39 protein-coding genes, 1 tRNA gene, 2 pseudogenes and 1 riboswitch are annotated in these 43,837 nt (G+C 72.3%); of the genes and pseudogenes, 26 read left to right on the top strand and 16 right to left on the bottom strand.

From position 1 onward, the window contains the following. Positions 1-455: pseudogene (locus tag AOK00_RS06620) on the bottom strand (PucR family transcriptional regulator); the annotation flags it as partial. A 119-nt stretch (positions 456-574) separates the two neighbouring features. Between AOK00_RS06620 and AOK00_RS06625 the strand changes: the two are divergent. Both AOK00_RS06625 and AOK00_RS06630 read left to right on the top strand, forming a co-directional pair. After that, positions 575-1,471, top strand: a complete 897-nt coding sequence (locus tag AOK00_RS06625) for an alpha/beta hydrolase (protein ID WP_055599374.1) — start codon at positions 575-577, stop codon at positions 1,469-1,471. A gap of 175 nt (positions 1,472-1,646) precedes the next feature. Continuing rightward, positions 1,647-2,066 (top strand): PPOX class F420-dependent oxidoreductase, encoded by a 420-nt coding sequence (locus AOK00_RS06630; RefSeq protein ID WP_055599375.1) that lies wholly within the window; start codon positions 1,647-1,649, stop codon positions 2,064-2,066. Here the strand turns inward: AOK00_RS06630 and AOK00_RS06635 are convergent. Beyond that, entirely contained in the window at positions 2,063-2,506 is a 444-nt protein-coding gene (locus tag AOK00_RS06635; RefSeq protein ID WP_055599376.1) for a VOC family protein, read from the bottom strand. The genes AOK00_RS06630 and AOK00_RS06635 overlap by 4 nt on opposite strands. 114 nt (positions 2,507-2,620) lie before the next feature. Here AOK00_RS06635 and AOK00_RS06640 point away from each other — a divergent pair, with 114 nt between their 5' ends. The 3 genes from AOK00_RS06640 (at position 2,621) to AOK00_RS06650 (ending at position 4,652) form a co-directional block, all read left to right on the top strand. Further along, the gene (locus AOK00_RS06640) at positions 2,621-3,286 is read left to right on the top strand and encodes a TetR/AcrR family transcriptional regulator (protein ID WP_079041867.1); all 666 of its coding nucleotides are present in this window, start codon (positions 2,621-2,623) and stop codon (positions 3,284-3,286) included. 102 nt (positions 3,287-3,388) lie between these two features. After that, positions 3,389-4,123, top strand: coding sequence for a DUF2625 domain-containing protein (locus AOK00_RS06645; RefSeq protein WP_055599377.1), 735 nt, complete (start codon positions 3,389-3,391; stop codon positions 4,121-4,123). A 22-nt stretch (positions 4,124-4,145) separates the two neighbouring features. Continuing rightward, a complete protein-coding gene (locus tag AOK00_RS06650; RefSeq protein WP_107097325.1) occupies positions 4,146-4,652 on the top strand; it encodes a GNAT family N-acetyltransferase in 507 nt (168 codons plus the stop codon). Between the two features lie 87 nt (positions 4,653-4,739). On the opposite strand, the gene AOK00_RS06655 is transcribed toward AOK00_RS06650, so the two are convergent. Continuing rightward, positions 4,740-7,151 (bottom strand): YfhO family protein, encoded by a 2,412-nt coding sequence (locus AOK00_RS06655; protein ID WP_055599408.1) that lies wholly within the window; start codon positions 7,149-7,151, stop codon positions 4,740-4,742. A 377-nt stretch (positions 7,152-7,528) separates the two neighbouring features. Here AOK00_RS06655 and AOK00_RS06660 point away from each other — a divergent pair, with 377 nt between their 5' ends. Together AOK00_RS06660 and AOK00_RS06665 are read left to right on the top strand one after the other, a co-directional pair. Beyond that, the gene (locus tag AOK00_RS06660) at positions 7,529-8,173 is read left to right on the top strand and encodes a SurA N-terminal domain-containing protein (protein WP_055599379.1); all 645 of its coding nucleotides are present in this window, start codon (positions 7,529-7,531) and stop codon (positions 8,171-8,173) included. Between the two features lie 19 nt (positions 8,174-8,192). Next, positions 8,193-9,155, top strand: coding sequence for a nucleoside triphosphate pyrophosphohydrolase (locus AOK00_RS06665; RefSeq protein WP_055599380.1), 963 nt, complete (start codon positions 8,193-8,195; stop codon positions 9,153-9,155). Positions 9,156-9,196: 41 nt separating this feature from the next. Here the strand turns inward: AOK00_RS06665 and AOK00_RS06670 are convergent, their stop codons facing one another. Next, a complete protein-coding gene (locus AOK00_RS06670; RefSeq protein ID WP_055599381.1) occupies positions 9,197-10,396 on the bottom strand; it encodes a globin domain-containing protein in 1,200 nt (399 codons plus the stop codon). 96 nt (positions 10,397-10,492) lie between these two features. Here AOK00_RS06670 and AOK00_RS06675 point away from each other — a divergent pair, with 96 nt between their 5' ends. From AOK00_RS06675 to AOK00_RS06715, 9 genes are all read left to right on the top strand, one after another. Beyond that, positions 10,493-11,812, top strand: a complete 1,320-nt coding sequence (locus AOK00_RS06675) for a cytochrome P450 family protein (protein WP_055599382.1) — start codon at positions 10,493-10,495, stop codon at positions 11,810-11,812. Positions 11,813-11,961: 149 nt separating this feature from the next. Then, positions 11,962-13,077: a transglycosylase family protein gene (locus tag AOK00_RS41125; RefSeq protein WP_055599383.1), complete on the top strand. Its 1,116-nt coding sequence runs from the start codon at positions 11,962-11,964 to the stop codon at positions 13,075-13,077. A 258-nt stretch (positions 13,078-13,335) separates the two neighbouring features. Then, a riboswitch (cyclic di-AMP (ydaO/yuaA leader) is annotated at positions 13,336-13,509 on the top strand. A gap of 3 nt (positions 13,510-13,512) precedes the next feature. After that, positions 13,513-14,238 carry a transglycosylase family protein gene (locus AOK00_RS06685; protein WP_055599384.1) on the top strand — a complete coding sequence of 242 codons (726 nt, stop codon included), beginning with the start codon at positions 13,513-13,515 and terminating at the stop codon, positions 14,236-14,238. A 358-nt stretch (positions 14,239-14,596) separates the two neighbouring features. Beyond that, positions 14,597-15,883 carry a phosphopyruvate hydratase gene (gene eno / locus AOK00_RS06690; RefSeq protein WP_055599385.1) on the top strand — a complete coding sequence of 429 codons (1,287 nt, stop codon included), beginning with the start codon at positions 14,597-14,599 and terminating at the stop codon, positions 15,881-15,883. 118 nt (positions 15,884-16,001) lie between these two features. Next, the gene (locus AOK00_RS06695) at positions 16,002-16,472 is read left to right on the top strand and encodes an FtsB family cell division protein (RefSeq protein ID WP_030315267.1); all 471 of its coding nucleotides are present in this window, start codon (positions 16,002-16,004) and stop codon (positions 16,470-16,472) included. 32 nt (positions 16,473-16,504) lie between these two features. After that, positions 16,505-17,056 (top strand): DUF501 domain-containing protein, encoded by a 552-nt coding sequence (locus AOK00_RS06700; RefSeq protein WP_055599386.1) that lies wholly within the window; start codon positions 16,505-16,507, stop codon positions 17,054-17,056. After that, on the top strand, positions 17,053-17,967 hold the full coding sequence (locus AOK00_RS06705; RefSeq protein WP_055599387.1) for a Ppx/GppA phosphatase family protein: 915 nt from the start codon (positions 17,053-17,055) through the stop codon (positions 17,965-17,967). The genes AOK00_RS06700 and AOK00_RS06705 overlap by 4 nt, the downstream gene beginning before the upstream one ends. Positions 17,968-18,533: 566 nt before the next feature. After that, positions 18,534-19,913: an NAD(P)/FAD-dependent oxidoreductase gene (locus AOK00_RS06710; protein ID WP_055599388.1), complete on the top strand. Its 1,380-nt coding sequence runs from the start codon at positions 18,534-18,536 to the stop codon at positions 19,911-19,913. A 219-nt stretch (positions 19,914-20,132) separates the two neighbouring features. Further along, positions 20,133-21,440 carry an SAM-dependent methyltransferase gene (locus tag AOK00_RS06715; protein WP_055599389.1) on the top strand — a complete coding sequence of 436 codons (1,308 nt, stop codon included), beginning with the start codon at positions 20,133-20,135 and terminating at the stop codon, positions 21,438-21,440. Positions 21,441-21,506: 66 nt separating this feature from the next. Here the strand turns inward: AOK00_RS06715 and AOK00_RS06720 are convergent, their stop codons facing one another. After that, complete coding sequence (locus AOK00_RS06720) at positions 21,507-24,038, bottom strand: ABC transporter permease (protein WP_055599390.1); 2,532 nt, start codon at positions 24,036-24,038, stop codon at positions 21,507-21,509. Between the two features lie 88 nt (positions 24,039-24,126). Beyond that, entirely contained in the window at positions 24,127-24,897 is a 771-nt protein-coding gene (locus tag AOK00_RS06725; RefSeq protein ID WP_030315258.1) for an ABC transporter ATP-binding protein, read from the bottom strand. A gap of 374 nt (positions 24,898-25,271) precedes the next feature. Here AOK00_RS06725 and AOK00_RS06730 point away from each other — a divergent pair. Together AOK00_RS06730 and AOK00_RS06735 are read left to right on the top strand one after the other, a co-directional pair. Further along, positions 25,272-25,356, top strand: a tRNA-Leu gene (locus tag AOK00_RS06730). Positions 25,357-25,556: 200 nt separating this feature from the next. Beyond that, entirely contained in the window at positions 25,557-26,459 is a 903-nt protein-coding gene (locus AOK00_RS06735; RefSeq protein WP_055599391.1) for a Bax inhibitor-1/YccA family protein, read from the top strand. A 124-nt stretch (positions 26,460-26,583) separates the two neighbouring features. Here the strand turns inward: AOK00_RS06735 and AOK00_RS06740 are convergent, their stop codons facing one another. After that, positions 26,584-26,814, bottom strand: coding sequence for a DUF4287 domain-containing protein (locus tag AOK00_RS06740; RefSeq protein WP_030315254.1), 231 nt, complete (start codon positions 26,812-26,814; stop codon positions 26,584-26,586). Between the two features lie 118 nt (positions 26,815-26,932). On the opposite strand from AOK00_RS06740, the gene AOK00_RS06745 reads away from it, so the two are divergent. Next, positions 26,933-27,262, top strand: a complete 330-nt coding sequence (locus AOK00_RS06745; RefSeq protein WP_055599392.1) for a hypothetical protein — start codon at positions 26,933-26,935, stop codon at positions 27,260-27,262. A gap of 88 nt (positions 27,263-27,350) precedes the next feature. Here the strand turns inward: AOK00_RS06745 and AOK00_RS06750 are convergent, their stop codons facing one another. The 3 genes from AOK00_RS06750 to AOK00_RS06760 form a co-directional block, all read right to left on the bottom strand. Then, positions 27,351-28,193 (bottom strand): hypothetical protein, encoded by an 843-nt coding sequence (locus tag AOK00_RS06750; protein WP_437441395.1) that lies wholly within the window; start codon positions 28,191-28,193, stop codon positions 27,351-27,353. Between the two features lie 322 nt (positions 28,194-28,515). Further along, positions 28,516-29,736 (bottom strand): acetyl-CoA C-acetyltransferase, encoded by a 1,221-nt coding sequence (locus AOK00_RS06755; RefSeq protein ID WP_055599394.1) that lies wholly within the window; start codon positions 29,734-29,736, stop codon positions 28,516-28,518. A 112-nt stretch (positions 29,737-29,848) separates the two neighbouring features. Next, the gene (locus AOK00_RS06760; RefSeq protein WP_055599395.1) at positions 29,849-30,859 is read right to left on the bottom strand and encodes an SGNH/GDSL hydrolase family protein; all 1,011 of its coding nucleotides are present in this window, start codon (positions 30,857-30,859) and stop codon (positions 29,849-29,851) included. A gap of 118 nt (positions 30,860-30,977) precedes the next feature. Here AOK00_RS06760 and AOK00_RS06765 point away from each other — a divergent pair, with 118 nt between their 5' ends. Together AOK00_RS06765 and AOK00_RS06770 are read left to right on the top strand one after the other, a co-directional pair. Continuing rightward, the gene (locus AOK00_RS06765; RefSeq protein ID WP_055599396.1) at positions 30,978-32,369 is read left to right on the top strand and encodes a cystathionine beta-synthase; all 1,392 of its coding nucleotides are present in this window, start codon (positions 30,978-30,980) and stop codon (positions 32,367-32,369) included. Positions 32,370-32,910: 541 nt separating this feature from the next. Then, entirely contained in the window at positions 32,911-33,756 is an 846-nt protein-coding gene (locus AOK00_RS06770; protein WP_055599397.1) for a MurR/RpiR family transcriptional regulator, read from the top strand. A 24-nt stretch (positions 33,757-33,780) separates the two neighbouring features. On the opposite strand, the gene AOK00_RS06775 is transcribed toward AOK00_RS06770, so the two are convergent. From AOK00_RS06775 to AOK00_RS06800, 6 genes are all read right to left on the bottom strand, one after another. Continuing rightward, entirely contained in the window at positions 33,781-34,152 is a 372-nt protein-coding gene (locus AOK00_RS06775; protein ID WP_055599398.1) for a hypothetical protein, read from the bottom strand. Between the two features lie 109 nt (positions 34,153-34,261). Beyond that, a complete protein-coding gene (locus tag AOK00_RS06780; protein WP_030315243.1) occupies positions 34,262-34,654 on the bottom strand; it encodes a roadblock/LC7 domain-containing protein in 393 nt (130 codons plus the stop codon). Positions 34,655-34,695: 41 nt separating this feature from the next. Continuing rightward, entirely contained in the window at positions 34,696-35,490 is a 795-nt protein-coding gene (locus AOK00_RS06785) for a hypothetical protein (protein WP_055599399.1), read from the bottom strand. Then, entirely contained in the window at positions 35,487-35,879 is a 393-nt protein-coding gene (locus tag AOK00_RS06790) for a hypothetical protein (RefSeq protein WP_055599400.1), read from the bottom strand. The genes AOK00_RS06785 and AOK00_RS06790 overlap by 4 nt, the downstream gene beginning before the upstream one ends. 152 nt (positions 35,880-36,031) lie before the next feature. Next, a complete protein-coding gene (locus tag AOK00_RS06795; RefSeq protein WP_055599401.1) occupies positions 36,032-36,517 on the bottom strand; it encodes an SRPBCC family protein in 486 nt (161 codons plus the stop codon). Between the two features lie 32 nt (positions 36,518-36,549). Continuing rightward, positions 36,550-37,896, bottom strand: a complete 1,347-nt coding sequence (locus tag AOK00_RS06800; RefSeq protein ID WP_055599402.1) for a diaminopimelate decarboxylase — start codon at positions 37,894-37,896, stop codon at positions 36,550-36,552. A gap of 103 nt (positions 37,897-37,999) precedes the next feature. Here AOK00_RS06800 and hutU point away from each other — a divergent pair, with 103 nt between their 5' ends. The 5 genes and pseudogenes from hutU to AOK00_RS39630 form a co-directional block, all read left to right on the top strand. Continuing rightward, positions 38,000-39,664 (top strand): urocanate hydratase, encoded by a 1,665-nt coding sequence (gene hutU / locus AOK00_RS06805; RefSeq protein ID WP_055599403.1) that lies wholly within the window; start codon positions 38,000-38,002, stop codon positions 39,662-39,664. 17 nt (positions 39,665-39,681) lie between these two features. Continuing rightward, positions 39,682-40,878: an allantoate amidohydrolase gene (locus tag AOK00_RS06810; RefSeq protein ID WP_173861515.1), complete on the top strand. Its 1,197-nt coding sequence runs from the start codon at positions 39,682-39,684 to the stop codon at positions 40,876-40,878. After that, positions 40,869-42,209, top strand: coding sequence for a formimidoylglutamate deiminase (locus AOK00_RS06815; RefSeq protein ID WP_055599405.1), 1,341 nt, complete (start codon positions 40,869-40,871; stop codon positions 42,207-42,209). The genes AOK00_RS06810 and AOK00_RS06815 overlap by 10 nt, the downstream gene beginning before the upstream one ends. Positions 42,210-42,235: 26 nt before the next feature. Beyond that, positions 42,236-43,483, top strand: coding sequence for an imidazolonepropionase (gene hutI, locus AOK00_RS06820; protein WP_055599406.1), 1,248 nt, complete (start codon positions 42,236-42,238; stop codon positions 43,481-43,483). Positions 43,484-43,553: 70 nt separating this feature from the next. Beyond that, positions 43,554-43,837 (top strand): annotated as a pseudogene (locus tag AOK00_RS39630) (hypothetical protein); the annotation flags it as partial.

Below are 43,837 nucleotides of genomic sequence, written 5' to 3' on the forward strand. Positions count from 1 at the left end.
GCCCGCGCGCGGGCCGCCTCGTCGGTCCCGGCGCTGATGACCAGTTCGACGAGCGCGGGGTCCGCCATGGTCGTACGGGCCGGACCGTACCGTTCGACGGCCCCGGCCACGGCGAGGGCCAGGCGGTCGAGCAGCACCTCGTCGAGCGGTCCGGCCGGGCCGGGCCGCTCCAGCCACACCGTGCCGATCTCCTCCTCGTCGAGGACGACCGGGGCCGTGCCGGACGCGGGCCCCACCGGGCCGGGGGCCTCGCGGCCGTCGGGCGCGACGCGGATCGTCCGCCCGGTGCCGTGGAGTCCGACGCCGGTGACGCACTCGGCGAGACCGGCGGAGGCCCGGGCGAGCGCGGGAAGGTCCACACGTCTGCGCATCAGGGTGTCGTAGAACGCGACGATGCGGAGCGCGCCTTCGACGTGCGGATCGAGTCCGGACAGCCGTACGGCCAAAGCCTCCATGGCAGCAGGATAGGAGGACGGGCGGCCGGGACGGGGGCGCCGATCGGCGCGCGATCGGCGGCCGATGCCCGACGGACGGCGGGCGACGCGGCGCGGGAGGCTCGCCGAGGATGGCCGTCATGGACCCCGAACTCGAAGCCTTCGTACCGCTCTTCCCCCGCACCGACCTCACCGACCCGGTCGCCGCGCGGAAGAACTCGGCCCGACTGGCCGCCGCCGTACCGGCCCCCGACACCACGGACATGGAGGTCGAGGACCGCACGGTTCCCGCCGACCCGCCCGTGCCGGTACGGGTCTACCGCCCGCGCGGCGCCCGGGGCGCCGTCGTCTGGCTGCACGGCGGCGGATTCCTCATGGGCGACCTGGACACCGAACACCCGTGGGCCGGCCGGATCGCGGCCTCCTCCGGCGCCGTGGTGATCTCGGTGGGCTACCGGCTCGCTCCCGAGCACCCCTACCCGGCCGCCCTGGACGACGCGTACGCCGTGCTGGAGTGGGCCGCCGGGCACGCGGCCGAACTCGGCGTCGAGCCGGACCGCATCGCGGTCGGCGGCCACAGCGCCGGCGCCAACCTCGCTGCCGCGGTGACCCTGCGGGCCCGCGACCGGCAGGGGCCGCCGATCCGCTTCCAGCTGCTCAACCAGCCGGGGCTCGACGACCGGCAGGACTCGTGGTCGGCGGTGAACTTCACCGACACGCCCTGGTTCTACCGGGACAAGAGCCTGGCCTCGTGGCAGCACTATCTGGGCGGCGGCCCCGCGACCCCGTACGCCGCCCCGGCCCGCGCCGAGGACCTGACCGGCCTGCCGCCGGCCTACCTCGCCACCGCCGAGTTCGACCCGAACCGCGACGAGGGCCTCGCGTACGCGCTGCGCCTGCTCCAGGCGAGGGTGTCCGTCGAGATCCACCAGTGGCCCGGGACCTTCCACGGTTCGCAGGCGATCCTCTCCGCCGAGGTCTCGCAACGGCAGAACGCCGAACTCGGCGCCGCCCTGGGCCGGGCCCTGGCCGGATGAGCCCCGGGCGCGCCCGCCCGGCACCCGCATCGGCCGCACCACCCGCACCCACCCGCCGCGCCCGGCCGGAACTGCTCCCTCGCGGCGCCGGAGGCCGTCCTGGGCCCGTCCGGGCCCGGGTGGACGGGCTGGTATTCCGGTGCGCCTCCCCGGGCGCCCGCATAGTCTCGCCGGCATGTCCCTTGAGATGAACGAGGCCGTACGCGGCCTGCTCGACGCCCCGCACATGGCCGTGCTCGCCACCCTCAACCCCGACGGCGCTCCGCAGAGTTCGGTGGTGTGGGTCAGCCGCGACGGCGGAGAGTTGCTGATCTCCACCACACAAGGCCGGCGCAAGGCGCTGAACATGCTCCGGGACCCGCGCGTCGGCCTGACCGTCTTCGACCCCGCCGACCCCGACCTGTACGTCGAGATACGCGGCACGGCCGCCCTCACCGAGGACACCGGCCGGGCGGTGGCCGTCCGCATCGCCGAGGAGTACCTCGGTCCCGGCGGCGGCAAGGAGTACGCGGAGGCTCCGGCGGAGGAGGTCCGCGTGGTCGTCCGCATCACGCCGACCAGAATCCTCGGCAGCGCCACCAGGGTCGCCGGCTAGACCCGGTCCGGGGCGGTGGAGGTGTACTGAGCGGCGTACTCCCCGGTCGGCGGGGTCGTGGTGATGACGTCGATCAGTACGCCGTCGGGCGCGCCGAGGATGAAGTGGCGCTGGCCGAAGTCCTCGGTGCGGAGGGGGAGGAGCTCGGGGAGGCCGGCCTCGCCGATCAGGCGACGGTGCTCCGCGTCGACGTCCTCGACCTCGAAGTTGAGGAGCAGGCCGCCCCGGGTCGGGACGCGGTGGCCCTCGGGGAGGGTCGGGTGGCTGTGGTCGAGGAGGGCGAGCTCGTACCGGGGCGCGTCGGGGCGGTGCAGGCTCACGTACCAGTCGGCCTCGAAGGTCGTCGCGAAGCCGAGGTGGCGGGTGTAGAAGTCGCGGGAGGCGGCGACGTCGCGGGTGCAGAGCACCGGGTAGAAGCTGCTGAGTCGTCCGGTCTTCACGGTATGGCTCTCCTCGTCGTGCGTCGCTCGCTCCGATTTCACATACCTGGGGTATGTGAGGACTGAGGGTTAACATACCCCGGGTATGCGAAATGGGAAGGGCGGTGTGCGGCGATGCCGGACGAGCGGGCGGCGGGCGGCCGGGCGGCGGCCGACGGCACGGGGGTGACCGGCGGCGCCCAGGGCCTCCGGGCCGAGCAGCGGGCGGCGACGCGGCGGGCGCTCCTCGCGGAGGGACGGAGGCGGTTCGCCGAGGACGGGTACCACGGGGTCGTGCTCGCGGAGGTGGCCCGGGCGGTGGGGGTCACCAAGGGCGCGGCCTACCACCACTTCGAGAGCAAGGCGGGGCTGTTCCGGGCGGTGGTCGCCGAGGTCCAGGGGGAGTTGGGGGACCGGGTCGCGGCGGCGGCCGACGAACAGACCGACCCCTGGGAGCAGCTGCGCGCCGGCTGCCGCGCCTTCCTGGCGGCCGGCTCCGACCCGGCCGTACGACGGATCGTGCTGGTCGACGCGCCGACGGTCCTGGGATGGGAGGAATGGCGCGCCCTGGACGAGGAGTCCTCGGCGCGGCACCTGACGGAGGCGCTGGAGGGGCTGGTGGAGGCGGGCGTCGTCGCCGACCAGCCGGTGGAGCCGCTGGCGCGGCTGCTGTCGGGCGCGATGAACGAGGCGGCGCTGTGGCTGGCGAGAGGCGAGCGGACCACGTCGGCGGAGGCGCTGGAGCGGACGGTGGCGGCACTGGACGGGTTGCTGGCGGGGATCCGACGCGCGGGGGCGTGAGCGCACCCGCTCGCGGTCGCCCACCGCGACGACCGTCTCCGGCTCGCCCGCACCCGCGCCCCGCGCCGCCGACGTCGCCGGTGGACGTGCGACCATGCCCCGGTGCGTGAACTGAGTGAGTTGATCGAGGTCGAGGACCCGGCCTGGCCGGTCCTCGGCGAGAAGCTGCGGGCCGCGCCCGTACCCGTCGAGGTGCTGGACGCCGACGCGACGCGGGGCGCGTCCGCGCTGCTGCGGACGCAGGTGACCGTGCGGTCGTTCCTGGGGGCGTTCGTCTTCCACAGCGGCGGGGCGTTCGTCGACGACGGCTGGCTGCGGGTGTACGGCAGCCCGGCAGCCGGCAACGACCGGCGGCTGCCGTCGCTCGCGCAGGTCAACGACTTTCCCGCGGACGAGACGGCCGATCCGGGGTGGCGGCCCGACGCGGGGCTCGTCGTGGCCCACGACGTACTCGGCGGGGTGTTCGTCCTCCAGGGCGGGCCCGCGGACCAGGTCGGGCTGCCGGGGCAGCCCGGCGAGATGGTGTACTTCGCGCCGGACTCGCTGAGGTGGGAGGCGCTGGGCGCCGGATACGGGGCCTGGCTGTCGTGGGTGCTGTCCGGCGGCACGGAGGAGTTCTACGAGGGGCTGCGCTGGCCGGGCTGGCAGGACGAGGTCCGTCGGCTGGACGGTGACCGGGGGCTCACCCTCTTCCCGCCGCTGTGGTCGGCGGAGGCGCACCAGGACCTGGCCGCGACCAGCCGCCGTGTGGTGACGATGGCGGAACTCCTTGATTTCGAGCGGGAGACGAGTGTGGGGCTCGACGAGAACGACCCCGGTTTCCTGGGGAACGTATGAGCGCGGGGAGGGGAGCGGGGTGATTGCGCGTACGGTACGGACCTCCCGTCTCGACCTCCTCCCGCTCGCCGTCGCGCACGCCGAGGAGATGGCGGGGGTCCTCGCCGACCCCGCCCTGCACACCTTCATCGGCGGCGCCCCGCTGACCCCGACCGAACTTCGGTCCCGCTACGAGCGGTTGGCGGCCGGCTCGCCCGACCCGGCGGCGGTCTGGGGCAACTGGGTGGTTCGCCTCCGCGCCGAGGACCGGCTGACCGGGACCGTACAGGCGACGGTCACGGAGGGCGGACGGGTCGCGGAGGTCGCCTGGGTGATCGGCACGGAGTGGCAGGGCCGGGGCATCGCGCGGGAGGCGGCGCAGGCCCTGGTGGCCGTGCTGGTCGAGCGGGGCGCCCGCACGATCGTGGCCCATGTCCACCCGGACCACACGGCGTCGGCGCGCGTCGCCGGCGCGGCCGGCCTCACCCCCACGGACCGGGTGGAGGACGGCGAGGTCAGGTGGGAGCGGCGGGTGCCGGACAGTCCGTGATCGGGAGCGCCTCTCCTCAAGTCTTCTGCGGAGAAGCCGCGTTGCCGTCCGGCTCCGCGGGCGCGGTGGGCCGGCGCGTCGTCGAACTCACGGGCGGGGCCGGGCCGCTCCCTCCGCCCTCCGGCGGGTCCTGGCGCCGAGCCACAGGGACGCGGCGAGCAGCAGCGCGCCCGCCGTTCCCGCCGCCAGCCCCGCCCGCAGACCCGGTGGGCGGAATTCGCAGGTCACGGTCGTCGTCCCCGGACGGACGTCGAGGGCGAGCAGGCCGCCGTACGAACCGGCCTTCCCGCCCTCGCACCGCCAGCCCGCGATCCTCGGGGCGGCCACCACCGCCGTCCCCGTCACCCCCGGCGGGAGCGTGGCCGTCAGGCCGTCGGAGCGGACGTCGATCCTCGTCGCCGCGCGGGCGCGGAGCCCTGCCACGGCCGCGCGCAGGCGGTCGTGGTCCAGGCAGGCGATCTCGGCGGTCCCGCCGGTCGGGACGTGGGGCTTCGCCCCCTCCCGCTCCTGCACGCCCAGGGACGTCATTGCCGCCAGCCGCTTCGGCCGGCCGCCGAGCAGCCGCGTCTCGTACGTGCCCAGGCGGGCGGTGCCCGTCGCGTCCGGGGCCCAGAGGAAGACCTCGGTGCCGGCCCGGCACGCACCGCCCGTCCCCGGAGCCTCGTACACCCGCGTGCCCAGCAGGAGTTCCTGGTTGCGGAAGGGGGACCCGCCGTACGCCGGGGCCGGGCCCGGCGGCCGTACCGTCACCAGCGGCAGCGGCGGCGCCGACGGCTCCGCGCGGACCACCGCCCCGTCCCGCCAGCGCGCCCCCACCCCGAACAGCGCGTCCGTCACCGGGTTGTCCAGGCTCAGCAGGTTCCGGCCCCGGGAGGTCCAGCCGCCGCCCAGCGCGGTCAGCGTCTCCGTCAGGACCGCCGGGGTGTGGCTGCTGTAGTACGCGGCGCCCTGGCCTCCCAGGAGCAGCGGATCGTTGCCCGCGACCCGGGGCAGACCGGAGTCCGTGCGGTACGCGGGCCAGCCGTCCGCCTCCGCCAGGGCGTCCGCCCGGCGCTGCTGCCCGGCGCCCCACGGCGGGTAGTCGTCGAGCCGGACGAGCCGCTCCCGGTCGGCGTACGCGGTCGTCGCCGCCGCCTGGCCGACCACGGTGCCGACGACCAGGAGCGCGGCGAGCAGCCCGTACCGGCCCCGGCGCGGGAGCAGCAGCGCGCCCGCCACCGCCACCAGGCCCACGGCCGTGAGGACGAGTGCCCAGGACGTGAGGAAGGGGCTCGGGAGCGCGCCCAGGGTCAGGGCCACGACCACCGTCGTCCCGCCGAGCAGCGCCCGGCGGTCCGGGAGGCCGTGGGCGAAGCCGGTCCAGGCGGCGAGGACGAGGACGCCGGAGAGGACGAAGGTCTGGCGGTACGGGCTGCCGTTCGGGGTGGCGAAGGCGTGCCACACGAGGTGCGTCGGACCCCACTGCATGGAAGCCAGGACCGCCACGCACAGGCCCGCCCACGGCCACCGCCGGCGGCCGGGGATCTCGCGGCGGAACAGCAGCGCGGCGACGAGCAGCGGCACCGCCGTGGAGACGAAGGCCGCCGGGGTCGAGAAGCTGTACGTCACGGGGAGCAGCCGGGCGAGGACGTCCGTGGCGGGCGCCGGGTCGAACTCCCGCACCAGGCCCGGGTGGGCGTGACGCGAGCCGAGGAAGACGGGGACCAGGACGGGCGCCGCGAGGGCGATCCCGATCCCGGTCGTCAGCGCGGCCCGCAGCAGCGTACGGACGGCACCGCGCCCCGCACCGCCGCCGGAGGGATCCCCCCGCGTCGAGTCCGTCGCCGGATCCGCCGTCGCGAGCCGGACGACCAGGACCAGCGCCGCCCCGATCGTCGCCATGTACGCCGTGTAGAAGTTCGCCACCCAGCAGACCGCGACCACCAGGGGCCCGAGGAGCGGGCGCCTGCCCTCCCGTACCCACTCGCCCACGAGGCAGAGCAGCGGGAAGGCGATCAGGCCGTCCAGCCACATCGGGTTGTACGTGCCCTCCGCGAGCGACCAGCCGCAGAGCGCGTACGAGGCGCCGAGGACCGACGCCCACCACCAGGTGCCGGGGCCGAGGCGGCGCAGCAGGTACGTCATGGCCGCCGCCGCGGCCGCCGTCTTCAGGACGGTGACTCCGTACACCGCGTACTCGATGTCCCCGCGCGGGAGGAGCGCGACCAGCGGCGCGAAGGGGCTCGACACGTAGGTGCCGTAGTCGGGGAGGAAGCTCGTGCCCCAGCCCGCCTGCCAGTCGAGCAGCAGACCGCCGTCCGCCCGGCCCCGCAGCAGGTCCCACAGGTGCGCGTGGAACGGCACGAACTGGTTCGCGAGGTCGTTGACGGCCCGGTGGCGCGGCCCGAAGGGGAAGATCCGGGCGACGGCGTCACCGCCGCAGACGGCGAGCACGGTGAGCAGCGCGGCGAGGAGCGGGGAGCGCGCGCCCTCGGCCGTGGGGCGGGTCGCGGTGCCCATCGCGGTGGGTGCGAGGGCGGGCGGCGTGGAGCCCTGTGTTCGAGTGGCGTTCGGCATGACCCGTCGAATATGCCAGCGTCCGACCGGGAAAATCCGTTCCCCGCGACCCAGTTCACCCGATGGTCGCCTGAACGCCATCCACGGGGGGCCGGCCGCGACGGGACGCTCCCGCGGGGCGTACGAAGGGTGGAGGAAGGGGCGTGCGAAGGGGCGTACGAGGGGGCGGACACGGGACGGTTACCGGCCGACACCCGGCGTGCCGGTGAGTCGTTGTGGGAAACAGTCGCACCGAAGTAGTGGCTCCGGCCCGGGCGACTCCCTAACATCGATCACCGCAAGGTCGTTCAACTGACGCACGACCAGCCCGGGAGGCTCCTTTGCACCGCCGCACTGCGCTCACCGTCTCCGCCGCACTGCTCGCCGCGGCCCCGCTGCTCACCGCCTGCGGCAGTGACGCCCACCCAGGAGCGGCGGCCGTCGTCGGCGGCGAACGGATCGACGTCTCCAGCCTGCAGGCGCAGGTGCGGGACGTGCGCACCGCCCAGGAGCGCTCCCCGCAGGCCGCCCAGCTCGTCCAGGCCACCGGTGACCTGCCCCGCCGCAAGCTCAACGTCATGATCTTCGACCGGGTCGTCGACAAGGTCGCCGCGGACAACGGCGTCGGTGTCACCCGCGCCGAGCTCCAGGAGACCAGGACCGCGTTCGTCCGCGAGAGCGGCGGCGAGGACCGGCTCGCCGACGTCCTCCTCCAGGAGCAGGGCGTGGCGCCCGGCCAGATCGACGACGTCGTCCGCCGCAACGTCCTCATGAACAAGATCGCCGCCAAGCTGGGCGTCACGGACACCCCCGAGGGCCAGCGGAAGCTGACGGAGGTCTTCTCGGCCGCGTCCAAGGCCCTCGCGATCGACGTGAACCCGCGCTACGGCGCCTGGGACGACGCCCAGGTCCGGCTCGGCGACACCACCGCGCCCTGGCTGCGGCAGCTCAGCCAGGACCCGGGCGCCGTCCCGGCCGGTGCGTGAGGCGGAGTAAGTTCAAGGGGTGACATCTGAGAGCCCCGGCCGCATCGTTCTGCTCACCGCCAGCCACCGTGTGGCACCCGGACTGCTGTCCTGGCCCGCCTGGCAGGCGCTGGGCTCCGCGGACCGGGTGCTCTGCCCCGACGAGCACCACCCCCAGCTGCCGTACCTGAGGGAGGCCGGGGTCGCCGTCGAGCACCTCCGGCCCAGCGCCGAGGAACTCGTCGAGGCGTGCGCCGGAGGCCGTACGGTCCTGCTGCTGCCCTCGGGCGAGGGCGACCGGGCGCTGACCGACGGCCTCGCCCGGCTCGCCGGTTCGGGCCGCCTCACGATGCCCGACCTGGAACTGCTGCCCGGTTCGTACGACCTGCCGGGCGCCCGGCTCCTCGACCTCGTGCAGATCATGGACCGCATCCGGCGCGAGTGCCCGTGGACCTCCCTGCAGACCCACGAGGGGCTCGCCAAGTACGGGATCGAGGAGGCGTACGAACTCGTCGAGGCGATCGAGGACGGCGACCGGGACGAGCTGCGCGAGGAGCTCGGGGACGTCCTCCTTCAGGTCGTCTTCCACGCCCGGATCGCCGAGGAGGACCCGGAGGAGCCCTTCTCCGTCGACGACGTCGCCGGTGCCCTCGTCGAGAAGCTGATCCGCCGCCACCCGCACGTCTTCGGGGACGAGACGGCGGAGACGCCGGAGGACGTACGGGCCCACTGGCTGCGCACCAAGGCGATCGAGAAGCGGCGGGAGTCCGTGACGGACGGCGTGCCGCTGGGCCAGCCGGGGCTCGCGCTCGCCGCGAAGCTCGGTGGCCGGGCGCGCGCGGCGGGCCTCGACGTGGCCCTCCCGGCGGAGCGGGGCATCGGCTACGACCTGCTCGCCCTCGCGGTCCGCGCGGAGGCGGAGGGCGTGGACCCGGAGGCGGCGCTGCGCGCGGCGGCCCGGACGTACCGGGAGGCGATCCGCGCGGCGGAGGGGGTGGCCTAGCCGCTCGTGGCCGGCTCGCGGTGCCGCGCCGGTGGCCGGCGCTACGGCTCGCGCGGCGCCCGGGCGCCCGGGTTGTGCCAGAGCGGGGGCGGCGGGCCCAGGAGGCGTTCCGCCGCGGTGTTCGGGCGGGCGGTGAAGCGGCCGACGGGCTGCAGGGTGTCGTGGTGGATCCGGTACGGGTCGGTGCCCAGCTCCACCAGCGCCTCGGCGACCTCCGTCAGGAAGCCGGGCGGGCCGGCGAGGTAGACGTCGTGCGAGGGCCAGTGGACGCAGGCCCGCAGTGCCTGGAGGAGCCGCTCGGTCGCCTGGTCCTTGCGGTGGCCGGGGGCCGAGGTGATGTAGGTGACGCTGAGTCCGCCGATATGTTTCCGTAGTCGCTCCGCGTCCCGCCGGCCGTACAGGTACTCCTTCGCGCGCGCCACCACGAACAGCCGGCCCTTCAGTTCCGGCTCGGTCCGCGCCGCCTCGGAGAGGAGCGCCTTCACCGGCGCCCAGCCCGTACCCGCGCATATGTAGGTACGGAGTCCGCCCGGCTTTGTGCACGCGGTGAGGCCACCTCCGGGCGCGCTCAGCCGCAGCGTCTCGCCCGGACCCGTCTCGTCGACGAGGGCCGTGCTCATCGCGCCGCCGGGGATCCGGCTCACATGGAGTTCGACCGTGCCGTCGGGGCGGGGCGCGTCCGCGAGGGAGTAGGTGCGCCAGACGCGCGGGACGCGCAGCGAGCTGACGCTGACGTACTGCCCCGGGAGGAAGGGGAGGTGCTGCCGGGGCCGCAGGGTGAGGACGGCCAGATCCTCGCCGTACCGCTCGTGCCGGACGACGTCCGCGTCCCACCAGGCCGGCTCCCCGGCCCCGGCGGCCTCGTCGGCGCCCGCCAGCATCAGATCGGCGACGTGCCCGTACGCCTCGGTCCAGGCCTTCTCGGCCTCCAGGCTCCAGGCGGCCCCCGCGGCGTGCGCGAAGGCGGCGAGCAGGCTCGACCCGACGGCGGCGTACAGCGCGGGGGAGGCGAGGAACCTGCGGTGGTCGCGGCCCAGCTGCCCCAGGTAATCGGCGAGCCCCGGGGACTCCAGATGGGTCACCACATGGGTCAGCGCGGCGAAGAGCCGGTCCCGCTGGGGCCGCATGTCCTCGGGGAACAGCTCGCGCATCGCGGGGTTGTTCCAGAAAAGATGCGAGTAGAAGAAGGTGACGGCGTGTTCGGCCCGTCTCTCGACGACCGCGAACGTGCTTCTGAGCATCTGAGGATCCACTGACAAGAATCTAGGGCACCACCCCCTTCTTGATCACAGGATCCGACAGACCTCACCTTCCGGACCGCCCTGTACGGTCGGGGAGTGAGCACCACCCCCGGAACCGATCCCGCGTCCTGCCCCGTGTCGCCCCCCGCGCCCGAGCTCTTCACCTGGGAGTTCGCCAGCGATCCGTACCCCGCGTACGCCTGGCTGCGGGAGCACGCGCCCGTGCACCGGACGACGCTGCCCAGCGGGGTCGAGGCCTGGCTGGTGACGCGGTACGGGGACGCCCGGCAGGCCCTCGCCGACCAGCGGCTCTCCAAGAACCCCGCCCACCACGACGAGTCCCCGCACGCCAGGGGGAAGACGGGCATCCCGGGCGAGCGCAAGGCCGAGCTGATGACGCATCTGCTCAACATCGACCCGCCGGACCACACCCGGCTGCGGCGGCTCGTCTCGAAGGCCTTCACCCCGCGCCGCGTCGCCGAGTTCACCCCGCGCGTGCAGGAGCTGACCGACCGGCTCATCGACGCCTTCGTGGAGAAGGGGAGCGCGGACCTCATCCACGAGTTCGCCTTCCCGCTCCCCATCTACGCGATCTGCGACCTGCTCGGCGTGCCCGAGGAGGACCAGGACGACTTCCGCGACTGGGCCGGGATGATGATCCGGCACGGCGGCGGCCCGCGCGGCGGGGTCGCGCGGTCGGTGAAGAAGATGCGCGGCTATCTCGCCGAGCTGATCCACCGCAAGCGGGAGGGCCTGCGGCAAGAAGGGGCCGACGACCTCATCTCGGGGCTCATCAAGGCCTCCGACCACGGCGAGCACCTCACCGAGAACGAGGCCGCCGCCATGGCCTTCATCCTTCTCTTCGCCGGCTTCGAGACGACGGTCAACCTCATCGGCAACGGCATGTACCAGCTCCTGCGGCACCCCGCGCAGCGCGAGCTGCTCCAGACGTCGGTCGCGGCGGGGGAGACCGGGCTCCTGGAGACCGGGATCGAGGAGCTGCTGCGGTACGACGGGCCGGTGGAGATGGCCACCTGGCGGTACGCGACCGAGCCGCTGACCATCGGCGGGCAGGACATCCCGGCGGGCGACCCCGTCCTCGTGGTGCTCGCCGCCGCGGACCGGGACCCGGAGCGGTTCGACGGGCCGGACACCCTGGACCTGGCCCGGCGCGACAACCAGCACCTCGGGTACGGGCACGGCATCCACTACTGCCTGGGCGCGCCGCTCGCGCGGCTCGAAGGACAGACCGCGCTCGCCACTCTGCTGACTCGGCTGCCGGACCTGCGACTTGCCGCCGATCCGGAGGAACTGCGGTGGCGCGGAGGGCTCATCATGCGCGGATTGCGCACGCTTCCGGTGGAGTTCTCCCCTTCCGCACGACCTCCACGAAGTGACGATTCGTCAGAACTGTGATCTTCACGTGATCGCGGGTGCATCGACTTGTGATGAGCGTTCGAATACGGCTACCTTCCCCGTCAGCTCGGTTCGTCAACGTGGTTGAGTAATTCGGCCACGTCGGCAACTCGGGTCGTCCACACAGTCGTCACGCGAAAGGCGCTCCTATGCGTTCCGGGAACGGACGTCACCGTCGCCCCCGTCAGGCCCCCGCAATCGTCGTCGCCGCGGGCGTGACCGGCTCCGCCATGGCGCTGCCGCTGCTCGCCACCGGGTCCGCCTCCGCCGCCGACGCCGCCACGTGGGACCGCGTCGCCGAGTGCGAGTCCGGCGGCCAGTGGAGCGCCAACTTCGGCAACGGCATGTACGGCGGGCTCCAGTTCACCCAGGACAGCTGGGAGCGGAACGGCGGCCTGACCTACGCGCCCAGCCCCGACCTGGCCAGTCGCGCCCAGCAGATCGCGGTGGCCGAGAAGGCCCTTGCCAAGGGCTCCACCGAGTGGGCCACCTGCGCGCCGATCGCCGGCCTGACGAACGACGGCACGTCGCCCGGCGTGGACCCCGGCCCCGCGAGCGTCCCCACGGCCCCCACGGGACCGGTTCCCGAGTCGAACTGGACCTCCGGCCTTCCCGGGACCTCCGAGGGGTCCTCGGAGGAGGCGAAGGAGTCCAAGGACGCGAAGAAGGCCACGGAAACGGCTTCGCCCACCGCTCCCGCCACGCCCGTCTCGCCGACCGCTCCCGTCACGCCGACCACCCCGGCGAGCCCCTCGGTGTCGACGGATCCGGGCCACCCGACCGTGCCCACCACACCGGGCACGCCCGATGAGTCCCTTACGCCCGATGAGTCCCTTGCGCCCGGTACGCCCGGCGCACCGGGGGCCACCACGCCCGGCGGGCCGACGGACGACGTGTCGCCCGCCACTCCCGGAACCGGGAAGCACCGGGGCGACGCCGCCCCGGAGGAAAGCGGCAACCCGGACAGTTCCCTCGAATCGGGTAGACACGCTTCATCCACCAACAAGCTGACCGAAAACCCCCTGGACAAGGCTCCGGCTGACGCGTCGAAGGAATCGGACGCAACGGACAGTCAGGGCAAGTCGGGCTCCTACCTCGTACAGCCGGGCGACAATCTGTCCGACATTGCACAGGAGAACGAACTCCCCGGAGGCTGGACCGCCCTCTATGACGCCAACCGGCAGACCGTGGGCCTCGATCCGGACCTCATCCTCCCTGGTCAGGCCCTCGACCTGACGAACGGTTCGATCACGCCGGCGAAGTGATTCGGGGGCGTATGTCCGGTTCTGGGCAAGTGAGACATGGGTCTCTTCGTCCCAACTGGCGTGTCACGCCCGCAAACTTTGCTTCTGTCGCCTCTCACCTGCACAAACAACCCCCGCCGGAAGGCAAGTAGGGGCGATATTTCCGCAATACGCCTCTTTGAACTTCCGGTGGGTCTGTGTCTACGGTCGTCACCGCTCGCCACCGCGGGCCCCGTCGACCGAAACGCCGAATCCTGCCGTCGGCCGATGGGAATCGTCGTCGCGCAAGCGCCGAAGGCAGGAGTGGGGGACCCAAGGTAAGTGCCGGTCCCGGCCGTTGAGACAGACGGCCGGCGAACGGCTTGGGGTGAAGCCGCGCGCTAGGACGCGCGGCCGGGCAACTTTCCGGCCCGAACCCGACAGCTCACCTCACAGGCGTCGGTGAGGAGAATCTCCATGCTGTTTTCCGGCAAGGGCAAACACCGTCGTCCCTCCAAGGCCACCCAGGTCGCCGCGCTCGTCGGCGTCACCGGTGTCGCCGTGGCCGCCCCGCTGATGACCGCGGGCACCGCCTCGGCCGCCACGGCCGCCGAGTGGGACCGCGTCGCCGCGTGCGAGTCCGGCGGCAACTGGTCCATCAACACGGGCAACGGCTACTACGGCGGCCTGCAGTTCTCGGCCTCCACCTGGGCCGCGTACGGCGGCACCGCCTACGCCTCGACCGCCGACCAGGCGTCGAAGTCCCAGCAGATCGCCATCGCCGAGAAGGTCCTCGCGGGCCAGGGCAAGGGCGCCTGGCCGTCCTGTGGCGTGGGCCTCTCCGGCGCCTCGTACGATGGTGGCGCCGCCGAGAGCGCGCCCCAGCAGAGCACCCAGCCGCAGCAGCAGGAGCGGAAGGCCGAGCAGCCGACCACCCGCAGCGAGCAGCGCCAGGCCCCGAAGAAGGCCACGCAGCAGCAGGCCGCTCCGCAGGCCGCCGCGAAGAAGACCGTCACCACCCCGACCGGCAAGAAGGTCAAGAAGGGTGACGGCGAGTACAAGGTCGTCACCGGCGACACCCTCAGCAAGATCGCCCAGGCGCACGGCGTCAAGGGTGGCTGGGCCAAGCTCTTCGAGCTGAACAAGGACGTCGTCGAGAACGCCGACCTCATCTACCCGGGCCAGCAGCTTCACCTGAAGTGAGCCCGGCGGCCCGCGTGAGTCCGGCGGCTCGCGCGGCCCCTCCGACCCTCCCGCGGTGACCACCCCGGCCCGGCGCGCCCATCCCCCGTGCGCGTCGGGCCGGGGTTCCCCCGTTTCCGGAGGGCGTACGGAGGTGCTCAAGGGGAGGGCTCACGGCAGGGACCGGACGGTCGGTGCTGTTACCGGCCGGTAGATCTGGGGCCCTTCGTCCCGGGATGCATGCCCTTGGGTCCTTTTTCGTCCCAGGGGGCGGGCGCCCGGCTGGCCGGAGCCCCCGAGCCGGTTAGGCTCTTGTCGCAAGGCCAAGCGACCCTGCACCGACCTTGCGTCACATCCAGCGTCACATCCCAAAAAGGAGATGCTCGTGCCGTCCATCGACGTCGTCGTAGCCCGGGAAATCCTGGACTCCCGAGGCAACCCCACGGTCGAGGTCGAGGTCGGCCTCGACGACGGCAGCACCGGTCGTGCTGCTGTTCCGTCCGGCGCCTCCACCGGTGCGTTCGAGGCCATCGAGCTTCGCGACGGTGACCCGAACCGCTACCTGGGCAAGGGTGTCGAGAAGGCCGTCCTCGCCGTCATCGAGCAGATCGGCCCGGAGCTCGTCGGCTACGACGCCACCGAGCAGCGCCTGATCGACCAGGCCATGTTCGACCTGGACGCCACCGAGAACAAGGGCTCCCTCGGCGCCAACGCCATCCTCGGCGTCTCCCTCGCCGTCGCGCACGCCGCGTCCGAGGCCTCGGACCTCCCGCTCTTCCGCTACCTCGGCGGACCGAACGCGCACCTGCTGCCCGTTCCGATGATGAACATCCTCAACGGTGGGTCGCACGCCGACTCCAACGTGGACATCCAGGAGTTCATGATCGCCCCGATCGGCGCGGAGTCCTTCTCCGAGGCCCTCCGCTGGGGCGCCGAGATCTACCACACCCTCAAGGCCGTGCTGAAGCGCAAGGGCCTCTCCACCGGCCTCGGCGACGAGGGCGGCTTCGCGCCGAACCTCGAGTCGAACCGCGCCGCCCTGGACCTCATCGTCGAGGCCATCAAGGAGGCCGGCTACACCCCGGGCTCCGACGTCGCGCTCGCGCTCGACGTGGCCGCGTCCGAGTTCTACAAGGACGGCAAGTACGAGTTCGAGGGCAAGTCCCGCTCGGCCGCCGAGATGACCGAGTACTACGAGGAGCTCGTCTCCGCGTACCCGATGGTCTCCATCGAGGACCCGCTGTACGAGGACGACTGGGCCGGCTGGAAGGTCCTCACCGACAAGCTGGGCTCCAAGGTCCAGATCGTCGGCGACGACCTCTTCGTCACCAACCCGGAGCGCCTGGCCCGCGGCATCGAGGAGGGCACCGCGAACGCCCTCCTGGTCAAGGTCAACCAGATCGGCTCGCTGACCGAGACCCTCGACGCCGTCGAGCTCGCCCAGCGCAACGGCTTCAAGTGCATGATGTCCCACCGCTCCGGCGAGACCGAGGACGTCACCATCGCCGACCTCGCGGTCGCCGTGAACTGCGGTCAGATCAAGACCGGCGCCCCGGCCCGCTCGGACCGTGTCGCCAAGTACAACCAGCTGCTGCGCATCGAGGAGATCCTCGACGACGCCGCGGTCTACGCCGGCCGCAGCGCCTTCCCGCGCTTCAAGGGCTGATCACCCCACAGGGCTGATCAACGGCTGAGCCCCTCCGCAGGGCAGCTTCCGTACGTCCCCGTACTCGGTCCCGTACCGTGTGCGGGGACGTCCGCGTGAACAGGGGAGGCGACACGACATGGCCGCGAAGGACCGGGACCGGTTCTCCACCGCGACCCGGATCAGACTGCTCGGCGAGCAGACCGCCGCCCGTGTCTACCGCTCCCAGACCCGCCGCCAGGCCCGCCGCTCCCGGCTCACCGGCCGCGCGGCCTTCCTCGCCCTGGTCGTCTGCTCCCTCGTCGTGGCGCTCGCCTACCCGATGCGGAGCTACGTCTCCCAGCAGGGCGAGATCGCCGAGCAGGAGCGCAGGGCCGCCGAGGCCGCCCGCCGGGTCGAGGAACTCAGGGACGAGAAGGCCCGTCTCCAGGACCCGGCCTACGTCCGCCGCCTCGCCCGCGAGCACCTCCACTACCTGCTGCCCGGCGAGACCGGCTTCACCGTGAACGACCCCGCCGCGGAGCAACGGCCCCGCGGCGACCAGGGCGCGGCGGACCGCCCCTGGTACGACAACCTCTGGGACGGCGTCGACCACGCCGACCGCCCCTGACCCCTCCTCCGCACCAGACGAGCAAGGCAGACATGGAAACGCCCCCTCCGCAGACCGAACGCACCGAGCCCACCGAGCGGGACATCGCCGCCTTCGAGCTCCAGCTCGGCCGGCCGCCCCGCGGCCTGCGCGCCATCGCGCACCGCTGCCCGTGCGGCAACCCGGACGTCGTCGAGACCGCGCCCCGGCTCCCCGACGGCACGCCGTTCCCGACCACGTACTACCTGACCTGCCCCCGGGCGGCCTCGGCCATCGGGACCCTGGAGGCCAACGGGGTCATGAAGGAGATGCAGGCCCGGCTCGCCACCGACCCGGAGCTCGCCGCCGCCTACCGGGCCGCGCACGAGGACTACATCGCGCGCCGTGACGCCATCGAGGTGCTGGAGGGCTTCCCGAGCGCCGGCGGCATGCCGGACCGCGTGAAGTGCCTGCACGTCCTCGTCGGCCACTCGCTGGCCGCCGGACCGGGTGTGAACCCCTTCGGCGACGAGGCGCTCGCGATGCTGCCCGAGTGGTGGGCGAAGGGCGCCTGCGTCACCCCGTGCGCGGACCAGGGCGAGAAGACGAAGGAGGGGGCGGAGTGACCCGGGTCGCCGGAATCGACTGCGGCACGAACTCCATCCGCCTCCTCGTCGCCGACGTCCACCCCGATACGGGTGACCTGATCGAGCTGGACCGGCGGATGACGATCGTCCGGCTCGGACAGGGCGTCGACAAGACCGGCCGGCTCGCCCCCGAGGCCCTGGAGCGGACCTTCGCCGCCTGCCGCGCGTACGCCGAGGTCATCAAGGGGCTGGGCGCCGAGAAGCTGCGCTTCGTCGCCACCTCCGCCTCCCGCGACGCCGAGAACCGCGCGGACTTCGTGAACGGGGTCGTGGAGATCCTCGGCGTCGAGCCCGAGGTGATCACCGGCGACCAGGAGGCCGCGTTCTCCTTCACCGGCGCCACCGGCGAGCTGCACGGGGACGACCGCCGTCTGGTCGTGGACATCGGCGGCGGCTCGACCGAGTTCGTCGTCGGCAACCGGCACGTCGAGGCCGCCCGTTCCGTCGACATCGGCTGCGTCCGGCTCACCGAGCGGCACGTCCGGCACGACCCGCCGACCGCCGAGGAGGCCGACGCGATCCGCGCCGACGTCCGGGCCGCGCTCGACCTGGCGGCCGAGACCGTCCCGATCGACAGCGCCGAGACCCTCGTCGGGCTCGCCGGATCGGTCACCACGGTCGCCGCCATCGCTCTCGGGCTCCCGGAGTACGACTCCGAGAAGATCCACCACGCCCGGATCTCCGCCGCCCAGGTCACCGAGGTCACCGACCGGCTGCTCGCCTCCACGCACGCGGAGCGGGCGGCGATCCCCGTCATCCACCCCGGCCGGGTCGACGTGATCATCGCCGGCGCGATCGTCCTGAGGGAGATCGTCGAGCGGGTCGGAGCCCACGAGGTCGTCGTCAGTGAGCACGACATCCTCGACGGGATCGCCCTGTCCGTGGCTTGACGTCAGTCCTCTCGAAACGAGAGGACCCCGCTGGGCCGCCGAAGTCGATCGGCGGCCTTCGGGTGGTTCGCCAGGCGGTCCCTCAACTCCGGGATCGTGCACGTGCTGGAGGTGGCGCTCGCCGGCGTGGAGGTGGGGAGGGGGAGCCGCTCGTCGGCGCATGAGAGGCGCCGATGATCTCCATAGCGGGCGACTATGAGTGCCTGTGAGGGCCCTCCGGCGAGGTGTCGTCCGGAAAGTTCGTGAAGTTCTTCACAAGGAAAAGGGCCCCGATGGCGCCCGAGGGGGGTCTTTGGGCCCTCCGGGTGGCGCCTCAGGGCCCTTTCGCAGGCGCGGGGGTCGATTCGCTCGATGTTTCCATCGCGTGAACGGGTCCCGTGGTTCAGCGTTAACGGGGGCTCTCCAGGCCAGTTCACAAGGGGTGAACAACGTTCGCCCCCGCACCCCGGTTCCTTTGCAGCACCATGACATGGATCACGTGGGCGGCGGAGTGTAGCAGAGGTGTCCGGAGACCTTGTGAAGGGGCGCACGAGCACCCCCCTCAGGAGGGGTGGATACTCGATCTCATGAGCACCACGGAGCGTCCCAGGATCCTCGTAGTAGGCGGCGGGTACGTAGGCCTGTACGCAGCTCGGCGCATCCTCAAGAAGATGCGCTACGCGGAGGCGACCGTCACGGTCGTCGACCCGCGGTCGTACATGACCTACCAGCCCTTCCTCCCCGAAGCCGCCGCCGGCAGCATCTCGCCGCGCCACGTCGTCGTCCCGCTGCGACGCGTCGTGCGTGGAGCCGAGGTGCTCACCGGCCGGGTCACCACCATCGACCAGGACCGCAAGGTCGCCACGATCGCGCCGCTCGTCGGCGAGGCGTACGAGCTGCCTTTCGACTACCTCGTCATCGCGATGGGCGCCGTCTCCCGTACCTTCCCGATCCCCGGCCTCGCCGAGCAGGGCATCGGAATGAAGGGCATCGAGGAGGCCATCGGCCTGCGCAACCACGTCCTCGAGCAGCTCGACAAGGCCGACTCGACCACCGACGAGGAGGTCCGCCGCAAGGCGCTGACCTTCGTCTTCGTGGGCGGCGGCTTCGCCGGCGCGGAGACCATCGGCGAGGTCGAGGACCTGGCCCGGGACGCCGCGAAGTACTACCAGAACGTCTCGCGCGAGGACATGCGCTTCGTCCTGGTCGACGCGGCCGACAAGATCCTCCCCGAGGTGGGCCCCAAGCTCGGCCAGTACGGCAAGGAGCACCTGGAGAGCCGCGGGATCGAGATCTACCTCGAGACCTCCATGGACTCCTGCGTCGACGGCCACGTCGTGCTGAAGAACGGCCTTGAGGTCGACTCCAACACGATCGTGTGGACCGCCGGCGTGAAGCCGAACCCGGCGCTCTCCCGCTTCGGTCTGCCGCTCGGCCCCCGCGGCCACGTGGACTGCAACGAGAAGCTCCAGATCAACGGTCTCGACTACGCGTGGGCCGCGGGCGACAACGCCCAGGTCCCGGACATGGTCGGCCGCAAGGCGGGCAACCCGAACGCCTGGTGCCCGCCGAACGCCCAGCACGCCCTGCGCCAGGCCAAGGTCCTCGGCGACAACGTGGTGGCCGGCATGCGCGGCTTCCCGCAGAAGGAGTACAGCCACGCCAACAAGGGCGCGGTGGCCGGCCTCGGCCTGCACAAGGGCGTCGCGATGATCGTCATGGGCAAGGTGAAGATCAAGCTCAAGGGCCGTCTCGCCTGGTACATGCACCGTGGCTACCACGGCATGGCGATGCCCACCTGGAACCGCAAGATCCGCGTCTTCGCCGACTGGACCCTCGCGATGTTCCTCAAGCGTGAGGTCGTCTCCCTCGGCGCCATCGAGACGCCGCGCGAGGAGTTCTACGAGGCCGCCAAGCCCGCCCCCGCGCCGGCCGCCCCGGTGCAGGAGAAGGCCAAGGCCTCCTAAGCAGCACACGCAGTACCAGCAGCACACGCAGTACCAGCAGTACCAGCAGTACCAGCAGTACACGCAAGGCCGTAAAAGGGCCGTCCGCCATCCGTGGTGCGGACGGCCCTTCGCGTGTTTTGCCGACTGATTGCGCTGTGCCGGGACTGCAAACGCCTACGGACGGTGTTCCCTTGGTGACGAGCATTTCTGGGGCACGAGATCACGGAGGTGTGCACCATGGCCGACGCCGCGTCGCGGCTGACGACTCTCGCAGAGGAGCTGCTGGGCGGACCGCTCCCGGTCCGACTGCGAGCCTGGGACGGCAGTGAAGCCGGACCAGTGGGCGGCCCCGTCCTGATCGTCCGCGATCGCCGCGCCCTGCGGAGGATGATCTGGAAGCCCGGCGAACTGGGCCTGGCCCGCGCCTGGGTGGCCGGGGAGCTGGACGTCGAGGGAGACCTGTACGAGCTTCTGGACGGGCTCTCGGGCCTGCTCTGGGAGCGGACCGAGGACACCAGGGGGCTGCTCGCGTCCGCGCGCGACCCGCGGCTGCGCGCCGCCGCCGGCGCCCTGCTCAGACTGGCCGGTCCGCCGCTGCCGCCGCAGCCGCCGGCCGAGGAGATGCGCGGCCGCAGCGGCGGCCGGCACACCCGGCGCCGCGACAAGCAGGCGATCAGTCACCACTACGACGTGGGCAACGACTTCTACGAGCTGGTCCTCGGCCCGTCGATGGTCTACTCGTGCGCGTACTGGGCCTCCGACGGCCCCGACGCGACCCTGGAGGACGCCCAGCGCGACAAGCTGGACCTGATCGCCCGCAAGCTGAACCTGAAGGAGGGCGACCGGCTCCTCGACGTGGGCTGCGGATGGGGCTCCATGGCCCTCCACGCCGCCCGGGAGTACGGGGCCAGGGTCGTCGGCATCACCCTCTCCCGGGAACAGGCCGCGTACGCCCGCAAGCGGATCGCCGACGAGGGCCTGACCGAGCTGATCGAGATCCGCGTCCAGGACTACCGGGACGTCCCGGACGGCCCGTACGACGCGATCTCCTCGATCGGCATGGCCGAGCACGTCGGCGCCGTCCGGTACCGGGAGTACGCCGACATCCTGTACGGGCTCCTCAAGCCCGGCGGACGGCTCCTCAACCACCAGATCTCGCGGCGCCCCGAGCCCGACGAGGAGACGTACGAGGTCGACGCCTTCATCGACGCGTACGTCTTCCCCGACGGCGAACTCGCCCCCATGGGCCGCACGCTGAGCACCCTGGAGGACGCCGGCTTCGAGGTCAGGGACGTGGAGGCGATCCGCGAGCACTACGCCCTCACCCTGCGCCGCTGGGTGGCCAACCTGGAGCGCGGGTGGGACCGGGCGGTCCGGCTCACCTCGCCGGGCCGGGCGAGGATCTGGCGGCTCTACATGGCGGCCTCGGCGGTCTCCTTCGAGCGCAACCGGATCGGCGTGAACCAGTTCCTCGCCGTGAAGACCCCGGTGTCGGGGGAGAGCGGCACGGCGCTGCGGCCGCGGGTCTGGAACGAGAAGGCCTGACGTACGCCGAAGGGCCGGCCCCCGGGTGGGGGACCGGCCCTTCGGCGTACGGCCGCGGCCGTCGTGCTACTCGGCCTTGATGGCGGCGAGCATGTTCAGCCTGGCCGCGCTCCGGGCCGGCCACAGGGAGGCGAGGACACCGACCAGGGCGGCCAGGACCAGGAAGATCCCGATCCGGTCCCAGGGCAGGACCAGGGAGTAGCCCGGCAGGCTGTTCTTGAAGGTCTCGCCGATCGCCCAGCCGAGGAAGGAGCCGAGGCCGATGCCGACGACCGCGCCGAACACCGAGATGACCACGGCCTCCAGACGGACCATCCGCTTCACCCGGCGCCGGTCGAGGCCGATCGCCCGCAGCATGCCGATCTCCTGCTGACGCTCGAAGACCGACATGGCCAGGGTGTTGACGACACCGAGGACCGCGATCACCAGGGCCATCGCGAGCAGACCGTAGACGATGTTCAGGAGCATGTTGATCTGGCCGCCGAAGAGGTCACGGATGTCCTTCTGGTCCATCACCGTGATCGCCGGGTTGTCGCCCATGGCCTTCGACAGGGCCTTCTCGTGGGCAGCGCTCGGGCCGCCCTCCGTCGAGACGAAGATCTGCTGGATGCCCGCCTCGTGGTCGTGCGCGCTGACCAGCTTGGTGTCGATCAGGACCGGCGAGACGAACTCGCTGCCCTTGTAGACCGCTCCGACGGTCAGCTTGCCCTTCTGCTTGTCGAGCCACTCGACGGGGACGGTGTCGCCGACCTTCAGGCCGCGCGTGGCGGCGGTCTTGTCGTCGACGGCGATCCTGCCCTGGCCGAGGGAGGCCATCGAGCCGTTCACCACGTCGAGCTTGAGGACCTTCTCGATGTCGCCGGGGGTGACGCCGGAGGCCGAGACGAACGAGCCCTTGAGCTCGAAGGCGCCGTTCTGCTGCGGGGAGACCGCGGTGACGCCCGGGGCCTTCTCCAGGGCCGTCAGGGCCTCCTGGCTGAGGCTGGTGCCGCTGGCCATCGAGACCATGTAGTCGGCCTTGATCTGGTCGGTCGTCATCTTGTCCAGGGCCGAGCCGACCGTGGCGCCGAGCACCGAGAGACCGGTGACCAGGGTCAGACCGATGGCGAGCGCGGAGGCGGTGGCGCCGGTGCGGCGCGGGTTGCGGACCGCGTTGAGGCCGGCGAGCTTGCCGGAGACCCCGAAGAGGTTCACGAAGACCGGGCGGATCACGGCGATCACGGGCCGGGACAGGAACGGGATCAGCACGATCACACCGATGAGGGTGAGGAACGCGCCGCCCGCGATCAGCATGCGGCCGTCGTCGCCGCCCTGGCCGGCGCCGAGCACGATGAGCACGGCACCGAGGGCGGTGAACGCCGCGCCGATGGAGTTCCGGACGACGAGCGACTTGGTGCTCGCGGTGGCGTGGACGCTGCTCATGGCGGCGACCGGCGGGATCTTCGCGGCGCGGCGGCCGGGCAGCCAGGCGGCGAACATCGTGATCAGGACACCGACGAGGAAGGCGGTGAGGACCGGGGTGGTGCCGAGGACGAGGTCACCGGCCGGGATCTTCATGTCGAAGGCGCTCATGGCCGAGCGGAGCGAGACGGCCAGACCGATGCCGAGCACGTAACCGACGGCCGAGGCGACCAGGCCGACCAGACCGGCCTCGGCGAGGACGGAACGGGTGATCTGCTTGCGCGAGGCGCCGACGGCGCGCATCAGCGCCAGTTCCTTGGTGCGCTGGGCGACCAGCATGGTGAAGGTGTTGGAGATCAGGAAGATCCCGACGAAGAGCGCGATGCCCGCGAAGCCGAGCAGGACCTGGTTGAGCGCGCCGAGGCCGGACTCGATGTCCTTGGCCTGCTGGTCGGCGAGGGCCTTGCCGGTCTGCGCGGTGGCGGCCTTCGGGACGACCTTCAGGACCTCGTCGCGGAGCTTCTCCGCGTCGGCGCCGGGGGTGGCGGTGACGGTCAGGTTCTGGAAGTAGCCGGGCTTCAGGTAGAGCTTCTGGGCGACGGCGCTGTCGAAGACGACCAGGCTGCCGCCGGCGTTGACGGCGCCGTCCTCGGTGGTGAAGACACCGGAGAGCTCGTACTCCTTCACCGGCCCGTTGGTGGCGACGCGGACGGTGTCACCGACCTTGTAGCCGCCCTTGTCGGCGGTGTCCTTGTCGAGCGCGATCTGCCCGGCCGAGGCCGGGCCGTTCCCGGAGGTGAAGGCGTACGAGCGGTCCTTGCCGTCCTTGCCGGGGGCGAAGTTGGTGCCCTTGTTGGACCAGCCGACGCCGATCAGCTTGCCGTCCTTGTCGGGGACACCGGCGAAGCCGTCGACGCGGGGGGAGACGGAGGCGACCCCGTCGAGCTTCGCGACGTCGTCGACGACCTGCTGGGAGAGCCCGGGGGTCTTCCGGGCCTCCTCGGCGGACGGGTACATCTCGACGGCGACGGCGACGTCGTCGTAGCTCTTCGCCGACTGGTTGCGGAAGGCGTTGGAGAGGGTGTCGGTGAAGACGAGGGTGCCGGAGACGAAGGCCACGCCGAGCATCACGGCGAGGACGGTCATCAGCAGTCTCGCCTTGTGCGCGAGGACGTTGCGCAGGGCGGTACGGAACATGGGTGTGTCCTGGAGGAAGGGAGGGGCGGCGGGCGGGAGCGCGAGGCGCGGGCCGTACCGGTGCGGGTCCGGTTCCGGCGCTACGGCGTCAGCTCGTGCGGCCCTTGGCGTCGAAGGCCTTCATGCGGTCGAGCACGCCGTCCGCCGTCGGGTGCAGCATCTCGTCGACGATCCGGCCGTCGGCGAGGAAGATCACCCGGTCCGCGTAGGAGGCGGCGACCGGGTCGTGGGTGACCATGACGACGGTCTGGCCGAGCTCGCGGACCGAGTTGCGCAGGAAGCCGAGGACCTCGGCGCCCGAGCGGGAGTCCAGGTTTCCGGTGGGCTCGTCACCGAAGATGATCTCGGGGCGGGAGGCGAGGGCGCGGGCCACGGCCACGCGCTGCTGCTGGCCGCCGGAGAGCTCGGTGGGACGGTGGCTGAGCCGGGCGGAGAGCCCGAGCATGTCGATGACCTGCTGGACCCACTGCTTGTCGGGCTTCCGGCCGGCGATGTCCATCGGCAGCGTGATGTTCTCCAGGGCCGTCAGCGTCGGCAGCAGGTTGAAGGCCTGGAAGATGAAGCCGATCTTGTCCCGGCGCAGCTGGGTGAGCTGCTTGTCCTTCAGGGTGGAGAGCTCCGTCTCGCCGATCCGGACCGAGCCGGAGGAGAAGGAGTCGAGGCCGGCGACGCAGTGCATGAGCGTCGACTTGCCGGAGCCGGAGGGGCCCATGATCGCGGTGAACTCGCCCTGGCGGAAGTCCACGGTGACGTGATCGAGCGCGACCACCTGGGTCTCGCCGTGTCCGTAGACCTTCGAGAGATCCGTGGCGCGGGCGGCCACCGCGGTGGCGCGGGACACGGTGGGGGTGGTGGTCACGAGGGACTCCTGTCACTGCGGGGCTTCTGTGGGAACCCCTCCATCGTGTCGGGCGTTCGCGCTCGGATCGTCCGCCCACATGCCCGTTCCCGAGGCAGTCTCGAGTCGGACCGGGGCTCCCGACCCTCCTCCTGAGGTATGACGGCGTCCCTGAGAGAGGGCTTCACGCCGAGGTGACACACGTGCGACGACTTTTCGTCATTCCAGGGGGTGCGGCTTTGCGCCTGCGACCCCTGTCACAGTTCGGCGAAACGGCTCTCACCTGCACTGACGCACCCTCAGACGTCAATAAAGTAAGACAACATCGGGAGGATGTTCCGCTGAACGAGGGAAGCGCCCCGATAGGCTCATGTGCCAACGCGGAGCTTCGCGACGCCCGGATGGTGGAATGCAGACACGGCGAGCTTAAACCTCGCTGGCCTTCGGGCCGTACCGGTTCGAGTCCGGTTCCGGGCACCACCCGGGCCCCAGGTGTCACACCTGTGGCCCGGCGAAGCCCCTCACTTCACGCGCGAGCCCTCGCGAGCCGCCTCGCCGGCCCGCGCGAAGATCAAAAACGTACGGGAAAAGATCCTCCCCGAGCACTAGAGAGTTTCTTTTGCCTACGCATTACTCTTGACGCGAGGCCGCGCGCATGCGGCACGCCATGGAGGAGTGAGATGAGGAGCAGCAACCCGGTCTTCTCGCGACGGGGGTTCAGCCGCGACAACGGCACCGCGGGCTTCAACGGCCAGCAGCCGCAGGCCGGGGGCCCCGCCGTCGGAACCAACCCGTACGCCACCGGCAACCCGTATGCCGAGGGTGCGACCAACCCGTACGCCACCAACCCGTACGCCCCGCAGGACACGCAGCTCGGCGCCCCGCAGCAGGCCCGCGGCAACGTGATGACGATCGACGACGTCGTGAGCCGTACGGCCATGACGCTCGGCACGGTCGTGCTCACCGCCGTGCTGTCCTGGCTGCTCCTGCCGGTCGACCCCGCCAACCTGGGCAAGTCCTACGGCATCGCCATCGGCGCCGCCCTGGTCGCCCTGGTGCTGTCGCTCGTGCAGTCCTTCAAGCGCAAGCCGTCGCCGGCGCTCATCCTGGGCTACGCGGCCTTCGAGGGCGTCTTCCTCGGAGTGATCTCGGCCGCCGTCTCGACGTACATCGCCGACGGCGTGGTCATCCAGGCGGTCCTCGGCACGATGGCGGTCTTCGCCGGCGTGCTGATCGCCTACAAGATGGGCTGGATCCGGGTCAACCGGCGCTTCTACGGCTTCGTGATGGCCGCCGCGATGGGCTTCATGCTCCTCATGGTGACCAACCTGCTGTTCGCCGTCTTCGCCGGCGGTGACGGCCTCGGCTTCCGCAGCGGTGGCCTCGGCATCCTCTTCGGTGTCATCGGCATCATCCTCGGTGCCTGCTTCCTCGCCCTCGACTTCAAGCAGGTCGAGGACGGCGTGACCTACGGCGCGCCGCGCGAGGAGGCCTGGCTGGCCGCCTTCGGTCTCACCATGACCCTGGTGTGGATCTACCTGGAGATGCTGCGTCTGCTGTCGATCCTGCAGGGCGACGACTGACGCGTCCCGACTCGGGGGGAAGGGCCCGTCCGGCTTCGCGCCGGGCGGGCCCTTCCGCGTTCCCGTGTCGGGACGGGGGACGGTGCTCCGGCCCTTCCCCGTCGGACGAGGTGGTTCCCGGACCTCAGAGCAGTCTCCGGGCCGCCCGCCGCAGGTCGTACTCGTGCAGGATCGCCTTCGCGTGGCCGTACGCCAGCTCGTGGGCCCCGCGGAGCCAGCTCACCCGCTCCTCGAAGCGGAGGAGGGAGGGGCCCTCCTCGACGGTGCGCATCCAGTCGGCGATCTCACGACCGGTGCGGCCCGGGATGCGGGCCAGCATGTTGCGGTGGGTCTCTTCGGAGAATGTGTGGGACATCGGCGCCTCCGGACGCGTCGTACCGTGTGCTCCTCGTACTCCTGGCACTTCTTCACGTCACCGTGCCCAAGTGTTCGCCCGTTGGCAAGAGGCCCGGGACGGCGCGTAGGGTCGCGGGGTGCGCGATACGAGTGAACTGACCGCCGCCGTCGAACGCTTCGCCGACCGGCTGCGGGCCGCCCCGCAGAGCCGCCTCCAGCGCGGTGCGGCGGCGGAGGGACTTGCCCTCGCCCGCGAGCTCGCGGTGCGCGCCCAGCGCGCGGAGGACCCGGAGCGGGAGCCGAGGGCGATGCCGGACGCGGGGGTCTTCACCGTGGCCGACCAGCTGGTCGTCGCCGGGAACGATCTGGCCGAAATCCTGCGAACGGCCCCGGCCGACTCCCGCGAGGGGGAACTGGCGGAGGCCGTGGGGCTGGTCCGTGAGGCTGCGGAGAGCTCGGGCCTGTAGGAGGGCCGGGCACGGGGCGGGCCCTCGGAAAGGCCCTCCAGGGGTCGCGAGCGGCCCGGAGGGGCGTGGAGGGGCCTGGAAGAGGCCCTTACAGGGACGCGATGACGCGGTCCGCCAGGATGTAGACGTTCTCGTCGTCCGCCTCGCCGTACGAGAAGGTGAGAGCGAAGGCGCCCGAGACGCCCGAGCCGCCGAGCAGCACCGGCGTGCGGCCGGAGCGCAGGGCGTCCGCGAGGCGCTCCGCGGTCTCGCGGTGCCCCGGGGTCATGCAGAGCGTCGTGCCGTCCGCGAAGACGTACACGTCGAGCGTGCCGAGCGGACCCGGACGCACGTCGGTCAGCGCGGTGGCGGTGTCGGCCAGCTCCTCCAGGCGCGCCACCGTCCGCTCGTGGTCGGTGACGACGGGGGTCTGCACCGGCACGAAGTCCGGGTGCGAGGGGTGCCGGCGGCGGGCCGCGGCCAGCTCGGCCGAGTCCTCCGGGTACTCCTCCAGGGCGTCGATCGATTCGAGCGGGTCCAGCGCGTCGGGGCCGTCGAGCGCGGCCGCCTCCGCCTCCATGGCCTCCAGGGCCATCGCCTCGAGGCCCACGAAGTCGGCCTGGCGCGGGACGAAGAAGGTGCCGTCGTCGACCGGGCCGCCGAGACCGCCCAGCAGGGACGGGGCGTCGGCCGCGTCCCGGGCCTCCTGCGCGGCCCAGAAGGCCCGCGCCTCGGCGAGCTCGCGCTCACGCTCCTCGGCCAGCGCCTCCGCGACCGCGGCCCGTATCTCGGCGGCGGGCGTGGCACGGGCCGCGGGAACGGTGACGCCGCGCCCGGCCGCCAGTTCGCTCCGCAGGTCGGTGACCTGCTTGCGGAGACCATGGACGGCGTGCAGGGCGGCAGCGCCCACGGCCGTGGCAGCGGCCGTGGTCAGCAGCAGGGCAAGAGGCATGGCGCTCACTGACGTACTCCCGATTCCGAGTCGATCCCCCGACTTCTACATCAGCTTGTCCTGGGGTGGGGCTCGCTGTCAGTGCATTACGTCACGAATTGGACAGGTATTTCTGCCAGGTGTTTAGTCCCGAAACGGTTCTGACCTGGGAAAACGAACTCCCCCGGGACGTAGGTCACATCCTGGGGGAGATTCGGTCACGGCTCGGACGCGGTGCGGTTGGAGCCCTCGGTACGAGGAGACGCGCCCCGGCGCACTCCCCGTCCGGCGACAGCCGCGCGGCCCCGGGGCTCGGCCCTGCGGCACGCGCCCGCTCTGTCGGTCAGCTCAGCCGCTCGATCACCATCGCCATGCCCTGGCCGCCGCCGACGCACATGGTCTCCAGGCCGAACTGCTTGTCGTGGAACTGGAGGCTGTTGATCAGCGTGCCGGTGATCCGGGCGCCGGTCATGCCGAAGGGGTGGCCGACGGCGATGGCGCCACCGTTGACGTTCACCTTGTCCAGGTCCAGGCCCAGGTCCTGGTAGGACGGGATCACCTGGGCCGCGAAGGCCTCGTTGATCTCGGCCAGGTCGATGTCGCCGATGGTCAGGCCGGCGCGCTTGAGGGCCTGCTTCGACGCCTCGACCGGGCCGAGGCCCATGATCTCGGGGGAGAGGCCGGAGACGCCGGTGGAGACGATGCGGGCGAGCGGGGTCAGGCCGAGCTCGCGGGCCTTCGTGTCCGACATGATGACGAGCGCGGCGGCGCCGTCGTTCAGCGGGCAGCAGTTGGCGGCGGTGACCAGGCCGTCGGGGCGGAAGACCGGCTTGAGGCCCTGCACGCCCTCCAGGGTGACACCGGCGCGCGGGCCGTCGTCCGCGGAGACGACGGTGCCGTCCGGGAGCGTCACCGGGGTGATCTCGCGCTCCCAGAAGCCGTTCTTGATGGCCTGCTCGGCGAGGTTCTGCGAGCGGACGCCGAACTCGTCCATCTCCTGGCGGCTGATGCCCTTGAGGCGGGCCAGGTTCTCCGCGGTCTGGCCCATGGCGATGTACGCGTCCGGGACGACGCCGTCCTCGCGCGGGTCGTGCCACGTGGAGCCCTCGGAGGCGGCGACCTCGGCGGTACGGGCCTCGGCCTCGGCGAAGAAGGGGTTGTGCGTGTCGGGCAGGGAGTCCGAGTTGCCCTTCACGAAGCGGGACACCATCTCGACACCGGCCGAGATGAAGACGTCGCCCTCGCCGGCCTTGATCGCGTGCAGCGCCATGCGGGAGGTCTGCAGCGAGGAGGAGCAGTAGCGGGTGATGGTGCAGCCCGGCAGGTGGTCCATGCCCATCTGCACGGCCACGATGCGGCCCAGGTTGTTGCCCTGCTCGCCGCCGGGCAGACCGCAGCCCAGCATCAGGTCGTCGATGTCGCGCGGGTCGAGCTCCGGCACCTTGGCCAGGGCGGCCTTGACGATGGTCGCGGTGAGGTCGTCCGGCCGCAGGTCCTTGAGGGAGCCCTTGAAGGCCCGGCCGATGGGCGAGCGGGCGGTCGAGACGATCACGGCTTCGGGCATCACGGCTCCATGAGGGTGCGGAGTGGGCGGACTGAAAGGGAAGTTACCCGTACGTACCGCATGGGGTCACCGGCCTGGGCATGTGATGCGGACCTCTTTTCTAAGCGAGCGCTCAGTTGGTGGAGGCGGGGGTCTCCGTGGCGCCCTCCCCCTGCGCCTCCGGCGACGCGTCCGCCGCGACCGGCAGACGCCGCCTGCGGCGGTGCTTCAGGAGGGCCCAGGGCGCGCGGGCGCCCGTGACCTCCGTGCCCGCCTCCTTCGCCGCCTCCGCGGCCGCCTTCGCGACCGGCAGCATGTTCTCCCGACGCGCCGGTTCCAGGCGGTCCGTCTCCGGCCACACCCCCAGCACCGCGCACATCGTCGGCAGCACGGCCATCGCCGCCGTCGCGTACCCCTCCGCCGAGGGGTGGAAGTTGTCCACCCCGAACATCTCGCGAGGGTTCGCCGCGAACTCGGGCCCCAGCAGGTCGCCCAGCGACACCGTCCGCCCGCCCTGCTCGATCACCACGATCGTCTGCGCCGCCGCCAGCTGCCGGGAGGCCCGCCGGGCCAGCCAGCGCAGCGGCTGGTAGACCGGCTCGATCGTCCCGAGGTCCGGGCAGGTCCCGACCACCACCTCCGCGCCGGCCGTCCGCAGCCGCCGGACCGCCGAGGCCAGGAGCCGTACCGACTCCGTCGGCGGCATCCGGTGCGTCACGTCGTTCGCGCCGATCATGATCACGCAGACGTCCGGCGGACCGAGCGGCTGGGCCAGCAGCAGCGACACCTGGCGCTCCAGGTCGTCCGAGCGGGCACCGGAGAGCGCCACGTTCCGCAGCACCACCGGCCGCTCCGCCACCGCCGCGAGCCCCGAGGCGAGCAGCGCGCCCGGCGTCTGGCCCGAGCGGCGGACCCCCTGGCCCGCCGCCGTGGAATCACCCAGAAGGGCCAGCCGCAGCGGGTCGTCCGTGCCGAACGCGCGGCCGTAGAGACCGTCCGCTCCCGGCGGGAGGGGGGCCGCGCCGCCGCCCACCGTCCGCTTCGCGATCTGCATCTCGGCCAGCAGGACGCCCACCGCCGCCACACCCAGCAGCCCGATGCTCCCGCCGCCGTACGCCGCACCCGCCGCGATCCGCCGCGCCACCCTCGCCCTCGACATGGGGCCGTCACCTCCTTCAAGCCGTTCAGGGACTAACTGCCCCGTAACCCGCTCCGACTACGCATACGCTGGCCACACCATTACGGAGACCCCGGAGATTACGGTGCAATTCCACGACTCGATGATCAGCCTCGTCGGCAACACCCCGCTGGTGAAGCTCAACAGCGTCACAGCGGGCATTCAGGCGACCGTTCTGGCCAAGGTCGAGTACTTCAACCCCGGAGGCTCGGTCAAGGACCGGATCGCCCTGCGGATGATCGAGGCGGCCGAGCAGAGCGGTGAGCTCAAGCCCGGCGGAACCATCGTCGAGCCCACGTCCGGCAACACCGGCGTCGGCCTGGCGATCGTGGCGCAGACGAAGGGCTACAAGTGCATCTTCGTCTGCCCCGACAAGGTGTCCCTCGACAAGATCAACGTACTGCGGGCGTACGGCGCCGAGGTCGTCGTCTGCCCCACCGCGGTCGACCCGGAGCACCCGGACTCGTACTACAACGTCTCGGACCGCCTCGTCCGTGAGACGCCCGGTGCCTGGAAGCCCGACCAGTACTCCAACCCGAACAACCCGCGCTCCCACTACGAGACCACCGGCCCCGAGCTCTGGGAGCAGACGGACGGGAAGATCACCCACTTCGTCGCGGGCGTCGGCACCGGCGGCACCATTTCCGGCACCGGCAACTACCTCAAGGAGGCCAGCGGCGGCTCCGTGCAGGTCATCGGCGCCGACCCGGAGGGCTCGGTCTACTCGGGCGGCTCAGGTCGCCCGTACCTCGTCGAGGGCGTCGGCGAGGACTTCTGGCCGACCGCGTACGACCGGAACGTCACGGACCGGATCGTCGCCGTGTCCGACAAGGACTCGTTCCAGATGACCCGCCGCCTCGCCAAGGAGGAGGGCCTCCTCGTCGGCGGCTCCTGCGGCATGGCCGTCGTGGCCGCGCTGGAGGTCGCCAGGGAGCTCGGCCCGGACGACGTCGTCGTCGTCCTGCTGCCGGACTCCGGCCGCGGCTACATGTCGAAGATCTTCAGTGACGAGTGGATGGCCGACTACGGCTTCCTGGAGGACACCTCCACGGCCACCGTCGCCGACGTCCTGCGCCACAAGGAGGGCGGCACCATGCCCTCCCTCGTCCACATGCACCCGGACGAGACCGTCGGCCAGGCCATCGAGGTGCTCCGCGAGTACGGCGTCTCCCAGATGCCCATCGTGAAGCCCGGCGCCGGCCACCCCGACGTGATGGCCGCGGAGGTCGTCGGTTCGGTCGTCGAGCGCGAGCTGCTCGACGCGCTCTTCGCCCAGCGCGCCTCCCTGGAGGACCCGCTGGAGCGCCACATGAGCGCGCCGCTGCCGCAGGTCGGCTCCGGCGAGCCGGTCGCCGACCTGATGTCCGTCCTCGGCGAGGCCGCCGACGCGGCGATCGTCCTGGTCGAGGGCAAGCCGACCGGCGTCGTCAGCCGTCAGGACCTGCTGGCCTTCCTGGCCAACGGCGGCGCGAAGTAGTTACCCGGACGGGCGTGGTGGGTGCGGCGGGCGCGTTCGCGCAATCGGTACGAGCGCGACACGTACGCGCAGCACCCGCTTAACACGCGTCCGGCACATTGGTTGTCGTCGGCGTCACGGACTTCCGGAGCGGCTCCCGGACTCCTGACGACGCCGCGGACGCGGAGGCCGGCCCTGACCCGGGCCCGTGTCCTCGCGGGGACCGCCGTCGTCCCGCCCCCCGTTCCGGGGGTGCGGCGGTCCCCGCGCCGACTTCTTCCGGCTCTGCCGCGCTCCCGGTCGTGATGCCCGTCGGGCTCCCGGTCGTGATGCCTGTTGGGCCCTGCCGGGCTCCCTGTCGTCGTCTGCCGGGCTCCGTGTCGTGATGCCTGCCGGGCTCCGTGTCGTGATGCCTGCCGGGCTCCGTGTCGTGATGCCTGCCGGGCTCCGTGTCGTGATTCCCGGGCGGGCTTCCCTCTCGCACTTCTCTCCGGAGCAGCCCCTGCATATCCTTATGCAGGGCCCTTCGCGGGTGAATAGGCGAGAGAGAGGGGGCGGCGGCATGAGCGACAGCCCGGCCGGTCGGCTGCAGGCGCTCTTCGAGGGGCACCGGCTGACGCCGACACAGCGGCGGATCGCCCACTGCATGGTGCGGCGCGCCGGTGACGTGCCCTTCCTGTCCAGCGTCGAGCTCGCCGAGCTCGCCGGGGTCAGCCAGCCCTCCGTCACCCGCTTCGCCGTCGCCCTGGGCTTCGACGGGTACCCGGCGCTCCGCCGCCATCTGCGCGAGGTCGCGCCCCCCGAGCCCGGCGCGGCAGAGGGGGAGGACGAGGAGCTCAACGAGTACCAGCAGGCCGTCCTCGCCGAGATCGAGAACCTCAAGCACCTCGCCGGCCTCCTCGCCGACCCCGCGCCCGTCGAGCGGGCCGGCCGGCTGCTCGCCCGCTCCCGCCCGCTGCCCGTGCTCGGCCTGCGGGCCGCCTCCTCACAGGCGCGTGGCTTCGCCTACTTCGCCGCCAAGGTGCACCCGGACGTCCGGCTCCTCGACGAGGCCGGCTCCATGCTCACGGACCGCGTCGACGCCGCCGTACGCGCCGGGGCCACGGCCCTGCTGTGCTTCGCGCTGCCCCGGCACCCGCGCGAGGTCGTCGAGGCCCTGGAGTACGCGCGTGCGGCCGGGCTCACGGTCGTCACCGTCGCCGAGTCGGCGTTCGCGCCCGTCGCCGCCCACAGCGACCTGCTCATCCCGGCCGCCGTCGGCACCGGGCTCGCCTTCGACACCGCCTGTGCGCCGATGATGCTCGGCCGGGTCCTCCTGGAGGCCATGGCCGACGAACTCCCGGACGCGCAGGCGCGCCTGGAGGAGTTCGACACGAAGGCGGCGGCGCGGGGCCTGTTCGTCGAATAGGCTCCCGCGCCCGCGAAGGCCGGGTCAGACGTCCAGCTCGGCCTCGATCTTCTTCAGCTGGTGGCGGGCCATCGCCAGGTTCGCCCGGTCCTTGTCCAGGGCGAGGTACAGGAACAGGCCGTTCTTGCCCTGTCCCTTGAGCAGCCGGATCATGTGGTACTGCCGGCCGAGGGTGATGAGGATGTCCTCGATCTCGTCGCCGAGGCCGAGCATCTCCATCGTCCGGACCTTGGCCCGGACGACGTCGGTGTTGCCGGCCGCGGCCATGTTGAGGTCGAGGTCCTTGCCGCCGCCGATCGTGCCGAGTGCCATGCCGCTCGTGTAGTCGACGAGGGCCGCGCCGATGGCGCCTTCGATGGAGGCAGCTTCCTTGAGGGAGGTCTCGGTGTTCGTCATGGGTGTGCACTTCCTTCTCGTGTACGTGTCTTCTACGTGGTGCGTGGTGCTCGTTCTGTGGTGCTCGTGGTGCGTGGTGCGTGGTGCTCGTGGTGCGTGGTGCGGTGCGTCAGTTCAGGTCTCTGCGCTCCAGCGCTCCGTCGACGAGTTCGCCTATCCGGACGCTGGACCTGCGGGCCTCCAGGTGGAGCCGCCCGACGTTGATCCGGGGCTCGGCGAGCAGCGTCAGGACGGCCGAGCCGCCCGCCGCGTACGTCGCCACGTAGCCGTTCTCGCCGCGTACCAGCAGCTCCCGGAACCGGCCCTGGCCGGTGCTGTCGGTCAGCCGCTGGCCGACGCCGAGCGCCGCCGCGGTCAGCGCGGCCACGCTCTCCGCCTCGCCGTCCACGGTGTCGTGGGCCAGGACGAGCCCGTCGGCACTGGCCGCGAGCGCGCCGGTCAGCTGGGGCAGCCGGGCCCGCAGCCGTCTGAGCTCGCCGAGGACCTCGGCTTCTGCGGTCATGAGCTGTTTCCTTTCGGCGCGCAGGCGCAGGGCACGCCTCATCACAGGTGTGCCTCCAGGGCGTCACGGAGCCGGCGCAGCAGGGCGATGTCGGGATCGGCCACCGGCAGGGCCGGTAACAGGGCAGGCAAGGGCGGTGGCAGCGGTGCGGGGGTGGGGTCGAGCGGCGTCTCGACGAGCCCGGCGGCCGCGAGCCGCCGGACGTCGAGGAGGGTGTGGAAGGCGGGGCGGCCGAGTATCAGGGCCAGCTCCGCCGGGGTCCGGTGTCCGTCCGCGGCGGCGAGCAGGGCCCGCTGGCGCGCCCCCACGGTCTGTCCAGGGGCGGCGCGGCGCGGCACGACCGGGGAGCTGTCCACGGCGGCGTACGGCCAGACGGCGTCGAGGAGTTCGCGGCGGCGTACCGTCTCGCGCTCCACGGCCTCGGCCGACACCGGCCGCACCGTCCCGAACCAGTGCCCGACCCCGTACCGGAAGCGGGTCGGTCCGCTGGTGGGGGAGAGGGCGAAGAAGGCCGCGTCGAAGACGGCGCCGAGGTGGCAGATCTCCAGCTCGCCGTCGTGGAGCCGGCCGCTGTCGACGAGGAAGCGGCCGACGGCGCGGTGGGCCCCGGCCCGGTCGACGGCCTCGTCCCAGCCCTCGCGGGGCAGCCGTCCGCCGGTGGTGAGGAGGACGTCGACGCCGGGGGCTGCGGGGCTCTCGGCGTGCACGACGCGGCCGTCGACGAGGTAGAGGGTGCCGTGGTCGCGGAGCAGGGCACCGGTGGCCTTCTCGGCGGCGAGCCGGACCAGCATCGGGGAGACGGGGGTGGCGACCGCGGTCGCTGCGGGGCCGCTCATCCCAGGACCAGCCGTTCGGCGAGGTCGCGGAGGCGGATCCGGGCGAGGGCGAGGTTGCCGGTGTCGCGGTCGAGCCAGAGGTGGAGGAAGACGCTGCTGTCGAAGGACGTCTCGACGAAGCGCAGGACGTGGTAGCCGGCGCGGGTGGTGACGATCAGGTCCTCGACGGGCGGTTCGTCGCCGGGGTCCTCCCCGGCGGCCGCGAACGAGTCGAACTCGGCGGCGGCGCGGGCGAGTTCGGCGGTCTCGGCGGCCGTGGTCTCATGGTCGCCGACCGGTGAGTCACCTGCCGTCCCGAGGGCGAGCCCGCTGGTCCAGTCGACCAGGGAGGCCCCGCGAGCGCCCGGCAGGGCCATGGCCTCGATAAGGCACTCGTCGATTCCGGGCACGCGGATTCCCCTCCCGATGCGGCGTGCGAACGTGCGGCAGTGACGGTGACGTTACTGAACGCAGCGCTCCGGGGGAGGGGTTCTGGCATTTTCCATCGGAACATGCCAGTACCCGACCGCAATAGGCCCGGGATTGTGTGTCAGGTCGACTGTCAGGTCCTGGATTCCACCGCGTTCGCGATCTCGGACAGGTCCTTCGTGAGCGCCTTGGCGACCGCCTTCGCGCCGAAGCGGGCGATCAGCCGCCCCAGGAATCCCTGTCGGCGGCCGCGGGAGGGCCGGGCGGAGAACGTCATCCGCAGGGTGGTCGCCCCCGCCCCGTCGGGCGTGAGGGTGATCTCGGAGACGTAGTGCATGCCGTGCGAATCGGCGACCGTGACGTACCGGTCGGGCGGCTCGCACTCCGTCACCAGCATCTCCTCGGTGGCTTCCTTGCCCAGCATCCGCCGGGTCTCGCGCCAGCGGGTGCCCACGGCGAAGCCGCCTTCGGTGAGCACCTCGACCCGCTCGACGCCCGAGAGGACGCGGGGCATGTCCGGCAGGTCGGTGATCGACTCCCAGACCCGCCCGGGGGAGGCGTCCACCCGCCGCTCGACGACGACGGTCGTGGTGTTCGAGCCGGTTCCCGTTCCAGTCATGGCTTCATCGAAACCGCGACGCACGGCCCGCGCTACCCGACGAGGGCGTCCGCGTGCGCCCCGCCCGACTCGGCGACGATCTCCGCGAGCGTCTGGGGCTTTCGTACGGTCGTGAAGGTGACCACCCCGTCGCCGCCCTCGCCCCCGTCCCCGTCGCCGTTCTCCGTCACCGTGAAGCCGTGGACGCCCGGCCGGGGCAGGCTGTTGTACGCGTAGTGGTGGGCGAAGCAGTAGGCGCCGGTGTCCGGGACGGCCACCACGTCACCGGGGTGCAGCAGCGGCAGCGACCGGCCGGCGGCGAGCAGGTCCCCGGTGAAGCAGGCGGGGCCCGCCACGTCCTGGACGGTGACCTCCCCGGTGCGGGGGCGGCCCTCGGAGTCGTAGGCGAGGACGCGCAGCGGCCAGGCGTCCGGGGCGTAGACCGTCCGGGTGGCCAGCTGTACGCCCGCGTGGGTGACGGCGATGGGGCGGCCGCCGGAGGTCTTCGTGTACTCCACCCGGGTGAGGACCGTGCCGTGCTTGGCGAGCAGCGAGCGCCCGAACTCGGTGACCAGGCCGTAGCGGCCGTCGAAGAGCCCGGGGACGGTGTCGGCGAGCAGCCGGGCGTACTCCGCGTACGTCGGCGTCTCCTCGTCGGAGTGGAAGTTGACCGGCAGGCCGCCACCGATGTCCAGGGTGTCGATCTGCTGCCGGCCGACCGTGCGGTTGATCTCCTCGGCGAGCGCGTACGCCTCCCCGACGCCTTCGGCCATCAGGGCGAGCGGGACGCCCTGGGAGCCGGTGTGGGTGTGCAGCCGGGTCAGCCAGGGCCGCTCCAGGTACGCCTGGACGACGGCCTTGCGGGCGCCTTCGTCGCGGAGTGCCACGCCGAACTTGGAGGTGGCGGTCGCGGTCGAGAGCGCGCCGATGGAACCGGCTCCGACCTGCGGGTTCACCCGGATCCCGAGGGGTGAGGCGGTGGGCGCGGAGGCGACGAGCGCGTCGATCCTGGCCAGTTCCTGGAGGTTGTCGGCGTTGACGGCGATGCCGAGCGCGAGGGCCTGGCGCAGCTCGGCGGGGGTCTTGGCGGGGGAGTCGAGCACCGTGTCGGTGGGTGGGACTCCGGCGGCGCGCGCGAGCGCCAGCTCGCCGGGGCTCGCGACCTCGACGCCGAGTCCGGCCTCGCGCAGGAGGCGGAGCACGGGGACGAGCGGCGCGGCCTTGACCGCGAAGGCGTGCAGCACGGGCGCGTCGGTGACGGCGGCGAACGCGCTGGTCAGGGCGGCTGCGGAGGCGCGGATGCCGGCGGTGTCGAGGAGGGCGACGACCGGTTCGGCGGGGGAGAGGAGTCCCTGGTCGACGGAGGCTCGGACGGCGAGATCGCGGCGGGAGGAGGCCATGTGTCCATCCCATCACCGGGACGTGCGGCCCCGCAGCTGTTGACTACAACTATTCAAGCCGCCAGGATGTGAATATCTGAACGACATTCGAGGAGGCACCGCCATGTCAGGACCCCGCCCCGTACGGGCCCCGCGCGGTACGGAACTGAGCGCCCTGGGATGGCAGCAGGAGGCCGCCCTCCGGATGCTCCAGAACAACCTCGACCCCGAGGTCGCCGAGCACCCCGACAAGCTCGTCGTCTACGGCGGCACCGGCAAGGCCGCCCGCGACTGGCGCTCCTTCGACGCCATGGTCCGCACCCTCCGGACGCTGAAGCAGGACGAGACGATGCTCGTCCAGTCCGGCCGCCCCGTCGGCGTCATGCAGACCCACGAGTGGGCCCCCCGCGTCCTCATCGCCAACTCCAACCTGGTCGGCGACTGGGCCAACTGGGAGGAGTTCCGGCGCCTGGAGCAGCTCGGCCTCACCATGTACGGCCAGATGACCGCCGGGTCCTGGATCTACATCGGCACCCAGGGCATCCTCCAGGGCACGTACGAGACCTTCGCCGCCGTCGCGGCCAAGAAGTTCAACGGCACCCTGGCCGGCACGATCACCCTCACCGCCGGCCTCGGCGGCATGGGCGGCGCCCAGCCCCTCGCCGTGACGATGAACGACGGCGTCGCGATCTGCGTCGACGTCGACCCGCGCGCCATCGAGCGCCGCATCGAGCACCGCTACCTGGACGTGAGGGCCGACAACCTCGCCCACGCCCTCCAGCTGGCCACCGAGGCCCGCGACGCCCGCCGCCCGCTCTCCATCGGCCTCCTCGGCAACGCCGCCGAGCTGCTCCCGCAGATGCTCGCCGAAGGCGCCCCGATCGACATCGTGACGGACCAGACCTCCGCCCACGACCCGCTGTCCTACCTGCCGGTCGGCGTGGCCTTCGACGACATGGCCGACGCCGCCGCGAAGGACCCGGCCGGGTTCACGGTGCGGGCCCGCGAGTCGATGGCCAAGCACGTCGAGGCCATGGTCGGCTTCATGGACGCCGGCGCCGAGGTCTTCGACTACGGCAACTCGATCCGCGGCGAGGCCCAGCTGGCCGGCTACGACCGCGCGTTCGCCTTCCCCGGCTTCGTCCCGGCCTACATCCGCCCGCTGTTCTGCGAGGGCAAGGGCCCGTTCCGCTGGGCGGCCCTGTCCGGCGAGGCCTCGGACATCCACAAGACGGACAAGGCGATCCTCGACCTCTTCCCGGAGAACGAGTCCCTGCACCGCTGGATCAAGATGGCCGGCGAGCGCGTCCACTTCCAGGGCCTGCCCGCCCGCATCTGCTGGCTCGGCCAGGGCGAGCGCGACAAGGCCGGCGACATGTTCAACGACATGGTCGGCAACGGCACCCTCGCCGCGCCCCTCGCGATCGGCCGCGACCACCTCGACTGCGGCTCGGTGGCCTCCCCGTACCGCGAGACCGAGGCCATGCTCGACGGCTCCGACGCCATCGCCGACTGGCCGCTCCTCAACGCCATGGTGAACGTCGCCTCCGGCGCGTCCTGGGTCTCCATCCACCACGGCGGCGGCGTCGGCATGGGCCGCTCCATCCACGCCGGCCAGGTCTCGGTGGCCGACGGCACGAAGCTCGCGGGCGAGAAGATCCGCCGCGTCCTGACGAACGACCCCGGCATGGGCGTCATCCGTCACGTCGACGCGGGCTACGACATCGCGGAGCGGGTCGCCGACGAGCGCGGCGTCCGCGTCCCGATGCGCGAGGGCGACGACGCGTGAGCGCGAGCTTCGACGCCATGTGGCGGTCGCTGCGGCCCATCGGCCGCAGCGCCGCCTCCGGTGGCTACCGGCGCTACGCCTGGACCGGGGCCGACGCCGACTGCCGCCTCTGGTTCCGCATGCAGGCCGAGGCCCGCCGCATGGACGTCGAGACCGACCGCAACGGCAACCAGTGGGCCTGGCTCGGCGACCCGACGGCAGGGGACGCCGTCGTCACCGGCTCCCACCTGGACTCCGTCCCGGACGGCGGCGCCTTCGACGGCCCCCTGGGGGTCGTCTCCGCCTTCGCCGCCCTCGACGAACTCCGGTCGCGCGGAGTCTCGTTCAAGCGCCCGCTCGCCATCACCAACTTCGGCGACGAGGAGGGTGCCCGCTTCGGCCTCGCCTGCGTCGGCTCCCGGCTCACCGCCGGCAGGCTGACGAAGGAGCAGGCGTACGAGCTCCGCGACGCCTCCGGCATCAGCCTCCCGCAGGCCATGGAGGCGGCCGGGTACGACCCCTCGGCCATCGGCCCCGACCCGGAACGGCTCGCCCGTATCGGCGCGTTCGTCGAACTCCACGTCGAGCAGGGCCGCGCCCTCGACCTGTCCGGGGACTCCGTCGGCATCGCCTCCTCCATCTGGCCGCACGGCCGCTGGCGGTACGACTTCGCGGGCGAGGCCAACCACGCGGGCACCACCCGCCTGGTCGACCGCCGCGACCCGATGCTCACCTACGCGGAGACGGTCCTCGCCGCCCGCCGCGAGGCGGAGCTCGCGGGCGCCGTCGCCACCTTCGGCAAGATCGCCGTCGAGCCGAACGGCGTCAACGCCATCCCGTCCCTGGTCCGCGGCTGGCTCGACGCCCGCGCCGCCGACCAGGACTCGCTCGACACGGTCGTGGCGGGCGTCGAGACGGCGGCCCGCGACTACGCCCGGCGGCACGGCATCGACCTCACGGTCGTCCGGGAGTCCTTCACCCCGGTCGTGGACTTCTCGCACGCCCTGCGCGACGAGCTGTCCCGGATCCTGGGTCACTCCGGAAAGGTGCCGGTCCTCGGCACCGGTGCCGGACACGACGCCGGAATCCTCTCCGAATCGATTCCGACCGCCATGCTGTTCGTACGGAACCCCACCGGCGTCTCGCACTCCCCGGCCGAGTTCGCGGCCGAGGACGACTGCGTGGCCGGGGTCCTCGCACTCGCCGACGTACTGGAGGAGCTGGCGTGCCGCTGACGACGTACTGGCTGGAGCACGCCTGGCTCGACACGAACGTCGAGCCGGGCGTGGCCCTGGACGTGGACTCCGACGGCCGGATCGCGGCCGTCCGCACAGGGGTGGACGCCCCGCCCCCGGGCGCCGTCACCCTCCGCGGCCTCACGCTCCCCGGCCTCGCCAACGCCCACTCGCACGCCTTCCACCGTGCCCTGCGCGGCACGGTCCAGGTCGGTTCCGGCACGTTCTGGACCTGGCGCGAGGTCATGTACAACGTGGCCCAACGCCTCACCCCCGACAGCTACTTCGCCCTCGCCCGCGCCGTGTACGCGGAGATGGCGCTGGCGGGCATCACGGCCGTCGGCGAGTTCCACTACCTCCACCACGCGCCCGGCGGCACCCCGTACGCCGACCCCAACGCCATGGGCGAGGCACTGATCGCCGCCGCCGGCGAGGCGGGCATCCGCATCACCCTCCTCGACACGGCGTACCTCTCCGCCGGCTTCGGCGCGGCACCCGACCCGCACCAGCTCCGCTTCTCCGACGGCACGGCCGAGGCCTGGGCCGAGCGGGTGAGCGGCCTGAAGGAGCGCGACGGCGTACGGATCGGGGCGGCGATCCACTCGGTACGCGCGGTCCCGGCGGACCAGCTGTCGACGGTGGCCCGCTGGGCCCAGGAACGGCAGGCCCCCCTCCACGTCCACCTCTCGGAACAGACCGCGGAGAACGACGCCTGTCTGGCGGCCCACGGCCGGACGCCCACCCAGCTCCTTGCCGACCACGGAGTGCTCGGCGCCCGGACGACGGGCGTCCACAACACCCACATGACGGACGCCGACATCGCCCTGATCGGCTCGACGTCCACCGGCACGTGCATGTGCCCCACGACGGAACGGGACCTGGCCGACGGCATCGGCCCGGCCGTCGCCCTCCAGCGGGCCGGCTCCCCGCTCTCCCTGGGCAGCGACAGCCACGCGGTGGTCGACCTCCTGGAGGAGGCGCGCGCGATGGAACTGAACGAACGCCTCCGCACCCGCACCCGGGGCCACTGGACGGCGGCGGCGCTGCTCCGCGCGGCCACGGCGGACGGCCACGCGGCCCTCGGCCTGCCGGACGCGGGCACCCTGGAGGCCGGCGCCCTCGCCGACTTCACGACGATCGCGCTGGACTCGGTCAGGACAGCGGGACCGGTACCGCGTCTGGGAGCCGAGACGGCGGTATTCGCAGCGTCCGCAGCGGACGTCCGGCACACGGTCGTGGGCGGGCGTCACGTCGTCCGGGACGGGGTCCACCAGACCGTGCCGGACGTGCCCCGTGCCCTCGCGGACTCGATCGCCGCACTGCGCGGCTGAAGCGCCTGAAGGAGACACCCCTCACCATGAACACGGGCCCCGCGGCGACGAACAACCCGGTGGCGAGCTCCGCCCCCACGAGCGCGAACAGCGCCGTGGCGACGACCGCCACCGCCATCGTCAACATCGCCAGCCTCGTCACGAACGATCCCTCCCTCGGTGACAGCAGTGCCCTGGGCCTGATCCAGGACGCGGCCGTCGTCATCGACGGCGACCGAGTCGTCTGGGTCGGTGAATCCAGCAAAGCACCGGCCACTGACAACCGGGTCGACGCCGGTGGACGGGCGGTGATCCCCGGCTTCGTGGACTCCCACTCGCACCTCGTCTTCGCCGGCGACCGCACCGCCGAGTTCAACGCCCGCATGTCCGGCCGGCCCTACGAGGCCGGCGGCATCCGCACCACGGTCGCGGCGACCCGCGCGGCGACCGACGCCGAGCTCTCGGCGAACGTCGCCCGCCATCTCCGCGAGGCCCTCCGCCAGGGCACGACGACCTTCGAGACCAAGTCCGGCTACGGCCTCACCGTCGAGGACGAGGCACGTGCGCTGCGCATCGCGGCCGAGCACACGGACGAGGTCACGTACCTCGGCGCGCACATCGTCTCCCCGGACTACGCCGACGACCCGGCCGCGTACGTGGCCCTGGTGACGGGCGAGATGCTGGACGCGTGTGCCCCGTACGCCCGTTGGGTGGACGTCTTCTGCGAGAAGGGCGCCTTCGACGGCGACCAGGCGCGCGCGATCCTGACCGCCGGCAAGGCGAAGGGCCTGCACCCACGGGTGCACGCGAACCAGCTCACGTACGGCCCCGGTGTCCAGCTCGCGGTGGAGCTGGACGCGGCGAGCGCGGACCACTGCACGCACCTGACGGACGCCGACGTGGACGCGCTGGCGAACGGATCGACGGTCGCGACCCTCCTCCCGGGCGCGGAGTTCTCCACGCGCGCGCAGTGGCCGGACGCCCGCCGTCTCCTGGACGCGGGCGTGACGGTCGCCCTCTCCACGGACTGCAACCCGGGCTCGTCCTTCACCTCCTCGGTCCCCTTCTGCATCGCCCTCGCGGTACGGGACATGCGCATGACCCCGGACGAGGCGGTCTGGTCGGCCACGGCGGGCGGCGCGGCGGCCCTGCGCCGCACGGACGTCGGCCGGCTGACGCCCGGCACGCGCGCGGACCTCGTGTTCCTCGACGCCCCGTCCCACGTGCACCTGGCGTACCGCCCGGGCGTCCCGCTGGTCACGGAGGTCTGGCGGGCGGGCGTACGGGTGGTCTGAGCGCGAGGCGCCGGGCGGTTGAGTAGCCGTACTCATGTGGGGCACGGCCGCCCGCGCACAGACTGCGAGCATGACTTCGAAGCGCGTAACCCCCTTGAAGAGCAGGCGAGTCGGCGGAGGCCTTGCGGCGGTGCTGTGCGCCGCCCTGGCCCTCACCGCCTGTGGCACCGAGGGGGCGAGGAACGGAGCGGCGGTGGGAGCGGCCACGGTCGCGCCCCCGACGTCGCCTGCGAAGCCCACCCCCACCCCCACCCCTACGCCGACGCCCACCGCGCCGAGGCCGGACCCCTTGGACGACCCCGGCCTCACGGCCGAGGACCAGAAGGCCGGGCCCGCGTTCATGCGGCCCCCCGT

This window comes from Streptomyces aureus (assembly GCF_001418135.1).
In the GTDB taxonomy this organism is placed as follows: domain Bacteria; phylum Actinomycetota; class Actinomycetes; order Streptomycetales; family Streptomycetaceae; genus Streptomyces; species Streptomyces aureus_A.

What these genes read in the sequence shown, in the direction of transcription:
- AOK00_RS06625 (WP_055599374.1), top strand. Translation starts at nt 575, where the DNA reads ATGGACCCCGAACTCGAAGCCTTCGTACCGCTCTTCCCCCGCACCGAC.
- AOK00_RS06630 (WP_055599375.1), top strand. Translation starts at nt 1,647, where the DNA reads ATGTCCCTTGAGATGAACGAGGCCGTACGCGGCCTGCTCGACGCCCCG.
- AOK00_RS06640 (WP_079041867.1), top strand. Translation starts at nt 2,621, where the DNA reads ATGCCGGACGAGCGGGCGGCGGGCGGCCGGGCGGCGGCCGACGGCACG.
- AOK00_RS06655 (WP_055599408.1), bottom strand. Translation starts at nt 7,151, where the DNA reads ATGGGCACCGCGACCCGCCCCACGGCCGAGGGCGCGCGCTCCCCGCTC.
- AOK00_RS06670 (WP_055599381.1), bottom strand. Translation starts at nt 10,396, where the DNA reads ATGCTCAGAAGCACGTTCGCGGTCGTCGAGAGACGGGCCGAACACGCC.
- AOK00_RS41125 (WP_055599383.1), top strand. Translation starts at nt 11,962, where the DNA reads ATGCGTTCCGGGAACGGACGTCACCGTCGCCCCCGTCAGGCCCCCGCA.
- AOK00_RS06685 (WP_055599384.1), top strand. Translation starts at nt 13,513, where the DNA reads ATGCTGTTTTCCGGCAAGGGCAAACACCGTCGTCCCTCCAAGGCCACC.
- eno (WP_055599385.1), top strand. Translation starts at nt 14,597, where the DNA reads ATGCTCGTGCCGTCCATCGACGTCGTCGTAGCCCGGGAAATCCTGGAC.
- AOK00_RS06695 (WP_030315267.1), top strand. Translation starts at nt 16,002, where the DNA reads ATGGCCGCGAAGGACCGGGACCGGTTCTCCACCGCGACCCGGATCAGA.
- AOK00_RS06700 (WP_055599386.1), top strand. Translation starts at nt 16,505, where the DNA reads ATGGAAACGCCCCCTCCGCAGACCGAACGCACCGAGCCCACCGAGCGG.
- AOK00_RS06710 (WP_055599388.1), top strand. Translation starts at nt 18,534, where the DNA reads ATGAGCACCACGGAGCGTCCCAGGATCCTCGTAGTAGGCGGCGGGTAC.
- AOK00_RS06715 (WP_055599389.1), top strand. Translation starts at nt 20,133, where the DNA reads ATGGCCGACGCCGCGTCGCGGCTGACGACTCTCGCAGAGGAGCTGCTG.
- AOK00_RS06720 (WP_055599390.1), bottom strand. Translation starts at nt 24,038, where the DNA reads ATGTTCCGTACCGCCCTGCGCAACGTCCTCGCGCACAAGGCGAGACTG.
- AOK00_RS06735 (WP_055599391.1), top strand. Translation starts at nt 25,557, where the DNA reads ATGAGGAGCAGCAACCCGGTCTTCTCGCGACGGGGGTTCAGCCGCGAC.
- AOK00_RS06740 (WP_030315254.1), bottom strand. Translation starts at nt 26,814, where the DNA reads ATGTCCCACACATTCTCCGAAGAGACCCACCGCAACATGCTGGCCCGC.
- AOK00_RS06750 (WP_437441395.1), bottom strand. Translation starts at nt 28,193, where the DNA reads ATGCCTCTTGCCCTGCTGCTGACCACGGCCGCTGCCACGGCCGTGGGC.
- AOK00_RS06755 (WP_055599394.1), bottom strand. Translation starts at nt 29,736, where the DNA reads ATGCCCGAAGCCGTGATCGTCTCGACCGCCCGCTCGCCCATCGGCCGG.
- AOK00_RS06770 (WP_055599397.1), top strand. Translation starts at nt 32,911, where the DNA reads ATGAGCGACAGCCCGGCCGGTCGGCTGCAGGCGCTCTTCGAGGGGCAC.
- AOK00_RS06775 (WP_055599398.1), bottom strand. Translation starts at nt 34,152, where the DNA reads ATGACGAACACCGAGACCTCCCTCAAGGAAGCTGCCTCCATCGAAGGC.
- AOK00_RS06780 (WP_030315243.1), bottom strand. Translation starts at nt 34,654, where the DNA reads ATGACCGCAGAAGCCGAGGTCCTCGGCGAGCTCAGACGGCTGCGGGCC.
- AOK00_RS06785 (WP_055599399.1), bottom strand. Translation starts at nt 35,490, where the DNA reads ATGAGCGGCCCCGCAGCGACCGCGGTCGCCACCCCCGTCTCCCCGATG.
- AOK00_RS06795 (WP_055599401.1), bottom strand. Translation starts at nt 36,517, where the DNA reads ATGACTGGAACGGGAACCGGCTCGAACACCACGACCGTCGTCGTCGAG.
- AOK00_RS06800 (WP_055599402.1), bottom strand. Translation starts at nt 37,896, where the DNA reads ATGGCCTCCTCCCGCCGCGATCTCGCCGTCCGAGCCTCCGTCGACCAG.
- hutU (WP_055599403.1), top strand. Translation starts at nt 38,000, where the DNA reads ATGTCAGGACCCCGCCCCGTACGGGCCCCGCGCGGTACGGAACTGAGC.
- AOK00_RS06810 (WP_173861515.1), top strand. Translation starts at nt 39,682, where the DNA reads ATGTGGCGGTCGCTGCGGCCCATCGGCCGCAGCGCCGCCTCCGGTGGC.
- hutI (WP_055599406.1), top strand. Translation starts at nt 42,236, where the DNA reads ATGAACACGGGCCCCGCGGCGACGAACAACCCGGTGGCGAGCTCCGCC.